The following is a 57,671-nucleotide window of genomic DNA, read 5'->3' as shown; positions in this document are numbered from 1 at the left end:
CCAAGAGGAAGAAGCGCGCAGTCTGACGATAGAGTAATACTTAGCGCAATTCCGGTCAGAAGCCGCCTTTGGTATCGAGTGCGGCGAATGACTGGAATGGGCCCAAAGTGCGGGAAAATAGACCCTGTGCAAATGGCCGCTTCACGTTGTCGGCAGCGGCACGTCAGGCCACTTGGTCGTGAGTTCTGCTTGAACACCGCGCTCCAGATAGGTCGATAGAACCACATAGCTTTTCGTACCCTTGACCCCCGGCAGAACGTAGAGCTGTGCCAAGAATTCCTCCAGCGCCTGTGCGTTCGCGGTGCGTACCTTCATTATCACGCAGGTATCACCGGCAACAGAGTGCATCTCTTCAATCTCCGGGAAGTCATGAAGCCTCATCATGCGCTCACTTTTTCCCCAGCCATCAGCATCCACATGCACAAAGGCCAGGAAGTTTTTTCCGCAAACCGGACCATCAAGCTGAGCACCGATCCGCTTAATAGCGTTCTGCCTCAATCGCTTGACGCGCTCATGCACAGCGGGAGCGGAAAGACCGACTTGATCGCCGATGTCAGCGTATGTGGCGCGGCCATCTTCAGTCAGGGCGGCTAATATCTTTCGGTCGAATACGTCAAGGACGCGCGTTGGTGACATCGTCTGCTGAACATCCTCTGTTTCTTCCCCCATGTCGTCATCTTCTCCTTTCGATACGCGCTTTCTTTGGCAAAAAGCAGATATCACGAAAGGATATTCAGATGAAGACTCGAGAAATCAATCCCGCCACTGGCATATACCCGGCAACACGAGATTACGTTCACGCCATGGAGGTAACTGGCGCGACGAGGCAATTGTTCGTCAGCGGAACAATGGGCTTAGCTGAGAATGGCTCAGTCCCCGACAACCTGGACGAACAACTCGAATTGCTCTGGAAGAACATTCAGCGCATCTTGGCGGTAGCAGAAATGTCTCTTTCGAACATTGTTCGAGTGACCAGCTATCTTGCTCGGCCCGAATATGCCGCGAAGAATCAAGCCGCGCGCGAGAAAGCTCTAAACGGTGGAGTGGTCCCGACAACGGCTATAGTCGTTACAACACTCGACCCGTCTTGGCTGGTGGAGGTCGAGGTCATCGCCATGAGCTAGAAATTTCCAGACACGGAAGTCCGCATAGCCGCCGCGAACTTCAGTTAAGTCCGCATTGCCGTTATAAAAACGGGACGAGATGAAGGGGGGTAGGTTCAATACCAACCGCACTTAACAGGACCCGTTCTGACCTTGTTTGGAGCCTGCTTGGTCCGGAGCGAGCCGCAGGGCGATACGGACTATCGTCCAAGGCGCGCGACGCCGCCAAACAGGCTCCAAACACGGCCTCTGGTGGCTCGTACCGGCCCGCCGGACGGCGTTGCGCGCCATTGAACAGCTGATCCTGGCTCTGATCTTCATCCGTGCCTTTGGCCTCGGCCCTCTGGCGGGCATTTTGGCCATTGCCGTGTCTGAAATCGGGACGTTCTCGAAGCTCTTTTCCGAAGCCATCGAAAACACGTCCAAAAAGCCGGTGGACGGCGTGAAGGCCTCCGGTGCCGGACCGCTGCAGACCATCCGCTATGCCACGTTACCACAAGCCCTGCCCGTGATCCTGTCGGTCATTCTCTACAATTTTGAATCGAACACCCGCTCCGGCACCATTTTGGGCATTGTCGGGGCGGGCGGGATCGGCTTTTTGCTGGCGGACCGCATCAGCGCCTATAAGTGGCCGGAAGCCTGGACGATGATCTTCCTGATTATCCTGACCGTCTATCTGATTGACGGCTTTTCCGATTTCTTGCGCCGGAAGATCATCGGCAGGGATGAACGCAGCCGGGCCTGACAAGCCTCGGCAACAAGAGGGATTGCCCCTTGTGTTGATCGGATGGCTCCCGGTCACAAACCAACCGGCTGAAAGGGGGTCTTCAGAGCACCCTTTTCCCCTGGCGCCAGGCCTGTTTGACAAAGGGATGGCTGCCCTCGACCCCCACATGCAGAAGATCTGCCCGTTTGCCCGGGGCAATCTCCCCCCGGTCGGTCAGGCCAGCCACAGCCGCCGGCGTTTTTGAGACCATGCGCAGGGCAGACGGTAAATCGTCGGCAAAGCTCTCGTCAAACCCCATATGGAAAGCGGCATCCAGCAGTGAACGAGGCACGTAGTCGGAGGCCAGAATATCCACCAGCCCTTCGGCCATCAGGTCTCTGACCGCGACATTGCCTGATTGCGAGCCCCCGCGCAGCACATTGGGTGCGCCGCCGACCACATGCATGGACTGAGCCTTGGCCTTGCGCGCTGCCTCCAGGGTGCAGGGGAATTCGGACACCGTGATCCCCTCGCCCACGGCTTCATCAATATGCTCCAGCTCCGTATCGTCGTGACTGAGCAGCGGCAAGCGTTCGGCATGGGCCAGGGCCACAATGGCTGGGCGTACCCTGGCGCTGATCTCATCGGAAAAATTCAAAAGCTCCTGCGTCGCCCGCTCGACCGTCGGGCGCGCCTCCCCAGTCTCGGCCATCCGGCGCTCGATATAGGCCTCGACATCCCGGCTCTGGCGCCGGCCCGGCAGGTGTTCCATAACGGACACCATGCGCACAATATCCTTGCCGATATTGTCTTCGGTCAGCCGGACTGTTTCCTCATCGGTGATTTCGCACCGCAAATGCACCAGGTGCTCCGATCTGAGCATTCCGGCAAACTGGGCTTGTTGCAGCGCGTCGATCATCGGGCCGAGAATTTCGCGCCGTTCCGGGTTCTTTATGGTGGCGCCAACACATAGGCTGTCAAACACGGTGGTCACACCGCTGCCAATGATCTGCGCATCATGGGCAAGGGCCGCCCGCACCGGATCCCAGCGCACATGGGCACGCGGAAAGATATGCTTTTCGAAATGGTCGGTGTGAATGTCGACCAGTCCCGGAAGCAGATAATCCCCGCCAAGGTCAATCCCCGCGCCCGGCGCGAGCCCGGTGTCGATAGAGACGATCTTGCCGCCGGAGAACGTGACATGCCCGTCCATGACCTCGTCGGCCAACACAATCCGGGCATTTTTGAGGATGATCAGGTCCTCCCCTGTAGACAACGTCTTTCCGGCGACTGTCATGGCCCACTCCAAGGCAGCGGCCCAGGCACACCGGCCAGGGCCCTTCGGTCCAAATTCAGCAAAGAAGCCTTCTACCCGCTGCTGCCCGGCGATTTGTGACAATTTGGGCAAGAGAGTGTGACAATTCACAGCCCTTATCCGGGGGAAAGCGTCTGAAGAGTCACATGAGCGTAAGCGGCCTACCGAACCATGGTCAACCGGTTCCAGTCCGCATAGTCGGGAGATCCTTCCCGGCGGATCTCACCCTGATAGCCGAATTCGATCAAATGCACCATCACCGAAGCGTCTCCTACCAGAATGACAGAGTAGCTCTCCGGCAGATCCGACGCACTCAGATTGCGCTCATTGCCAAAATCCGGCCAGCCGGCATGGTTGGTCCCCCTTGGGGCGCTGAACGGCACCCCGTGAAAGGAGCCCGACAGGGGCAAATGACAATGGCCATGGAACAAATGCCGGATGCGCGTCCGGTAGCGGCCAATCAGCGCTCCGAAGGCTTCAGCATCCTGCAACATGATCTTGTCCATGGGGGCAATGCCGGTCGGCACCGGATTGTGATGCAGGAACAAAAACACATCGCCGCTGGAGGCAGCCAGCTGCGCCTCAAGCCAGCCCAGCCGGGTTTGACAATAGAATCCGGCATGGGAGTTGGGGGCCCAGGTGTCCAGAAAAAGTGCCTGGCCTTGGGATAGTTCCAGAGCGGATTGCACAAACCCGTTGACATCCGCAAGTTCGGGAAAGACGGACAGGAACACATCCCGTTCATCGTGATTGCCAATGCACAGCTGCACCGGTACCGGAACGGCGGCGATCAGATCCTTCAGCCGGAGATAATCCTCCCGGTCCCCCCAGTCCGACAAGTCCCCGGTGATGACGAGGGCCTCCGCATCCGGGTGATGGGCGAGCGCGTGGGCCAATGCCGCTTTGAAATTCGCCTCCGGATCCCGCCCCCCAATGGTGTCGCCCGGTTTTGTCAGGTGAATATCCGTAAGCTGGAGAAGCTTCATGTCTTCCTCCCTTCTTCTTTATGAAAACCGCTGCCCGCACGGACGGGCAGCGGTCTGAGTGCGGTGATAAGGACGGCTTAGTTGCCGGACGGCAGCAGGTCGCTGACTTCTTCGGAAAGCTCGTCCTGAAGGGCGGGCATGTCGTCGTATTCTCCGGTCACAATGCCTTCGATGCCGTCATAGATGACCTGGGTGATGGCAAGGCCATTGTCCCCCGGATAGGCCTGCCAGTCGCGCAGCAGCGGCAATTCACGCACGGCCGTTTCCTTGTTCGGGTTCTTCTTGTAGAAATCCGCCAGGATCACCTCGTTGGCCGCCTTGTTCGGCGGCATGTAGCCGGTCGTGCGGGCGACTTCGGCAGCCCCTTCGCCGGAGGTGATGAATTTCAGCCACTTCCAGGACGCATCCAGCACTTTCGGATCATCGCTCGCCGACACCAGCATGGCGGCATTGCCGCCCGCCGGCAGGCCTTTCGGACCGCTGGCCACAAAGCCCGGATACTCATTGGTTTTCAGATCAAACGGGCCTTTGGAGCGCTCAACGGCTCCCAGGGCAGAGGTGGACCAGTACATCATGCCGATCTCACCGGCAGAAAAGGACGCAAGCGCCGCTTTCCATTCGATGTTCTGCATCTTGCAGCCCCGGAACAGGGACTTCATGGTCTCAAGCGACTTCAGGCCTTCCGGCGACGCAATCTGAAACTTGCCGTTTTCCATAGTCGGCTTGTCCTGGGACCACATCAGAGCCTGCAGGAACCAGTTGCCGGTGATGTTCCAGCCCCAGAACATCGGGTTCTTCACGCCCGCCTCATGCAGCTTGCCACAAACTCCGATCACGTCATCCCAGGTTTTGGGCAGCTGATCCGTCGATGTGATCCCGGCCTTGGCCATCAGATCCATGTTGTAATAGCCTACCGGCAGGGACACGGAGAACGGCAGGCCGTAGATCTTGCCGTTGAACGTGCTGAGCGACAGCATGGCATCGTGATAGCCGTCTTTCGCAAAGTCTTCCTCTTTCACGATGAACGGTTCCAGGGATCTGGCAATACCCTTGTCCACCAGAATGGCCTGGCGGTTGAGGCCCTGCATGGTCACATCCGGCAAGGTGCCGGCCACGGCTTCGCGCAGGATCGTGTTGGTGCCGTCCTCATAGGATTCGTAGGTCGCCCGGAACTTGATCTCGATATTCGGATACTGCTCCTTGAATTTCGGCAGGATCTTTTCGTAAGTCACATCGAAAAGATGGCTGTAAGGATATGCAAACTCGACGGAAACCAGATCTTCTGCCCGGGCTGCCGTTACCGACAGCAGCAGCGCTATTGCAGTGAGGGTCTTTTTCATGGAACTCTCCATATGTTGCCATGGGACCGGCAGGTCGCCAAACATGTCCGGTCCCGAGTGATCCCCGTTGCGGGATTTCGGTGATGGGACCGCCGCAAGGCGGTCCCGCAAACTGGCCGGGTCATTTCATGCCCGACAGGGTGATGCCTTCGATGAAGCGCCTCTGGGCAACTAGAAAAGCGGCGATCAAGGGTGTCACGATGATCGTGGCAGAGGCCATCATCGGCCCGAAATTGTCGCCATCCGCATCGCCCTTGAATTCCCGCAGACCCAGGGGCGGCGTGAACAGGGAGCGATCGCCAGTGACCACGATGCGCGGCCAGAAATAGTCGTTCCAATGGGCGACCACCGAGAAGATCGCAAAGGCCAGAAGCGCGGGAACTGCAGTCGGCAGCATGACCTTCCAGATGATGGAAAATTCGCTCATGCCATCCATGCGGGCGGCGTCGATCAGATCGTCCGGAACCGTCATGAAAAACTGGCGCATCAGAAAGATGCCGAAAACCGAAATGGTCCAGGGAATGACCAGGGCCGCATAGGTGTTGGTCAGCCCGAGCTTGGCCAGCATGATATAGAGCGGCAGCGCGATGGCATGGACCGGGATCAACAGGCAGAACAGCACCAGTCCGAACACTGCCTCCCGGCCCCAGAAGCGCAGCTTGGCAAGCGCATAGGCACAGGGAAGCGCGACCAGAACCTGCAGGAAGAAGATCGAGGCGGTCACCACCACCCAGTTGAAGAGGTAGCGCAGAAGCGGTGCCTTCTGAAAGGCGGTGGTATAGTTGTAGACGACCGGCGTCACCATGCAGTCGGCGGCCGCCTTGCCCAGCGCAACGCAGTACTCATCCCGGAAGGGCGCCTGGGAGCCGAAAAATCCGCCTGTGTTCTGCAGGATTTCCGCAGGGCTTTTGAAGCTGTAGCTCAGCATCACGTAAAACGGCAGAAGCACGATCAGGCTGCCCAGGATCAGCACCACATGTTTCAAGGTTTCGGTTGCCGAGAACCGGAAGGACGGCATGCTTGCTGCATGATGTACTGGAAGAACTGTCTCGCTCATGTGTAATGCACCCTGCGTTCGACCAGCCAGCGCTGGAGCACTGTCAGCAACATGACAAAGCCCAGGAAAACCACGGTGATCGCTGCACCAATGCCCATGAGGTTCTGCTGGATCGCCTTTTCATAGATTGCGAACATCATCACATAGACGGATTTGGAGGGGCCGCCGCCTTGCGGATAGAATGCTTCCACCGTGTCAAACACCTGGAAGGACCGGATCAACGATATGGTGACAACAAAGACAGTGGTCGGCCCCAGCATCGGCCAGGTGACCAGCCGGAACCGGTCCCAGGCGGATTGGGCGCCATCCATCTCCGCGGCGTGGTAAAGCTCACGCGGAACGGATGTGAGCCCGGCCAGATAGAGCACCATGTTAAAGCCGAAGCCCTGCCAGACCCCGATAAAGGCGACCGTCCAGATGGCGTAATGCCGATCGGTCAGCCACAAGGGAAAGCCCTGCGCGCAGCTGCCGGCATACCAGCTCCAGCTTTCCAGAAACGAGCCACAGCCCCGGGCCAGCTTGGCATTGACGATGCCGATGGTCGGATGAAGGGCAAATTCCCATACAATTGCCATGGCGATCAGCGCCGCCATCACAGGCAGAAAATAAATGGTCTTGTAGAGGTCGCCGAAGCGCTTCGTTGACTTGATCAGAAGGGCTGCACCCAGGCCCAGCCCGACCGACAGCGGCACCACCACAAACACATAGCGGAACGTGGCTCCGAACATCTTTTCATAGGTCGATCGGGTGAAGATCTTTTCGTAATTCTCCAGTCCGACAAAGGCGGCGCCAGGGTTGCCAAGGCTGTAATTGGTGAAACTGAGAACACCAGCCACCGCAACCGGTACCAGCAGGATCAGCACCATGAGCAGCAGCGCAGGTGCCACAAACCAGTAAGGGGCTCTGCTCGGCTGCATCACGCCACCTCGGCCACAGTACCGGACGAGGCCTTGCTCAAGCCGATCCGCTTGCCGTCCCTGCCGAACACGAGAGCCTGGCCTGGAACCCGCTGGACCTGGACGGACTGACCCAAAGAAACCGCGAGTCCTTCGGCCGGGGTCACCCGGACCACCAGCCGGTTCCCTCCGTCAAGCACCGCCACATGAAGATAAATATCCGCGCCAAGATTTTCTTTGTGCACAACCTTGCCGCCAAGACTGTCGGGAGCATCTTGCGCGCACAGCACCAGATGCTCCGGCCGCAAGCCGATGCTCACGTCCCCGGCATCTCCGGCGCCGCCCGCACCGGCAATCCGCGACAGAACGATGCCCGCACATTGCGCCACCCCCCCGGCATCAAGTCTGCCCCGCAGCAGATTGATCTTCGGCGCCCCGACAAACTCCGCCACCCGCAAATCTTGCGGATCGTTGTAAATCTCTTCCGGCGTGCCGAGCTGTAAAATGTCCCCGCTCATCATCACCGCCATGCGGTCGGACATGGTCAGCGCCTCCGCCTGATCATGGGTCACATAAACAAAGGTCGCCTTCAGGCTGCGGTGTAGTTCGGCAAGCTCCGCGCGCATGTGAATACGCAAGGCGGCATCCAGATTGGACAGGGGCTCATCCATCAGGAAGGCGGCCGGCTTGCGCACCATGGCCCGGCCGAGCGCAGCCCGCTGCCGCGGCCCCCCGGAGAGCTGGCCCGGCTTGCGTGTCAGAAGATGGTCGATTTTCAGGATTTCCGCCGTCTCCCGCACCTGAGAGCGGATCGTTTCATGGCCGGACCGCGCCAGCAGCGGCCCCACAAGCGGCAGACGCCCCCAATAGGACAGGTCCCGCAGCCGCAACGGCGTCATCATGTTCTCGGCAACAGTCAGATGCGGATAAAGCGCATAGGACTGAAACACCATTGCCAGGTTCCGCCGGGCCGGCCGCACCTCATTGACCACCTGCCCACCAATGGACACCGTGCCGGAAGTCGGCGCTTCCAGCCCCGCCAGAATGCGCAGCAATGTCGACTTGCCGCATCCGGATGGGCCGACAAGTGTCAGGAATTCGCCACCTGAAATCTCCAGGTCAATCCCGTTTAGGACCGGCGTCGTTCCGAAGCTCTTTTCATCCCTGACAAGGATATTGCACTCATGAGCTGCTCCCGTGTTCTGGGAAGGAGCCTATTGAGGCAGATTGAACCGTCTATGACGTTATATAAGCGTCGCTAATGGCATTTAAGGTTCGGCAGCTCTTCGACATGGAACTGTCATGAACACCGCCCCAAGCCCCTATCAAATCAAGGCCTTTACCTATACGGCCCGCGAAGGCAGCTTTTCAGAGGCTGCAAAAACGCTTGGCGTCAGCCAGTCTTCTGTCACCCAGCACATTGCCAAGCTGGAAAGCCTGATGGGCACACAATTGTTCATCCGCCGTCGCGGCGGGCTGGAGTTGACCCGGGCCGCCAAGGAACTCTTCGCCATTTCCGACCGGCTTGCCACCCTGGAACAGCTCATAAACGAGAAGATCGGCGACTATGGCGCCCTGACCGACGGTCATATCCGGCTGATCGCCAATGCCCCCGCCCCGCCATGCCGATCATCGCAGAATATGGCAAACGCTTTCCAAGTGTGCAGATCGACTTCACACTCTATGACTGGACCTCGGCCATGACCCTTGTGGCCGAACGGCAGGTCGACACTGCCATCATCACCGAGCCGGAGTCCCGCAGCACCTTGTTCACCCACGAGGTCCGGCGCAGCCGCTACAAGGCCCATATGCGCAAGGACCACCCCCTTGCGGGCCGGTCCTGCCTGTCCTTGCGCGATCTGCAATCGGAAACCCTGGTTTTGCCGGAGGATGGCTCACTGACCCAGAAAATTGCCCGCGCCAAGATGCGCGATCATGGCCTGGCCTTCCCGCGCATCCTGCGCACCACCACTTTTCCCATGGTGAAAGAGGCAGTCTTGCACGATCTGGGCATCGGCCTGCTCTTGGAAAACAGCCTCTTTCCCTCCGAGATGATCAGTGCGGTTTCCGTCGACGAGATGCCCGAGGACTACCGGGATTTCATCGCCATTCCGGCTGACAAACGCGAGCTTCGCCTGATCCGGAGCTTCCTGGATGTGGCGATTGAGGTGCGGGCTGGAGGCGGCTTCTAGCAAGGCCCGGTGAACTCGCGCCCAACCGCCACGCTTTCACCACATTAACGTCAAGTTCAACGACCTAAGATAAATGTTTAAAAACAAAGATAGGCATTTGGATTTAAAGCCGAAAGTAATTGATTCGGAAACGAGGCTTTCCCGACCCCGCTCAAAGGGGCCGAATTCAGGCATTTAATGGCCACATTTTATACCGTAACGTAAATGGAATATTTACGATTAAGCGATATTTATCAATAGCTTATGAAGAATTCGTTGCCCAGCCGCAACACTTGCAGCCTTTAGAAGTTACAATTTGAAACATACGCTTTGGAATACACCAAAAGCTATGTAGTGTGCTGCGGAATATGTACAAAATCAGTGGCCTTTTCGTCTATGCGTATTATTTCTGCCTTCCTGTTAAGTGTGTGTTTGGTTGACGCGTCTGCTGCGGCCGACCTCAGACAAATTGTCCAAGAAGCCGTGTCCACCAATCCGGAAATTCTGGAATCTGCGGCCAATCGACGCGCGCGTGACCATGAATACCGGCGTGCGCAAGGGGCGTTTTTACCCACCCTGGACCTGTCGGCCGAAATCGGTCCGGAGCGCCTCGACCAGCCCAACTCCCTGGAAGCCGACGAAAACGACACCTGGAAATTCTCCAAGGAATTTACAGTTACTGTAAGACAATTGCTGTTTGACGGATTTTCCTCCGTCAACGAGGTCTACCGCCAGAGCGCCCGAGTAGATGGCGCCGCCTTGCGGGTGATGGAACGCTCAGAAGCGGTCGCACTGGATGCAGTGGAAGCCTATATCGACGTTCTTAGAAACACCGCCATCCTGTCCAAGGCCCGTATGAACGTCCAGAAGCACCGGCGGATCTATTCAGACGTGCGCACCCGCTTTGACGGCGGCGAAACCGGAGCCGCAGACCTGGCACAGGCTCGCGAGCGGGTTGCGGCCTCCGAAGTCATTGTGTCGGAAGTGCAGCAGTCCCTGCTCGATACGATTGCCAAATATGAACGGGTCGTCGGCAAGAAGCCAGCCTCGCTGGCACCTGCCAAACCCGCCAGCCTGCCGGCTGCCTCGGTCAACCAGCTGGTGGATGCTGCTGCCCGCGTCCACCCGACGATCCGGGCCGCCATGGCGGATGCAGACGCGGCAAAGTTCGAATTTGAATCCACCAAGGGCAATTTCCTGCCCGAAGTCTCCCTGCAGGGTCAGGCAACCGTTGGTGACGACGTGGGCGGCATCGAAGGCCGCAACAACGAATATTCCGGCAAGCTGCAGTTTTCCTGGAACATTTTCAATGGCGGCCGCGACAGCGCCTTTACCCGGGAAACGGGCGAGCGCCTTGCGGAGGCCCAGATCCGTGTGGATAAGGTGCGCCGCGAGCTGAAAGAAGGCATCGAGCGGTCCCATGCAGCTGTCACCACCACGACCGACAGGATCAGAGCCCTGCGGGATCAGCTGGACGCCAACCGTCAGGTGGTGGAAGGCTACCGTCAGGAATATGATATCGGCCAGCGGTCTTTGCTGGATGTGCTCAATGCGGAGAACGCTCTCTTTAACAGTGAAATCGAATTGATTTCAGTGCGCGCCATCTACGCCTTCTCCACCTATCAGCTCCGGGCGACCTCCGGAAACCTTCTTGCCTATCTCAATGTGACCGCTCCGGTCGAAGCAACAGAGGGAAAACGCGAAGCGGCCTCCATTCTGCCTTCGAACCCGCTCAACCTTGAGCCGTTACGTAAATTCTAACAATTTCCATGTATTTTTGGTTTGCCGAACCTTAGGCAAGCTCATACTTTATTTCCACGCATCGCAGCTGGGAATTGCCGCAAAGGACCTATATGGCGTTTGCCACCGGACATTTCTTGAACCGGACCTAGGGGAATTTTGCGGCAGATCCGTTGCGGTGCATCATTCTGTGGCCCACGCAAGATATGCTTCAGCAAAGCTCTGACGAGACGCCCAAGACGGATACCGCCCAGCCGCCTGCCCAGGTGGACAGCGACCCTCTGGCCGCGTGCCTGAAATATGCCGCCCGGATACACGGGCTTCATGTGACGGATGCAGTTTTGTGGTCCGGCCTGCCCCAGGACGGCACCCGGCTGTCCATGGATCTCCTCGACCGCGCGGCCCGGAATTGCGGCCTCACCGTTCTTCCGGAAAAAATGGAGCTGACGGCCCTGCCCCAGGCGGCGCTGCCCTGCATCCTGACAATGAAGGATGACGAGATGCTGGTCCTGACCGGCATGGACAACCAAACCGGAACGCTCGAGCTGGTCGATCCGCTCCAGTCGCCAGAGGCACGGCCCCGCGTACTTGCGGACGTCCAGTCCAGTTTCAGCGGTTATGTGATTTTTCTTCGGCCAACGGACGACACGGCCGGGCACAGCGAAAAGACCCTGAGCCCCCGGGGACACTGGTTCTGGAGCACGGTGTCCGGCTTTTGGCGCGACTATATCCATGTCGCCATCGCAGCCCTGCTGATCAATCTGCTTGCCCTCGCCTCCCCGCTCTTCACAATGAATGTCTACGACCGGGTGGTGCCGAATTTCGCCATTCCGACCCTGTGGGCGCTCGCCATCGGCGTTGTACTGACCCTCATTTTCGATTTCATCTTGAAGGTCGCGCGCGGACAGATCATCAATGTCGCAGGCAAGCAGGCGGACACGGCCCTGGCGGGCAAGATCTTTTCCCATGCACTGGCCATTGATTTTGAAAAACGCCCGGTCAGTTCAGGGCAATTCGCCAATCATATCCGCGAATTCGAGACGGTGCGCGAATTCATCACCTCGTCTTCGCTGGTCTCGCTCATCGACGTGTGTTTTATTGGCATCTTCGTCGCGGTCTTGTTCCTTCTGGTCGGCCCCATTGCCGTCGTTCCCCTGGCGGCCGTGCCCATCGTTCTGGTCATCAGCCTGTTCGTGCAGGCGCCGCTCTCCGGCGCCATCGAGCAGTCCCACCGGGAAAGTGCGATCCGCCACTCCATCCTGGTGGAAAGCATTGCCAATCTGGACACGGTCCGGGCCCTGAATGCTGAAGGGCGGATGCAGACCAAGTGGGAACGCTCTGTCGCCGCCAGCAGCGCTGCAATCATGAAGGGCCGGTTCTGGGCGCTCCTGGCCCAGTCGGGAACCGGGCTGGTCCAGGCCTCAGTCTCCATCGTGATCATCGTGTGGGGGGTCTATCTGATCCAGGCAGGAACGATCAGTATGGGCGCTCTGATCGCCGCCATGATGCTATCCGGGCGGGTGCTGGCTCCGCTTGCAAACGTCGCCGGTACGCTCACCCGCCTGCGCCAGACCCTGCATTCCTACAAGATGCTGAACGACATCATGTCGACCGAAACGGAGCGCAAACCGGGCCGGACCTATATCAACAAGCGCATTGCGACGGGGTCAATTGAGGTCAAGGGCGTAAGCTTCCGCTATCCGGGCGCGGAAGATGACAGCCTGAAAAACATCTCTTTCAAAGTCTCGCCCGGAGAAACGGTCGGGCTGATCGGCCGGGTCGGGTCCGGCAAGAGCACCATCGGCCGCCTTCTGTGCGGGCTCTACTATCCCACAAACGGCACCGTCCTGATCGACGGGACGGACACCCGCCAGTTCGATCCGGCGGACTTAAGAACCAATGTGGGTTATCTGTCCCAGGACAATGTGCTTTTCAGCGGCACCGTGCGCGACAATATCAGCGCCGGAGACCCGTTTGCCGACGATGAGGCACTGCTGGAAGCAGGCAGAATTGGAGGTGTTGAGGATTTCGTGGCCCAGCATCCGCTCGGCTATGATCTTCAGGTTGGTGAAGGCGGCCGGTTCCTGTCCGGCGGCCAGAAACAGGCCGTTGCCCTGGCCCGTATGCTGCTGCGCAGGCCGAAGATCCTGTTCCTTGACGAGCCGTCCAGCCACCTGGACCTAGCGTCTGAACGCCGGCTGATTTCCCGGCTGATGGCCTATAATTCTCCGGACACAACCGTCATCATCAGCACCCACCGCATGAGCCTTGTGGAACTGACCGACCGGTTGATCACGCTGGATTTCGGCAAACTCGCGCTGGACGGCCCCAGACAGGAGGTTCTGCAGAAATTACAGGATCTGGGAGCCGTTCACTCCGCTGCACAGCAGGTGCCGCATGTGACCAAAGGAAGCGGCCCATGAACTCCGGCAGCTGGACCTATGCAAATGACCTGCGGGATGTCATTCGGACACGCCCTCCCAGATTTGCGGCAAATGTGATCCTGATCGCCCTCATTCTGCTCGTCACCGCTTTTGTCTGGGCCTCCTTCGCAACGATTGAGGAAGTCACCCGGGGCGATGGCCGCGTTGTCCCGTCAAGGCAGATCCAGGTGGTACAGGCTCCTGAGCGCGGGATCGTGGAAAAGCTGTTTGTGCAGGAAGGGGACATTGTTGAAGAGGGCCAGCCGCTGATCGAAATCGACGACACGGCTTTTTCTTCGCAGCTTGGCGAAATCCGCCAACGCCGCTGGGCGCTTATGGCCCGCGTGGCCCGGCTGGATTCCGAAGCCGATCGAAAGCCGCTCTCCTTTCCGGAGACCCTGAAAGCCGAAGCGCCCGGATTGATCGAAGAGGAAAGAAACGTCTACCGGGACAAACAGGCAAACCTGCAAAACGAATTGCGCGTTCTCAAAACTCAGGCCGCCCAGCGTGAACAGGAATATCTGGAACTTCTGGCCAAGCAGCAGAAGCTTGAAAACGTGAATGCGATCCTGGAACGGGAAGTTGAAATCAAGCAGAGCCTTTATGACCGCAAGGTCCTTCCCGAAATTGAATTCCTGCAGTTGCAGCGTGAACTGACGGAAAGCGAGGGGGAGCTGGCCATCACCAAAGCCTCTGTCCAGCGGGCTCTCGCCGCACAGCAGGAAGCCGAAGAACGCTCCAGCAGCGCGATCGCCACCTTCGTGTCAGAGGCCAGCCAGCAACTTGCGGAAGCTAACGGCGAATTGGGCGTGATCAACGAAACCTTGAAAGGGGCTGCAGACAAGGTCCGCCGCACCGAGCTGGTGTCTCCGGTCAAGGGGATCATCAACCGGCTCAACATCACAACCATCGGCGCCGTCGTGCAGCCAGCCGCCGATCTGGTGGAGATCGTCCCGCTTGAGGACACGCTGCTGATCGAGGCGCAGATCCGGCCCAAAGACGTCGCCTTCCTGCATCCCGGTCAGGCAGCGCAGGTGAAAATCACCGCCTATGACTTTTCCGTATATGGCGGCCTGGAGGGCAAGCTTGAGCGGATCAGCGCCGACACGACAGAAGATGAAGAGGGCAACCGCTTCTTCCGTGTCACGATCCGGACCGATAAAAATTTTCTTGGACCGGACACCGATCCTTTACCAATTATACCAGGAATGGTGGCCTCGGTTGATATATTAACCGGTGAGAAAACCGTCCTCGATTACATCTTGAAGCCAATCAAGAAAGTTCGGGACGAAGCCCTCCGGGAGCGCTAACCGTCTCGACCAAACGAGGCGTGCGACAAGATGGGCAACAGGGCGGCCGTAACGGCTGTGCCGGCGACACGGAAACAGGCAGGATTTGCAACAGCAAGCCTGTGCCTTTTTGCCTTTGCGCTCCAGACTCTCATGATGGCTCCGGCCTGTGCACAGGATCGTCCGGCCCCGGCGCAGCTCGAAGCTACGGCCCAAACAATCGCGGTGCCCGGTGCACGCAGCAAAGCCTTGCCCTCAACCCGGCTTTTCGGAAGGCTTGGCAAGCCTGTTTCACTGTCACCGGTGACAAAACGCTGGCAAAAAGCACTCGCGAAACTGACCGAAGGACACAGGCCTGACAGCTATTCCGCTCTGCTCAGCCAGCTGCGCCGGGAGCGCCTTGGCCGCCAGATCCCGAAGGTGAACGCAGCGGTGAACAGGCTGCTGACCTACCGGGATGACAGCCAGCTCTATGAAACCGGTGAGTACTGGGCGAGCCCGGCCGAAACCCTGTCACGGCGGGCCGGAGATTGTGAAGACTACGCCATCTTGAAATACGCTCTCTTGCGCGATCTGGGCGTGGACGACAAGGACATGCGCGTTGTTGTGCTAAGAGACAAGGCCACCCGCCAGTTCCATGCGGTTCTGTCCGTGCGCTTCAAGAAAAATTGGCTGATTCTGGACAACCGGTTCTCCCGCGTGCGCTTTGAGCGGGACCTGCCCCATTACCAGCCGCTTTATGCGGTCAATGCGGCCGGGGAATGGGCCTACCAACCGCCCAAGGGCACATCCGTGCGCCTCGCCGCACGCCTGAAATCCACGACCGAATAGGTCTTCGTCCCGCTGTCAAAACAGTTCTTTGAAGATCTCACTCTTTCCTCACCCAAAGGAGGAAATGCGTGTTATAGCCAATTTATGGAAAAGACGGATTTCACCAACAAGTTTCAAAAGACTTTTTTCTTTCGCCCAGTCTTAGCGATGACGGTTGCAACACTTGCAATATCTGCATCCATAGTTGCGGGCGGGCATATTCTATCGCAAAACCAGGCGGCCGCTCTGGCGGCAGACAGGACCCGGACAGAGGCAGCCCAGGCTCAGCTTCTCAAGGCCCTGAGTGACGCGCATCAGACGCCGGCGCGTCTGCGCCTTGAAGAGCTCGCCGGTCTGCCGCTCGTTCCCGAACTGGTGGAACTGGCCGGAACCCGGCCCGGCACCCAGGATGTGAAGGAGCTCAAAGCCTATCTTCAGACGGTTATGGACGCGGCACGGTCAGATACCGGACTGACCCAAATTGCACTTCTGGACACAAACGGGCATGAGCTCATCGGCTCCAAGGCAGCCCCCTCCCCTGATGCGCGTCCGGCCCGCAGGTTGTCCGCGCCGGTTTTTGGCCTCTCGCAAACGGACCAGCCGGCCGGGCAAATTATAGGCCTGCTGCCAGAAATCACCGTGACCCTTTTGCCTGACGGCACGGACCTGCCCCGGGCCGGCTCCACAGCTTCCATTCCGTCACCATCTTCCGGAGCTTCAGTTTCATCAAGCCGCATACCGGAGCAGACCCGCATATTTTCCCTCGCTGCTGGCCTTGCCACTGCCCTGATCGGATTAACAAGCGCACTTGTGCTTCACACACGCCGGAAGCGGAGCTGATGCCAAGCGCGGTCAAATAGCTCAGGATCAATTGCGCTTGGCATGAAACGCAGCGCGGGCGGCTAAAAGCCCGTCAAAGCAACCTGAAAACACGCAAAACGGGCGGCCAGTTGGGCCGCCCGTTTTCATTCGCTCTCGCATAGGTCGCGCAGCCAGCGCTGCCCGTGATCAGGCGACCGCCGTGACCGGCACCTGGGCTTCCTGGCCATCCTGATCCAGAACGACCCGGACCGTGTCCCCCATGGAGGCATGATCCTGCAGGACCGCAGCCTCTTGCCAGTCGAATTCCCCGCCTGCACCGTCCATGTCAACTTGAAGATGGATCGCTCCGTCCGGACCTTTCTGGACCCGCACAAAATCTTCTGCGGCATCCTGAGGCCCGAACGCACCATCCAGAAGCGCCCCAAGATCGATTTTGTCGCCATCCGCAAGGGAGTAGTCGGTGATAAGATCGGCCTCGGCCAGGGATGTCAGCACGAAAGTATCCGCCCCATCACCACCAGTCAGGGTATCCGCTCCGAGCCCGCCAATGAGAACATCATCGCCCTGTGTGCCTACAAGCACGTTGTCACCGTCATCTCCAGTGATCTCAGAGGCTGTGACGACCACCCGAAGCTGCCCATCACCGGAAAGAGACGTATCGGCTGTTTCGCTTTGCGCTCCGGCCTCTTCCGGCACCGTCTCCGTGCTGGCAGCGTCCTGTGCTGCTGAGGCACTGCCGTCCTGAGCAGTCTCTTGAGACAGCATTTCAAGCTCGACGCTTCTTGAGACACTTGAGCCATCGGCAAAAACAAGGTCGAAGGTGACAGTCTCGCTTGCCTGAGGTGCGTCTTCGCTGACAAAGGTAACCGTCAGATCTTCCGAAACATCAATCACACCTTGGGCCGGTGCCTTCGTCACGGTGATTGCAGTGAGCCCGGCAGCCACCTCTTGTGTCGACGCCGTATAGATCACCAGCGCAACTCCGGCGGCCATGGCCGCCGACTGGCGCATCACGTCTTCACTATCTGCGGATGCATCGTCTGCCAGCGCGAAGTTCGTTCCTGCATAGGACCCGGTGGTGCCATCGGTCCGGGTGAACGTGCCCTCTGCTGTCACCGTGTTGCCATTGAGCGTTCCGTAGACGGGGCCCGTTTCCAGGTCGATCGCCGCAATCCCGCGCTCTGTGAGGGAGGACAGCTCACCGGGCTGTGAAACCCCGTCCGAATTAGCATCCTGCCAGACCTTGATATCGGCGAACCGGTCGTCCCGGGCGTCGAGAATGCCGTCCGTATTGCTGTCGAAACTGGCCAAAGCCTCCAGAGAATCCGCGTAAGAGCCGCCATTAAAGACTTCCGAGAAAAGTTCCGTTCCGTCCTCAATCGCGCCGGAGCCGTCCAGATCAACGGCCAGCAGGCCATCATCGGCGCCAACCCATCCTGCAGTCTCCGCGGTGCCGTCTCCATTGTGATCAAATGCGACTCCCTCAGAAGCAGACAGAAGCTCCACACCGTCGCCGTCGAGATCCAGCACAACCGGATCTGCCGTGAACCCGAAGTCTGACGCATCGATATCGCTCGCCGGGACCCCTTCCAGAACCGCCACATACTGGTTGTTGACCGTATCGTAGATGACGGCATTTCCAGCGCCATCATCCGTGACCGTCAGATCCGCGAAGGTAAGACCGCCGGTGATCACCAGCTTGTCGGTCCCATCCTTGAAGTCAGTCACCCGGTCTGCACCGGACAGTGTGCTGCTGCCTTCACCAGCTCCAAACACGAATGTGTCCGCATTGGCTCCGCCGGTCAGCGTATCCTTATCAGCGCCGCCAACAAGTTTGTCATTGCCAGAGCCGCCAAAGAGCTCGTCTTCACCGGCCCCGCCGACCAAAGTGTCCGCACCGGCCCCGCCGTTCAAAAGATCGTTCCCACCTTCGCCCAGCAATGTGTTGTCGCCACTGTTGCCTGTGATGATGTCGTTGAAGCGTGAGCCCTGGATCTCCTCGATGCTGACAAGGTCGTCGTGCTCGATCAGATCGCGCGCAATTCCGCTAGTCAGGGCCCCCCAACCAAGGGATTTGTTGGAGAGTGCTGTTGTCCAGCCCAGATCCATACGCACATAGATGCCCTCAGAACTGCCGCTGTAGTCAGCGCGGTCGTGTCCCGTGCCCCCATCGAGCAGGTTGAAGCCTGTTCCGCCACTTAAACGGTCGTTCCCCTCTTCGCCGTAGATCGCATCATCGCCGCCAAGGCCGCTTAGGAAGTCTTTTCCGTCACCGCCCCAGATCGTGTTATCGGCCGCATTTGCCGTAATCAGGTCGTTGAACTGCGTGCCAATGACATTCTCAACACCGATCAGATCATCATGGGTGACAGATCCGTCGGCAATGCCCTGGTTGAGCGCAATCCATCCCAGGGATTTGTTGGAGAGTGCTGTTGCCCAGTTCTGGTCAAGCCGCACGTAAACCGAACGCGAGGCTGCTGAATAGTCAACCGTATCAACCCCACTGCCGCCCTCAAATGTGTTGTACCCAATGGCAGACAGCAGCCAGTCGTTGCCACCATTGCCCTTGATCACCACCTGATGGGCACTTGTACGGCTCGTGGTATCGGCAATGTCATCCTGCTCCCCACCAGTGAAGGTGATGGCATTCAGATCAAGATCGGTCGCACTGAAGTCACCGGAGACGATAAGGGCATCCGCGCCGCCCAAGCCGTTGATATCGATCTTGTCGATCGTATCCAGTTCGGCAATGACCGAAGAGGGCCCGCCCCAGGCGGAACGCGAGACCACAATCTCGGTTCCAGCGGCCAGCGTTTCCACCGCCGCGCCGACCCGCGCCAGATAGTCCGCGACCGTCTCGACAAAGAAGGTTTCCGAGTCCGCAGACCCGTTGACACGGAATGTGTCTGTTTCGCCGGCGCCCGTGCCGCCCGAAGCCGCACCGCTGACCTGATCCCGGCCGTCGCCCACGGACCATTCCGCCGTGTCATCGCCGTCCCCGCCGATGATCCGGTCATCGCCTTCACCACCAATCAGAAGATCTGCGCCCCCATTACCGGTCAGCGTGTTGGCGGCATCGCTGCCAACCAGAATGTCGTCTCCTGCGCCCCCGGTCGCGTCCTGCTGACCGGACACGCTGTCATTGCCAATCACTGGCGGCACGGCGCCAGTCCGGTCTGTGGCCGTTTCTGCTGCAACCGTCTGGCCGAGAACCATCTGGTTCTCGTTGCTCAGATTGACAAAAACGCCTGAAGACAGGTTGGAATAGTCCATCGGAGACGCACTGCCTGCCGCATCCACACGGACAGTAAAGGTGCCATCCGCACTGGCATCCCCGTCTGAGTCAACTGCATTGAAGGCAAAGGTCAGATCCAGATAATGGTCCGTCCCAACCGGTGCGGTGTGATCAAGCGGCCGGCGCAGCTCGAAGTCATAGCTGCCTGCCCCTTCATCGGAGAGCGACACGGTGAACACGATGGCTGCATCGTCAAAGCCGCAAGGCGCACAGTCCCCCGTATAGCCGACTAGAACACCGTCAACAAAGGCGTAGTTCACAGGCATGCCCTGGGAAGAGAGCGCACCAAGCGCTCCGTTCGGATCCGCAACGCTGACTGCATCTGCCGCAGCATTCGAAGCGAAGCTGACACTACGGTCACCCGGGAGACCGTCATTGTCATTGCCGTCATCAGCCCCCCAGTCGATCCCGAGCGGGATATCGTCCAGCGCCAGCAGACCGTCTTCTGCAACCAACTGATCGTCAACCGGCGAGACGGACGGCCCGCTGTCATTGATCCGGATGACGGCCCGCGCACTGTCGGTGTCCCCGTCTCCGTCAGTCACCGTGAACCGCAGATGCAGTCTGAGGGAATCCTGGCGGCCGGTTTCGCCTATATCAGCATGGTCAAAGCCCCGGAACTGTTCGAACGTATAGGTTCCATCCGGGTTGACGACCATCTCAAAGGCCTTGGTCTCTGTGCCTTCCAGAACACCGGTCAAGGTGATGACACCATTTGCGTCGGTGCTGCTGGCCCAGGTCACCGGCGTGCCGTCCACCGTCAGCGGACCGCGCCGGTCCGCCCCCGTGGCATCCGGATCGATGGCCCTTACGTAAGAGCCAATGGAGATAAAGGACACATCCGTCACGCTGGCCCCATCCGCGCCGCCATCAAATTGCAGCGCGCCATGGGCCACGGCCGGAGAAGACCCGGATTCGGTGAATTGCAGGCCGGACCCGCGCCGGACGGCAGACGGGCCATCGTCATCAAATGTCACATCCGCACCGACCGGAGCCTCCTTGGTCACCGTGTCCCCATCGGCGTCCGTTACGGTCAGAACCACCGAAAGCTTGCCATCCAGCGAGATATGCTCATCGGAACTGGACGTGTCGGGATGGCTCAGGGACAGATACTGGACAACGCTCATATCCCCGTTGTCATCGAGATGAAGCGCAAAGGCTGCTTCACCGGTCCCCGCGACGCGGCCCACAACAAGATCACCCTCAAGCGACAGCGTGATTGCCTGTCCTTCGGTCGTGAAGAGCCCGGAGGACGTGTCGTCGATCCGAAGAGACAGGTCCGAGGACGCCGGATCATCGGTGCCGCCAAGACCATTGACGCCGATCATGGCAGACTGCGCATAGACAGGCCCGGGAAGATCGGGGTCCGACCCCGGGGCAGTCACACCGGCAAACAGCTCCACGACCTCCGGATCATAGGTGCCGGTTGACGGGTCAAACACGTTGTCGCTGTGAAGCCCATAGGTCTCATCAATGCGGACATGGTCTTTAACACACAGCTCAACAACCGGAACGTCGTCCGTGATGGTCACCTGGAACCGGCCGGTCAGGCTGGCACTGTCACCATCTCCATCCGTAACCTCAATCACAGAGCCGAGATCGATCTCGCTCAGCGACCCGGTTCCGGCTAAGAGAGCCGAATTTTCCCCGTCTCCCGCCAGATGATCGAGCTGGTCATGGAGGCGCACCGCATAATTTCCGTCCGCATCCAGCTCAAGACTGATGACCGGACGGTCCGGCAGATCAAATGCGCCATTGCCATCGTCCACATAACCGACCAGGAAGGACCGGCCGGACAGCGCCACCACGGTGAAGGAGAGCGCCGCGCCCTGGGACTGCAGCCCCAGTGCCTCCATGTCGGCGGCCGCTGCCGCCGTGAACGCAAAACCCGCGTCAGGCCCCGCCCCATCCGCACCGGTCCCCGCCACTGTACCAAGGGAGCCGGAGGCAAAGGCCGGGCCGAAGAGGTCAGATGCACCGGTCGTCGACCCGTCGCTGTCACCGTCCCACGGCGCTGTTCCTTGCGAGAACAGACCGAAAATGTCGTCCTCATCCAGCACGACACGCTCCACGCCTTCACCAAGAGCCGGCATATCGTCGTCAACCGCAACGGAGAAGGAGGACGTGCCTGTGTCCCCGTCACTGTCCGTTGCGGAAAATAGGAAGGTAAGGATCAGGTCGTTTTCCGCGTCCCCTTCCGCGTGGTCCAGAACCTCCTGAAGGTCGAATTTGAAAGAACCGCTGTCCGTATCGAACAGTTCGACCGTGAAGATAACCCGTCCGCAGGCTGTCGCCGTCAAGACATCCCCGGCGCTGTTCAGGCTGTAGCTGAGCGCTTCGCCATTCGAGGTCAGGCCCAGCGCCAGCAAACTGTCAATGGTTCCTCCGGCCCCTTCGACAAAGGTGACCGCCCGGTCGCCGGTGCCTGCGGTTCTGCCGCCATTTTCGACCGAATTTTCATCATCGGCGCCCCACAGGACGCCAAGATCGCCATAAACGGTTGTCGGATCCTCGTCCCCGTCCAGCGTCTCATTGGTAATGGTGGCATTGTCGCCCGGAGCGCTATCGCCCAGGCCAGCGGACAGATCATCTTCGTCGACCACAGCGGACACGCCGCTCTGAATTTCCAGGGTCCAGGACTCAAGCTGGCCGGAGTCTCCGCCAAAGGAATCCGTAATTTCGAGGGTCCAGGCACCTGTTTGATCGCGTCCCTCAAGAAAATCGAGGTTCAGGTTCCCGGCCGGTTTCCACGTGCCGACAATACTGCTTCCCGCGTCGGCGATGCTGGTCGAAGCATCATCGTCAAACGACACGGTCCCATCGACGGCTCCCGTGCGGGAAAAGTCAGACAGCATCAGGGCGATCTGAGTGCCATCCGGCGCGATCAGAAACACTTCCAGATCACCGATAAAACTGTGCTGCAGGGCGATGGAAACATTGAGATCAAAGATCGTGCCCGGGGCGGCAATGTTGATCGTAGAGGAAATCGTTCCCGACGTACCTACGGCAGGAATGCGAAGATCGGCCGTTTCCGTGGTGACAACCGGTTCCAGGCTGTCCAGGGCATGGACATCGCTGGTGCGGAACAGGGGGCCGTCATCCAGAACGAGAACCTCAAACGCACCGGTGGCCGTGTCACCGTCACTGTCGCGTGCCGTGAAATTGAATGATAAAGACAGCGCATCCTCGTCAAAAGGCGTCGTATCCTTGATGGGATGGTCCAGCGTGTCATCCAGAATGAACCGGAACGCTCCGGTGTCTTCATCTGAAAGGGCAACGCGGAAAACACTCCGCTCGTTGCCAGAGCCATATTGCGCATAAGCGGTCAGCATCGTGCCGTCATTGGACAGGACGTAGCTCAAAGCCTCCCCGCGCGAGGTCAGCGACGACAGGTCAAACGAATCCCCATTGCCATCCTTGATCGACAACAGAGAATCAGGGTCCACCACAAGACCGTCCGGCTGACCGGAAAACACGACAGCCCGCTGCCCCGCGCTGGAAGCCGCGTCCTGAACCGGCAGATCGTCCACCACCGTGTCGGCCCCGGTATCAAAGGCATCCGCCCTCCAGTCAATGCCGAGCGCTCCGCTGACACGGTCCGTCAACGGCGTTCCGGCCTGGTTGGACGCCCCATCCAGAGCAACCGGATAGGGATCGTCCAGACCGCCGGGAAGGTCCTCCTCTTCCACGATCCCCCGGTCACTGTCCCCGACCAGCGGTCCGCCATCTTCGACAGTCACCTGAAAACTGGCACTGGTCTCATCCCCGTCACTGTCGCTTGCAACAAAGTTGAAGGTCAAAGGCAGATCATCCGAGGCACCACAGGATCCGGGCGAATCGTGGTCCAGCCCTGCCAGAAGCTCGAACGTATAGGAACCGGTGCCGTCATCGGACAGCGTGACCTCAAAGACCTTGTCCGCCTCGCTGCGGCCTGCGCCGCGATAGGCGGTCAGAACCGTGTCTCCCGACGACAGAACATATTCCAGCGCAACACCGCCGGAGGTGAGCCCGGCAACCGGCTGATCCGCCGGTGCAGCAAACGTGATGGACCGGTTTCCCGTACCGCCGGGGGTATCCTGGACCGCCCCATCGGCGGCCGCATCGCCCTGATCCGCGCCCCAGACAACATTCAGGGCGCCAGAGGCGATCCGGCTGCCAGCGTCTGCTGACGCGTCATCTGCCAGCGCAGTCTCTTGAACCGTTCCATTTTCAGCGCAACCGGTCTGCGGCGCATCATCGCCGATGGACACGCGGAAACCGCTCTCCACTGCATCGCCATCTCCGTCAGAGGCAAGAACGGTGAAATCCAGATCCCAGACCGTGGACTGGTCCTCAGAGCCGGGCGCTGCATGATCAATCGCCCCGAGCAGTTCAAAGGTGTAAGCGCCATCGCCGTCATCGGACAGCGTCACAACAAAGACCTTGTCCCCATCGCCTCGGCCCGCTCCTGCATAGGCCGTCAAAACCGTGCCATCCTGCGACAGCACATACTCCAGTGCCTCCCCAAAAGACGTTGTCGGCTGGGTTGGCTGATCCGCGACTGCCGCAAAAACCACAGAGCGGTTGCCCGTTCCACCCGGCGCATCCTGACCATCGACATCCACGGCGGCATCGCCGTCGTCTGCGCCCCAGGTCAACCCGAGGGACCCGCTCTTTGTCAGACTGGTTCCGTCCGGAGCTGTTCCCGTTGCAAGGTCGCTTTCCTCAAGGAGGCTGTTTTCGGCCTCTCCGGTCAGCGGTGCGTCATCTGTTATATTGATAGTGAAGGCAGACGATGCGGAATCCCCATCGCTGTCGAACGCAGTGAAGCCAAAGGTCAGCGGCAGGCTGTCGCCCGCGCCCTCGCCGTCATGGTCCAGATTGCCCAGCAATTCGACCGTATACTGGGCGCTGGCGCCGCTGCCTGACCCCGTGATCTCCAGCGTGACTGTGAAGACGGTTTCGCCACTGCCATCATCTTTGGCAGCCACCAGCGTCTGCCCGCCATCGGGATTGGTCGTGACCGTCAGCACAAGCGGAACCCCGTCGGAGGTCAGACCGGTCGGCAGGCTTGCAAACTCAAGTCGGGGAGAGGTTCCGGGATTTGCACCGAAATCAACCGCAAGGCTGGCTGTAACCGTGACCGGGGCATCCGGATCCGTTCCGCCGGGGGTATTGGCCTCGTCCAGCGTGCTGTCCACCGGCGTCCCGATGACCGGTACCGTGTCCACTTCGCCATCCAGGTCACCGCTAAAAACATCCTCAATGAGGAAGGAATTGTCGAGCGGCGGCTCTCCTTGCAGGAGATCCGTAATGCCAAGCCCGTCACCGAGCCCTCCGATATCGGCCGCCTGGAAGTTCTGGCCAGAGCTCTGCGCGCCGCCAAGGGCCGCACCCAGATTGCTGGTGGGGCCGGCGGCCGTTTGCAGGTCGTCCGCAGTCTGCAAGTTGGCAACGTCTTCAAAACCTTCAAGGGAGAGGGTCTGTTCCGGGCCAACAATGGCAACCGGGGCCTCCGCGTTCCCGTCAAAAAACCCTTTCACGACCACCGACCCGCCGTCGGAGAAGATCATCTGCAGATCGCTCTCGATCCGGAAAAAGGAAATGTCGTCGTCGAGGATCTGCCGGAAATCGACCTCCTGCCCAGCCTGCCGCTCCAGCACGATGGACTGGTCGGCTGCGGGCCCCTCAAGTCTTAGAGCAGAAGGTGCCGCAGGGGCGGAACCTTCACCTTGAGTTGTAGAGATCGTGGAGGCCTGCGCAATCCGGACAAATTCGTTCATATCTCAAACTCTATTTACTTACGACCAGTTTTCATAAAATAGGCTACCGAATATTTACATATTTTTCACCATACGAGAAAGCCCGAGAAACATTAACTTTAGAAAAGGTAAACGCAGAGCTCGGAATTTAAATGGAAATTAAATGTAAACAGCCGAACACGGCGGAAATTCGGCAAATTGAAATTATATTTATTAAAATTTTAGATTTTATCGTAATTTTTTAGTAGTTTGTGACCCTCCCGACACACAAGCCACAACCTGACCAGAGATTCAATTCAGAGAGTCTTCAAAGACTAAAGCTATCTTCTTGAAATTTAGTTTGATTTTTGGACGAAACCTCGCCTTGAGAGCCCGAACCCCGCCACAAGCATCTTATTCTTGCCATATTCAAGCAATTTGGACGCGAATGCGTCCAGTCCAGGGCCGAGATATCAGAGGGTTGCGTTTGCGTATGCCGACGGGTACCCTTCACCTCACATTTTCATGAAAAGACGTAAACCAAAGACAGCGCACCGACAGCCAGAGGCATGACAGATCCAGGGCCGGAAGGTTGGCTGGTTGCGGCAAAAGCCTTCTTTCCGCTTGAAGACCCTGGCCGCGCGCGCAAACAACCTGAAGAGTGACCGCACCGGCAGAATGAGGAAGCTGAAGGGAAAACCATGGAACCATCCCCGCGCTCAGGCAGGCCGGCGGGTGGGGGCAGATCGCGCAATAAATGGTGCGTGCGACGGGACTCGAACCCGTACAGCCTAGGGCCTCCAAATTATAGGTCTGATAGACGAAACTGGCCAAAAAAAGCTAGACCATAAACATCTGATTTTTAGAAGCTTTCCAGGAAACTCTGTTGCCATCCGAAACCAAACTCACACAGAGTCGGACAGAAACTCGCACAAATTCAGTCAGTAAACAGAACGAAATGCCGATCCGGTCTCTTAGTTTGTTGCCGTATCTCTAACTCCACTCGGCACGAAAGAGCGCGTGACATAGCCGTAAAAGAATCCATTTTTGACAATGTAACTGAAAAATACACTATCTCATTGTTCTTTGTATTCTTCCCAAACCAAGAAATACACTGGGTTGTCTTCGATCCATTTAAACTTCTGGGGGGATGACCGATATTCCATCGACAACAGAAAACTGCAAGGACCAGGAAAGAAGCACAGGAAAGTCAAGATCGTCGCAAATCCGGTGCCAAAACGTAGTAGAATAGGTGCTTCAGGAAACTTTCCGACGCTGACTGCGATTGCCAGAATACTACCCACAGCAGCCAAAAAAATGGCCAGACATAAAATACAATGTTTCCTTTTCAATGATTTGTTCCAACCATGTCGCAATGCTGTGGAGACTGAATATGACCGTCTCATAACTTTCTAGCATGATCAAGACCTGACAACTTTACGTTGCTTGCCATCTCACAACCAAGATACAAATTACAATGGTTTGGTGCGGGCGACGGGACTCGAACCCGTACAGCCTAGGGCCGAGGGATTTTAAGTCCCTTGTGTCTACCAGTTCCACCACGCCCGCCTGACCTTCTCCCCTATCCGGCTTGAGCGGTTTTCGCAAGCTGCCCGGGACTGTTTTGACAAAAGCGGCGTCAAGTTTCCACGGCCGCATCATTTTCAGGGGAATGGACGCTGGAAATTGAACCCGCCCGGCGGTATGTGGGATATTCAAGTGCCAAAGCGGCTGTGTCCGGCCCGGCAATACGCTTATACTGCGCAGAGCCCGCAGCCCCAGAATTGAGACGTGAAACGCCATGGTCAGCTATATTGAAGCCGCAGAAGCCCCGCTGAAGAACACCGGCCAGGTCCGGCTTTACGGCAAGGATGATTTCGACGGCATGATGCGCGCCGGGCAATTGACGGCCGCCTGTCTGGATGAGCTTGCAGCCCTCGTCAAACCGGGCACCACCACCCAGGAAATCGACGATTTCGTCTACCAGTATGGCCGGGACCATGGAGCCCTGCCCGCCACGCTGAATTACCGTGGCTATACCAAGTCCAGCTGCACGTCGATCAACCACGTTGTCTGTCACGGCATCCCCAATGACAAGGCGCTGCGGGACGGGGACATCGTCAATATCGATGTCACCTATATTCTGCACGGCTGGCACGGGGATTCCAGCCGGATGTATCCGGTCGGCCAGCTGAAGCGGGCCGCCGAGCGGCTGATCGATGTAACTTACGAGTCCCTGATGCGCGGCATAGAGGCCGCCAAGCCCGGCAACACGACCGGCGACATAGGGGCCGCCATCCAGACCTTTGTCGAAGCGCAGCGCTGTGCGGTCGTGCGCGATTTCTGTGGCCACGGCGTTGGCCTTCTCTTCCACGACACCCCGAATATCCTGCATTATGGGCGGCCGGGCGAAGGCGTGGAACTCAAACCCGGCATGATCTTCACGATCGAGCCGATGGTCAATCTGGGCCGCCCCCATGTGAAAGTGCTCTCTGACGGCTGGACAGCCGTCACCCGGGACCGGTCCCTGTCGGCCCAGTTCGAACATTCCATCGGCATCACCCCTGAGGGTTGCCAGATCTTCACCACCTCCCCGAACGGCCTTCACAAGCCCGGCCGGCCGGACGGCTAGGCAAACGATGGCTGACCCTGAGGCGGAAGATCCAAAGCCCGCACCCGGCCCCCCAGGCCATGCGGGCCACCGTCAACGCCTGCGGGAGCGGTTCCGCAGCGCAGGTGCAGACAGTCTTGCCGATTATGAGCTGCTGGAATTTCTGCTGTTCTCCGCCCTACCCCGCCGGGACACAAAGCCGATTGCCAAGGCCCTGCTGCATCGCTTCGGCTCCTTTTCCGCTGCCCTTGCCGCTCCGAGAGCCCGACTGAAAGAGCTGTCCGGCCTGTCGGATGTGAGCATCGACACGCTTAAAGGCGTCCATGCGGCCATCATCCGCTATCACCGGGCCGACCTGTCTGGGCGCCCGCTGCTTGATTCCTGGATCAAGGTTCTCAACTATTTGCAAGCCTCCATGGAGCTTGCCAGTGTCGAACAGTTCCGGATCCTGTTTCTGGACAAGAAAAATGGCCTGATCGCCGACGAGGTGCAGCAGACCGGAACCGTCGACCACACGCCAGTCTATCCCCGCGAAGTCATCCGCCGGGCGCTGGAGCTTTCCGCAACTGCGCTGATCCTGGTGCACAATCACCCCTCTGGCGATCCGACACCCTCCAGGGCGGACATCCAGATGACCAAAACCATTATCGAGATCGCCACACCGCTTGGCATCGAGATCCATGATCACGTGATCATCGGGCTGCGCGCCCATGTCAGCCTGCGCAGTCTTCAGCTGATCTGAGCCGCATACCAGTCAAAAGATACAGACAGATACAACCACTTTGCGGAGACCCTGACCTCCTGCAGAGGAAATTTGTGATGAATCAAATTTTACCAATATTTTACTAAGATCTTGGAAGCATTCCTTAACTTGCCTCATCAATACTCGGCTCAGATCAAATGGGCCTTTGCATGAAACGACCGATTCAAAATTACGGCGGGCACATCGCCAGCGCGATTATTTTTCCGATGCTGATAGTCGTGATGACATCTGTCCTCAGCATTTTCGCTTTGATGAACTGGTCTGCGCGCCTGTCCGACGAAACGGCGGAAGATGCTCAGTACAAGCTCGTCGCCGGGGCGTTGCAGCTGACTGAAAACTACATCGCCAAGCAGCAGACCGGCGTCGTGATCTGGGACGAGGCCTATAGTGCGGTCAACACGCCAGACCCCGATCTGGGCTGGATCTACGACAACATGACCAACTGGCTGTCCCGGAATCACGGCTTTACCAGATCGCTTCTGGTCGGACCGGACGAAAGTATCCTTTCGGTCTTTTCCGATGACAATGATGTCAGATGGGTTTCCGATCTCGTTCTGGACGAATTGGACCCAGCCGTTGCCAAGGTCCGGGCGCGGTTCATCACCTCCTTCAAGAAAATGCCTTCCGGTCTTTTTGTGTTCATGCCCAAGGGGGGGGACACCCATCTGTCCATTGCCGAAACCGGTATTGTTCGGTTGTTCGGCGAGCCTTATCTCTTCAGCGCTGCGGCTGTGGTGCCCCAGATACAGACCATTTTCGCCCACCGCCGCCCGCCGGCTGTTCTCGTCAGCCTGATCCCGCTACGCGGCCAGAAACTGGCCAATATCTCCGACATGTCCCGTCTTGAAGGCTTCGTTCTGGCAAATGCGCAAATCGAGCGGCACGGGGTTGGCGCTTACCAGCTGATATCCCCGCGCGGCAAGGATGTGGGCGTGATTGCCTGGAAGGCGAGCCAGCCCGGCACCCAGATGCTGGAACGGATCAACCCGTTCCTGGCAGTCGCGGCCCTTTTGATTGCAGCCGTTGTGATCGCGGTCACGATCTTCACCCGGCAGATGACCAAGCGGCTGGCCCGCAGTGAGGCCAAAGCGGTGCATGCAGCCCAGCATGATGCCCTGTCGGGCCTGCCCAACCGGGCCAGCTTCCAGACCATGCTGAGCACGGTACTGGAGGAAAGCCTTCAAAAGGGCTCCCGGACCGCCGTCATCTATATCGATCTGGACCACTTCAAGGACATCAACGATACGCTGGGCCATTCGGCCGGTGACAAGGTTATTGTTGCCGTGGCCGAGCGCCTGCGCAAGGTTGTCCCTGTAAGCAGCATCGTGGCACGCATCAGCGGCGACGAATTTGCCATGGTGATCCGCAACTGTGCCAATGACGAGTGGCTGGATTATATTCTGGACCAGCTGCAGGACGAAATCGCCCGGCCTGTCACAATCGGCCGCAGAGAAATCTTCGTCAGCCTGTCCATGGGCGCTGCCGTTTCGCCCGATGATGGCGAGAACCCGGACGAATTGCTGCGCAAGGCGGATATTGCCCTTTATGACGCCAAGGCCAATGGCCGCAACCGGCGTTCCTTCTTCGAACCCACCATGGAACAGCATGTCCAGTCCAAGGACGAAATGTCCCGGGAGCTGAGGCTGGCCCTGATGAATGACGAACTGGACCTTGCCTATCAGCCCCAGTCGGATACGGACGCCAAGAAAATCGTGACCGTGGAAGCCCTGGCCCGCTGGACCAAGAAAGACGGCACGGTCATTCCCCCGTCTATGTTCATTCCGGTTGCCGAGGAAACCGGCCTGATCAATGATCTGGGCATCTGGGTTCTGAACAAGGCCTGCGCGCGGGCCCATGACTGGCCAGGCATCGTGGTGTCGGTCAACGTATCGCCGAACCAGTTCAAACATCCGCGCTTTGTCGAGAAGGTCATGGCCATTCTGGCCGCCAACAGCCTGCCGCCGGAACGGCTGGAAATAGAAGTCACCGAGAGTGTCTTCGCCGGGCGCAACGACACCATCCTGAACGCTCTCCGGCGCCTGAAAGGCCTCGGCGTCAAGGTGGCTCTGGACGATTTCGGCTCCGGCTATTCAAGCCTCAGCTATCTGCGCCGGTTCCCCTTTGACACGCTCAAGATCGACCGGGACTTTGTCTCCGACATGAACGGCAATGCGGAGGCGGAAGCCATTCTTGTATCGATCATTCAGCTGGGCAAGGCGCTCGGAATGACGATTGTTGCAGAAGGGATCGAGACCCTCGACCAGATCCGCTTCCTGCAGACCCATGACTGCCACCGGATGCAGGGCTATTTCATCTCCAAGCCCCTGGCCAGCAAGGCTTTGACACAGTTCCTCAACGACTTCCACAATCCGGCGACGGAGGATCTGGTGGAAGACATCGAATACCGGGCCCTGCGCGCGGAAGGCTGATCGGTGCGGGGCGTGGGCGCGCCCCGCAGGTCTCCCCGTCAGACGCGGATCAGATCCTTAGGCGGAAAAATCAGACAGCCGCCGGTTCAGCCGCACCTCAAATTCGAAAAAACTGGTAAAGGGCCGGGTCTGAACCTGTTGCCGCATCTCCTGCGTCCGGTCCGCCCCTGCAAGCTCCAGCCCCGCCTGGCCGAACCGGCTACGGACCATATCCTTGAACCAGCTGGCCTGCTGCCCCTGGCGCCGCGCCGCCACATCTCCAGCGCGCAGGACCGCGCGGTGCCCGGCAACCTTTTCCACCAGGGTGTCAATGCCGGTTCGGGCCTGTGCAGATACTTCAACAACCGGCACCTGCCATTCCCCAGGCGCTCCCTGGCTGAGGGACAGCGCCCCGGCCACATCGGACGCGGCCCGCCGGGCCAGTGTACCCATATCCGCCTTGGTCACAGCAACCAGGTCCGGCAGTTCCATGATGCCCGCCTTCATGAATTGCAGACTGTCGCCCGAACCCGGCTGAATGCAGAGCAGCACCGTGTCGGCCACCTGTTTCACGTCCCCTTCCGACTGGCCGATGCCGACCGTTTCCACAATCACCTGATCGCAGACCGCCCGCAGCAGCGCGAGAGCGGCCACCGTATGGTCGGAGAGGCCGCCCAGCCGGTCCCGAGCGGCCATGGAACGGACAAACACATCGCGGTCGTCCGGATCGGTCTTCAAACGCGTCCGGTCGCCCAGAAGCGCCCCGCCGGACACCGCAGAGGACGGATCGACCGCCAGAACCGCCACCTTGTGGCCCTGTTTGCGGTAAGCGGAGATCAGCGCGTCGGTAAGGCTCGACTTGCCGACACCCGGCGGACCGGTGAGCCCCAGAACATGGCCTGAAGCCTGCGCACAGGCCTCATCCAGAAAATTGGCTGTCTCAAGATCCCCGGACCGGGTTTCCAGGCGCGTCAGGGCGCGGGCGAGCAGGCGTTTGTCCCCTGCCCGCAGCGCGTCAAAGGTTGGGAACCCGGCCAGCCTCAGCCCCTGTGTTTCAAGGCGGACTGGGCCGCCGCCAGCCGGGCAATCGGCACCCGGAAGGGCGAGCAGGACACATAGTCGAGGCCAACGCTTTCGCAGAAGGAAATCGAAGCCGGGTCGCCGCCATGTTCCCCGCAAATGCCAAGTTTGATGTCCGGACGGGTCGAGCGCCCGCGCTGCACACCGATGCGGATCAGCTCTCCCACCCCGTCGGGATCCAGCGAGACAAACGGGTCTTGCTCCAAAATCCCCCGGCTTTGATAGGTCCCGAGGAATGACGCAGCATCGTCGCGGGAAATGCCGAATGTTGTCTGAGTGAGATCATTCGTGCCGAAGGAGAAGAACTCCGCCGACTGGGCAATCTCGGCCGCCTTCAGGGCTGCTCGGGGCAATTCCACCATGGTACCGATCTGATAGGTCAGCTCCGTGCCGCTTTCCCCGGCAACGGCCGCAGCCATGGCCTCGATGCTCTGGCGCACAAGGTCCAGCTCGCCTTTCAGGCCGACCAGCGGCACCATGATCTCCGGCACAACCGGCGCCCCGGTCTTTCGGGCTGCCGCCACGGCGGCTTCAAAAATGGCCCGGGACTGCATTTCGGCAATTTCCGGATAGGACACCAGCAACCGGCAGCCGCGGTGGCCCAGCATCGGGTTGAATTCTTCAAGCGCCAGCGCCCGGTCCCGCAGAAGATCCGGATCGGCGCCCATCGCCCGCGCAACTTCGCGCAGCTCTTCATCTGATTTCGGCAGGAATTCATGCAAGGGGGGATCCAGCAGACGGATGGTCACCGGCAGGCCGTGCATGATTTCAAACAGATCGGTAAAATCCTGGCGCTGCATCGGCAAAAGCTTGGCCAGCGCCGCCCGGCGGCCCTCTTCCGTATCGGAGAGGATCATTTCACGGACAGCGACAATGCGCTCCCCTTCAAAGAACATGTGCTCCGTGCGGCAAAGCCCGATGCCCTCGGCGCCGAATTCCCGAGCGACCTTGGCATCCTGCGGGGTTTCTGCGTTGGTCCGCACGGTCATGCGCCGCACCCGGTCGGCCCACCCCATCAAGATACCGAAATCGCCTGAGAGTGTCGGCTGCAGCATCGTCACCTCACCGCAAAGCACCTGGCCGGTTGCTCCGTCAATGGTGATGATATCGCCTTCCTTCAGCTGACGGCCGCCCGCATTGATCACGCCGTTACGATAGTCGATGCGCAGCATACCAGCCCCGGCGACACAGGGTTTGCCCATGCCGCGCGCAACTACCGCCGCATGGCTTGTCATTCCGCCGCGGCTGGTCAGGATTCCTTCGGCAGCATGCATGCCGTGAATGTCTTCCGGGCTGGTTTCCACCCGCACCAGGATCACCTTGCGCCCGTCTGCCTTCGCCTTTTCCGCATCGTTAGACGAAAACACGATAGCGCCTGAGGCCGCCCCCGGAGAGGCCGGCAGGCCGGTGGTCACAACATCCCGCTCCGCCTTGGGATCAATCGTTGGATGGAGCAGCTGGTCCAGCGCGCCTGGCTCCACCCGGCCCACCGCCTCTTCTTCCCCCAAAAGACCTTCCGCGACCATGTCAACGGCAATCTTGAGCGCCGCCTTGGCCGTGCGTTTGCCCGCCCGGGTCTGCAGCATCCATAGCTTGCCCTTCTCGATGGTGAATTCGAGGTCCTGCATGTCCTTGTAGTGGGCTTCCAGCTTGGCGCAGTACGTTTCAAACTCCGCGAAGGCCTCCGGCATCAGGGCTTCCAGGGACGGGCTGGACGATCCCGCCTCCTTGCGGGCCTTTTCGGTAATGTCCTGAGGGGTACGGATCCCGGCAACCACATCCTCGCCCTGGGCATTGACCAGAAATTCGCCGTAAAGCGCCTTCTCACCGGTGGACGGATTGCGGGTGAAGGCAACACCGGTCGCCGAGCTGTCCCCCATATTGCCAAAGACCATGGCCTGCACGTTGACCGCCGTGCCCCAGTCACCCGGAATGTCATGCAGGCGCCGGTAGGTCACGGCGCGGGGCACCATCCAGGAGCTGAACACCGCACCGATCGCACCCCAAAGCTGTTCCTGCGGGTCCTGGGGAAACGGCTTTTCCAAAGCCTCTTCCACCAGCCCCTTGAATTTCGCGATGATCCCAAGCCAGGCTTCCGCATCAATCTGGGTGTCGAGCGTCAGCTCGTTGCGCTCCTTGTATTCTTCCAGAATTTCCTCAAATTCGTGATGGTCGAGCCCAAGCACCACATCGGAATACATCTGGATAAAGCGGCGGTAGCTGTCATAGGCAAAGCGGCGGTCACCCGATTCGCGGGCAATGGCCTCAACGGTTTCATCGTTGAGACCGAGATTGAGCACCGTGTCCATCATGCCAGGCATGGAGACGCGCGCACCGGAGCGCACGGACACCAGCAGCGGGCGCTCCGGGTCGCCGAAGGCCCGGCCGGTTGCTGCGCCGACTTTCGCAAGCGCATCCGCGACTTCGCTGGTCAGGGTCTCCGGATAGGCCTTGTCATGGGCATAATACCAGGTGCAGACTTCAGTGGTGATGGTGAACCCGGGCGGAACCGGCAGGCCTAGGCTGCTCATTTCAGCAAGATTGGCGCCTTTCCCTCCAAGAAGATTGCGCATATCCGCAGCGCCTTCTGCAGCGCCATTGCCGAAACTGTAGACCCACTTGGCCATTTTCACTCTCCTTGCCGCGCGCAAGAGGCGGTCTGCCTCCCGTATTTTTGCACCGCACATTCCTGCTACGGCAAGCCATGGGCTTCAAGCCCTTTTTGGGTCAAAGCTCCCCAGTTTCGACCTAAGTCGCAGGAATTCCGACAGCGGGCAAAATCAAAAGGATTTAAACCCTCAGAAAGTTTCCCCCCGCGCCTTGCCGAGGGGCCTTAAAGACGCCATTGTCAAAGGGAATAAGCAAAGATCCTGTTTGCCCATCGAACCAGAAGTGCGAAAAATGATGATGAAAGTGCCAGGCGCCGTTTCCCGGATGGACCGCAAGACCTCCAGGGTCAAGGCCCTTGCGCTGGCAAGCGCGCTTGCTCTTGCCCCTGCTGCCGCCAGCGCGGAAACCCACAGCACCAAGGATCAGTTCGGCACCCCATCCAGCCTGCCCTTCACGCTGTCGGGCAGCTACCTGGCCGGTCGTCTGGCCGGGTTCCAGAAGGATTACGGGCACGCCGCCGCCTTCTATGAAGAAACGCTTGCGGCCGATCCCACCAACCCGATGCTGCTGGAACGGACATTCCTGTCCAAACTGGCCAATGGCGATGTGGACGAGGCCGTCCACTTTGCGGGCGAACTGGAAAAGGCGGGCCGGGAAAACTTCCTGGCACAGCTCGCCATTGGCGGCCAGCTGATGCTTGAAGGCAATTACAAGGACGCAGAACAGGAACTTTCCAAGGGCCGAAATGGCCCGCTGGCCCAACTCTCTATCGGCATTTCCCGCGCCTGGGCGCTTTATGGCAGCGGCAAGGTCGATGAAGCCCTGAAAGTCATTGACGAACTGAAGGGGCCGGACTGGTTCGAGGTCTTCAAGGCAACCCACAAGGCCCATATCCAGTTCGACGCCGGCCGCCCACAGGATGCGCTCACGACTATCGAAGGGGCTTATGCACTCGATCAGGGCGCCATCCGGGTGGTGGACGCCTATGCCCGCATCCTGGCGGCCAATGCGCGCCAGAAGGACGCCATTGCCGCACTGGACCGGTATGACGAGCAGTTCCGCGGCCATCCCAAGATTGACCAGACCCGGAAAGTGATCGAGAGCGGCGACGTGATCGCACCCATGGTCTCCGACCCGTCCCAGGGCATGTCGGAAATCCTCTACGGGCTTGGTGCCGTGATCGGCCGGGATGGTGGTGAGGAACTGTCCACCTCCTATCTGCAGCTGGCCCTGCATCTGGACCCGAAGGCTGAATTCGCAGCCATTGCCCTTGGCACCGTGTTTGAGCGCATGGACCAGCCAGCCCGGGCGATTGAAGCCTTTTCCAAAGTGCCGGAGGACAGTGTTCTCAAGCGCGAAGCGGAAATCCAGGTTGGCCTGAACTACAATTCCCTGGACCAGTTGGACGAGGCCCGCAGCCATCTGGAAGCGCTGATCAAGGCCGATCCCTCAGATCTGGAAGCCGTGATCGCCCTTGGAAACATTCTGCGCGCGCATGAGCTCTATGGCGACGCCGACAAGGTCTACACAAAGGGTCTCGACACGATTGCGGAGCTGCAGCCGCGCGATTGGCTGATCCTCTATTTCCGGGGCATAAGCCGGGAGCGTCTGGGCGAATGGGATCTGGCGGAAGCCGACTTCCGCAAAGCGCTGGAGCTGAACGAGAATCAGCCGCTGGTCCTCAATTATCTCGGCTATTCCCTGGTGGATCAGGGCCTGAAACTGGATGAAGCGCTCGACATGATCAAGACGGCGGTCGACCTGCGTCCGACCGACGGCTATATCGTCGACAGTCTCGGCTGGGTCTATTTCCGCCTCGGCCGCTATGAAGAAGCGGTGACCGAACTGGAACGGGCCATCGAGTTACGCCCGGCCGACCCGGTCATCAACGACCATCTGGGCGATGCCTACTGGATGGTCGGGCGCCGCAACGAAGCCCGGTTCCAGTGGAACCATGCCCGTGATCTGGGGCCGGAGGAAAAGGAACTTCCCAAGATCCTCGACAAGATTGCCAACGGCCTGAAGGACGTGCCGGGAACTGATGCGGCCAAGGCCGACAGCGATCAGAACGGCGGATAAGCGGCCCCTCCATGACTTCTTCCGATCCTGTGGCGCCCCGGGCAGAACTCGCCCGGGCGAAGGTCAATCTGGCACTGCACATCACCGGACGGCGGGCCGACGGCTATCACGAACTGGACTCCCTGGTGGCCTTTCCCCAGATCGGTGACCGGCTCGCCCTGGAACCGTCCGGAGACCTGGAACTTGCCCTGGAAGGGCCCTTTGCGCGGGATCTGGACGGACCGCCGGACAGCAATCTGATCCTGAAAGCGGTCCGGGCTTTTGCCATAGCCGCCGGGTGCCCAGTGCCCCGGGTCAAGCTGACCTTGACCAAACGCCTGCCCGTCGCCTCCGGCATTGGCGGCGGCTCCAGCGACGCGGCCACCACCTTGCGGCTGCTGGAAGACGCTACAGACCAGTATCTGCCCGAAGAGACCCTGCACGCTGTTGCCCTGTCTCTGGGGTCCGACGTTCCCGTCTGCCTGGATCCAAAGCCTCAGATCATGCGCGGCATTGGCGGGGACATCTCGCCCGGCCCGAACCTGCCTGCCTGCGGCATCGTTCTGGTCAACCCAAAGGTGGGGGTCTCAACACCTGCCGTCTTCAAAGCGCTGGCCAAGCGGGACAATCCGGGCCTTCCCGGTCTTCCGGCCCGGTTTGAAAGCCTGTCCGCTCTTGTGGCCTGGCTGAGCACCTGCCGGAACGATCTTGAAGCCCCGGCCGCCGGCATCTGCCCGGACATTGCCGAAGTGCTCAGTGCCCTCAAGGCGGATGAGCGTGTGGTCTTAGCCCGTATGTCCGGGTCTGGCGCCACCGTGTTCGGCCTGTGCGCCCCGCAAGATGCGGTCAGTATCGAACGCGCTTTACGGGTCTCCCACCGGCACTGGTGGATCGCCTCGGGGCCGCTGGCCTGAGGTGGGCCCGAAGACATCCCTGACAGATTTCGAGCTACTACCACGGAAACTTTATTTCAGTAGAAATAGATCAACAGATTGGCATTTCCTAGCAGCGTGCGAAAATTATTTACGTTATCATCTTGTATAGTCGGCCAGCCGCAGCTAATAAATAAAAAAAGTCGAGATATTTTTATTTTATCCAGAAGACTTAGAATGACAAATAATTACCTTAATAATATTAAGGGGTAAATATTGAAGCACATAAAAGAACTTACTTCGTTAAGAGCATTTGCGGCGTTTATAGTCGTGATTTTTCATATGTATTTTAAGGAAGGGTCTGACGGTATACTGCACAGAATGATTTCCGACGGGCACTTGGGCGTCGATTTATTCTTTATATTGAGCGGCTTCATTTTACCATATGTGTACCACGAGGCATGGTCGAAGGGTGAATTTCACTATCTCGATTTCCTCAAGAATCGGATTGCTCGCGTTTATCCCCTACATCTGTTCATGATCCTTCTCTTTTTGATCGCTTACCAGGCGGCAGCAACCCTGGGTCGGTCAAATTTTGAAGGTGCTGACTATCAAGCCTTGCCATTTCATGTCCTGGGTCTGCATGCTTGGGGTTTCCTTGATGGGCATAAGTGGAACTTCCCATCCTGGTCAATTAGTGCCGAGTTTTTCGCCTATCTTCTCTTTCCGCTTGCTTTGTTCCTCATGCTTCGGATGAGTGCGAAGCTGTCTCTTGTCGTCGCACTTCTGATCTTTCTAGCGACACATCTGTTAGCTGCCTCACAAGGAAAAGCACTAACAAAAATGATGTATGACTTTGGTATTCTTAGAATATCAGGTGAGTTCTTAATTGGAATTTCATTGTTCCAAATTTTCAATGAAAATAAAGTTCCCGCCCGTATTGCAAGACCGGGTTCTTTACTAACTCTGTTAGCGATATTTTTTGGCGTCTATTTTCAAATAAACGAGAGCCTTATCGTCCTAATGTTGGCTGCACTTATTTTCTTTGTTGCGCTGTTGAGCCGTGACGAACAGCCAAATTTCTTGAGACATCCGGCTCTTGTTTACTTGGGCGAGATCTCCTACGCGACCTACATGGTTCATATTCTCGTTCTTATGTCCGCAAGGTCTGTCTTGCCAGCTTCGCTTGTAAACGTGCTGTCAATCGTAGTCATTTACGTTAGCTCGGCATTGCTTTACCACATAGTTGAAGTTCCCTGTCGCAAGTACCTGCGGTCCCTTTTTCGGGTGACAAATACAAAACGCAATTGATCAGAAGGAGGTTTCACATTTCAAGTGCAACACCGATGTCTTTGCGAAAGCCTCGCAACGAGGAGCCCGAGGCATTTTTGCGGCGTTGAGTTTTGGAGCAACGTCAGCGTTTCTCTGGCTGCATCCATCCAGGTTTGAATGTCTTTTTTCTTAGAAGGTCACAGCCTATGTGGCGATTTCCGCTTTCAATTGGACCCCGATGCCTGGGGACTGCAGCTGGACACTCGCAAAACCCCATTTTTGAAATCGGCTATGCCTGTCAACGGGCGTTTGTTTCATGTTGGTTCGCGGCATGAAGCCAACTTGATCAACAGATTTCACGTACTGAAAAACGTGCTCTGAGGTTTTTGTGAGTGTCCAGATGGGTTTTTATCAATTGTGATTGGTATTGCAGATTTCCCACCGGCACTGGTGGATCGCCTCGGGGCCGCTGGCCTGAGGTGGGCCCGAAGACATCCCTGACAGATTTCGACGCAACGCCACAAATCACCAGCGCAACGCCTTCGTCCCAGCAACAGGTTGCAACAAAAAGTCCGACATCCCGAGAGACAGTTTCTAGAGCATTTTGATTGAACACAGAGTCGATTTTGGATTCCCTTTTTGTGATTTGAGTGATTCATAGGTTTCCATCTGATTTGATGGAGGACTATATGGCGCGGGCTTACGGATCCGATCTTCGCCGCCGTGTTGTTGATGCGATTGAAGGTGGCCTATCGACGCGTGCGGTGGCTCAGCGCTTTTCAGTCGGGATCTCGACCGCCGGTTCCTGGCACCGTCATTGGCGTCGGACTGGCAGCTATGAAGCGCAGCGCCAAGGCAGCCGAGGTGGCTCGGTTCTGGATGGTCACAAGGACTTTCTTCTTGGCCTGATTGAAAGCAAGGCTGATATCACTTTGCAGGAGATGGCCGAACAGCTCCAGATGCAGCAGTCGTTGCAGGTCGACCCCACGACGATCTGGTACTATCTGCGCCGCCTTGGGCTGACGTATAAAAAAAGACAGCGCATGCAGAAGAGCAGCAGCGTCCCGATGTCCTGAAGCGTCGGCAGTCCTGGTTTGAAGGCCAGCCCGAGCTTGACCCGGATCGGCTGGTCTTCATTGACGAGACCGGCGCCTCCACGAAGATGGCAAGGCTTTACGGACGGTCACGGCGCGGAGAGCGCTGCCGCGCAGCCATTCCGCACGGGCACTGGAAAACAACGACATTTGTCGGTGCCCTCAGGCGTCATGGCATGACCGCTCCCATGGTGCTGGATGGCGCTATGCATGGCGCCGCCTTCCTCGCCTATGTGGAGCAGGTTCTGGCCCCGACACTGAAACCCGGCGACATCGTCATCATGGACAATCTGCCCGCGCATAAGCCAGTCGCCATACGAGAAGCCATTGAGAAAACCGGAGCACGCTTACACTTCTTGCCGCCCTATAGCCCCGATTTCAATCCGATCGAAATGGCCTTCTCAAAACTCAAGTCCATTTTGAAAGCCAAGGCATGCCGCACAATCGACGAACTCTGGCAAACAATCGGAACCGCGATCGAAGCCTTCAAACCAGACGAATGTGCAAACTATTTCAAGGCCGCTGGATATGACCCGGTTTAAGGTCAAAATGCTCTAACCCCCGGGCCAGCCGGTTCGGCCCTGGCCCCCGGGCCTTTATACATAGCGTAATTCCGGCGGCCACTCTCCTGAGCCTATGATGCGGGGTCGTAACACACGCCCCAAGAGGCATAAAAGGAGAGTGGCCGCCGGAATTACGCTATGTATTAGCTCACCCGGGAGATGCAGAAGGCGACCGCATCGGCAAGCGCGTCGCTATGGACGCCCTTCGGCAGGCTTTCCAAAGCCTTCAGGGCGTTGTCGCCATAATCGCGCGCCCGTTGAACGGTGTCGGCCAGCGCATCATAGGTCTTCAGCAGCTCAATCGCCTGTTCCAGGTCACCGTCTTCCACGCTCTCGCCTTCCAGGCAGCGTTTCCAGAATGTCCGGTCCTGATCCGTTCCGCGCGCAACAGCCAGCACCACCGGCAAGGTGATTTTGCCTTCCCGGAAATCATCCCCCACATCCTTGCCGAGATCGGCTGACGACCCGCCATAATCCAGCGCGTCATCCACCAGCTGGAAAGCATAACCCAGTTCCATGCCATAGGTGCGGGCGGCCGCCTTCAAGGCATCGGACTGTCCGGCAATGACCGGGCCGACTTCGGCGGCGGCGGCGAACAACGCTGCCGTTTTGGCTTCGATCACGCGCAGATACTCGGCCTCCGTGGTGGCGATGTTCTTCGCCGCGCCCAATTGCAGCACTTCCCCTTCCGCAATCACGGCAGAGGCAGAGGACAAGATGCCCAGCGCTTCGAGCGAGCCCACATCCACCATCATCTTAAAGGCCTGGCCGAGCAGGTAGTCGCCCACCAGAACGCTGGCCTGATTGCCCCAGAGCTTCCGGGCCGCCAGTTTGCCCCGGCGCATGTCGCTTTCGTCCACAACATCATCATGCAGCAAGGTGGCCGTATGCATGAATTCAACACTGGCCGCCAGTGTGACATGGCCGTTGCCCTCATAGCCGAAGATATCTGCAAGGGCGAGCGTGAGCATCGGGCGCAGCCGTTTTCCGCCGGAAGAGATCAGGTGCTTGGCGATCTCCGGAATCAGATCAACATTGGATCCGGCCTTGGAAAGGATCAGCTCATTCACCTCCTCCATGCCCGGCGACACGAGGTCAACAAGCGGCTGGATGCTCGGACGGCGCGATTGAGTGTCAGAAAATGTTGCGACAACGGCCACTTATGGCACTCCCTGGATATTTGAGCGGACAATATGGCGCGAAGGCGCCCGGGGCAAGACGCCAATCCATTGACAAACAGGTGAATTGCGCCAAACAGCGTGATTTGCTGTACACCTGAACTGCAACCGCCCCTGGAACGTCCTTAGGACCTTTGCTGCTAAGCCCGGAAAAGATATGGAAGAACTCGTCAGAACTAACGATCCCGTCCTCATTTCCTTCCTGGAGTCGATTCTGGAAGACGCCGGGATCAAGCATTTTGTCGCAGATGGCAATATGAGCATTCTGGAAGGGTCCCTTGCCATGATCCCCCGGCGCATTCTGGTTGATGCGGACCAGCTTCACAAAGCCCGCTCCCTGGTGACGGAAGCCGGTCTCGCCCATGAATTACGCCCTTTGAAAGACCTGTTCTGATATGAGCGGCCCACTGGATATATCCTCCGGCGAGGTCACACGCGACGCCTTTCTTGGCGGCAAGGTACATGTCTACCAGCCCCAAAAAGGCCGCCACAGGGCCGGTCTGGATGCGGTTTATCTTGCCGCGGCCCTGCCCGACGGCACAAAAGGGCATGTGGTCGATCTTGGGGCTGGCGTCGGAACGGCAGGCTTCTGCGCCGCAGCCCGCCTGCCCGGTATCAGCGTTACTCTTGTGGAGATTGACGAAACCGTCTTGTCCCTCGCCCAGGCTGGCCTGGAAGATCCGGGCAATACGTCCTTCGCGGGGCGGGTCGTCTCCTTGAAGGCCGATGTCACCGCCAAGGGCAGCCTGCGCCATGCGGCCGGGCTGAGGCCGTCGCTGGCCGATCATGCGATCATGAACCCGCCCTACTATGAGGCGGACCGGTTCCGCGCGTCCCCCAAATCCGCGAAGGCCGACGCGCATATGCTTGATGAGCGGGGTCTGGAGCCCTGGGCCAGAACCGCCACCGATATTGTCAAGGAAGGGGGAAGCCTGACCGTGATTTTCCGGGCGGATGGCCTGCAGGACCTGCTCAGCGCTCTTACGGGCCGGTTCGGCGCCATTGACGTCATTCCGCTGCGCCCTCGCCCCGAGGCCCCAGCGACACGGGTTCTGGTTCGCGCCATCCGCGCCAGCAAGGCGCCCTTGCAGCTCCTGCCCGGCTTTGTGCTGCATGAAGGCGCCGGATCGGACTTCACTGCCCAGTCCAAAGGCGTGATGCGGGACGGCCTCGGCCTTGGCCTCGGCCAGCGCTGACCCGTTCAGCCCGTCAGTGCACCAGAATTTCCCCATCCGCATAGCGGAAATCAACCGGTTCGATCAGATTTTGATGGGCAATGCGCACCGAATGGATCCGTCCTTCAATCTCCCGCTCCCAGAAAGAGAGAAACCGGGTGAGTTCCGGAAATTTCGGCGCCAGATCTTCTGTTTGCCAAAGGAAACTTTGCAGAAGTTTGGGATGGTCGGGCAGCCGGTAGAGAATTTCGGCCGTCAGCAATCCATAACCGAGCAGCCGCTTTTCGAAGTCTGAGATGGTCGTCATTCCGATCCTTTCTTCGTTGCAAAGAAAGAGTGTCACGGAATTCCGGTTAACCAAACCCGACTATTGAGCAAATTCTGTTCAAAAACAAAACTTTAGCAGCACTATACTAAGCCTGCTAACAAGACCCGTTTCAGGGACGGCCCCCATGCCAGTGGGGAAGTCAGCGGGATTGAATGGAGGTGAGATACCCTAAAAACACGTCAATGTCTTCTGGTTCAAAGGCAAATTCCGGCATCGTGTCATGGGCGGTCACGATCCCCTCTGCCAGAGGCTCTTCCAGACTTTCCAACGGATAGCGTTTGGACAGATCCCGGAAGGCGGGTGCGCCGGCATTTGGGCTGCTGCCGCTGGCGCCGACCGCGTGGCAGGCCGCACAATGGATTTCGGCCAGTTCCAACCCGGAGGCTAGACTTAGCGGATCGGATGGATACGCGCCGTCAGAAGCCAGCGACGTGCCGCAAGCCATCACCAGAACCAACGCCGCCAAAATGCTGGGGCCTGTTGCCACGGGCCTCTCCTTCCCTTGAATCACGCAGCGTTTTATAGATGGTTCCGGTCCCCCTGCCCATTAGGAGGATCACGCAGTGTGCAGCACTGCAGTGTACCGCAAGATGGGGCGCAACAGGACTGTCCTTGCCTGCGCAGCACCTGTATGGTCCTTCAAAAGCAGACCCTACCGGAGGTTTCATGAGCCCGTCCCCCCTTCCCGCGTCCATTGACGATACGCTTCAACTGATGGATCAGGCGGGCTATGTCGCAGATAGGTCCCTGGCCACGGTCCTGCATCTTGCCCTCAAGATGCGCCGCCCCCTGTTTTTGGAAGGCGAAGCCGGGGTCGGCAAGACGGAAATCGCCAAGGTGCTGTCGGGCACGCTCGGCCGGGACCTGATCCGGCTGCAATGTTATGAGGGCCTCGACATTGCCGCCGCCGTTTATGAATGGAACTATCAGGCCCAGATGATCGAGATCCGCGTGTCGGAAGCCTCCGGAGACACCAGTCACCAGAACCTGTCCAGATCGATCTTTGACGAGCGTTTCCTGATCAAGCGGCCGGTGCTTCAGGCGCTGGAGCCGTCTCCTGCCGGACCGCCGGTGTTCCTGATCGATGAACTGGACCGGGCTGATGAAGCCTTTGAAGCCTTCCTTCTGGAAGTGCTGGCGGACAATCAGGTCACGATCCCGGAGCTTGGAACGATCAAGGCTGCAGAACCGCCCATCGTAATCATCACCACAAACCGGACCCGGGAAATCCATGACGCCCTGAAACGCCGGTGCCTCTATCACTGGGTCGATTATCCGGATGCGGAGCAGGAGCTGGAAATCGTCCGCCGCAAGGTGCCCGGTGCCGCCGAGCGCCTGGCCGAAGAGGTCGTTGCCTTCGTCCAGAGACTGCGCGCCGAAGAAGATCTCTTCAAGCAGCCCGGTGTCGCTGAAACCCTCGACTGGGCCACCGCCCTGTCGGAGCTGAACGAACTGGCCCTCGACCCGGATATGGCTTCCGACACGCTCGGGGTTCTTTTGAAATACCAGGACGATATAGAGCGGGTACGCGGCTCGAAAGTGCACCAGATGGTCGAGGAGCTCCGCAAGGAGGGCGCCCGCTCTGTCCAGCAGCCGATGCCGGCGGTCTGAGCGCATGCGCTCCCGCATTATCGACAATATTGTCTATTTCGCCCGCACCCTGCGCAAGGCGGGGGTTCCCGTTGGCCCGGCGTCGGTCGTGGATGCGGTGCAGGCGGTGGAAGTCTCCGGCATTACCAGCCGCGACGACCTTTACTGGACCCTGCATGCGGTCTTTGTGCGCAAACGCGAGCAGAAGGTTCTGTTTGACGAGGCCTTCCGCATCTACTGGCAAAGCCGGGGCTTGATCGAAAAGATGCTCGCCATCCTGTCGCCGGTTGCCCCGCCGCGCGGCGCCCCGGAAAAGCCCAAGGCCGGCCAGACCCGCGTGTCGCAAGCCTTCGAAGCGGCCAAGGAGCGGACCGCGGAAGAAACTGTGCCGGAGATCGAAGTGGATGCCAAATTCACCGTGTCTGGCAAGGAACTATTGCAAACCAAGGATTTCGCCCAGATGACGGCGGACGAAGTCGCGGCCGCCAAACGGGCCTTGCGGGCAATGGCCCTGCCCCAGGACAAGATCCGCCTCAGGCGCTTGAAAGCAGCGCCACGCGGGCGGGTTGATCCGCGCCGGACCTTGCGCGCGTCCCTCCGGGCGGGCGGTGGGATCATTGACCTGAAATTCCGCAAACCAATGGAAAAGCGCCCGCCGCTGGTGGCCTTGTGCGACATTTCCGGGTCCATGAGCCAGTATTCACGCCTGTTGCTGCATTTTCTGCATGGGGTGACCGCCGACCGGCGGGACGTGCACACTTTCCTGTTCGGCACACGGCTCACCAATGTCAGCCGGCAGTTGCGCATGAAAGATCCGGACGAGGCGCTGGCGGCCTGCTCCGACGGGGTGGCGGACTGGTCCGGCGGCACCCGGATCGCCTCGGCCTTGCGGGACTTCAACCTGCACTGGTCGCGCCGGGTCCTGTCCGGCAAACCCACCGTGCTCCTGATCACCGACGGCCTGGAACGGGACACCGATGAGGATCTTGCGCGGGAAATGGACCGGCTTCACCGGTCCTGCCGCCATCTGATCTGGCTCAACCCGCTGCTGCGCTTCGGTGGTTTCGAAGCCAAGGCCAAGGGCATCCGCGCCATGCTGCCTCATGTGGACGACTTCCGTGCAGCCCATTCCCTCGACGCGGTCTCCGATCTTGCCGATGCGCTGGCTGGAACGCGGCAGCAAACAGCGCCCAAAGCGCCCAAAGATTGGCTTTAGAGCATCGTGCGATAAGTTTGCACCATTTGACCGGATCTGCTTTGTTTGCTGAGGAGGCGGATCGCGCGCCTTGGTGTTTCCCACCACAAGTGCGATCCAACGATGTCAGCGGGCAAAGCAGACCGGCCCCTCGGGTGATGGAAAGCAGCCCATCGGCAGCGTTGCGTCGCTTGCCCGATACACCGCATCGCGCTGCGCGAAGCGCCTTCCCGGATGATCTGCTTTCCAGCATCAAATGGTACAAACTTATCGCACGATGCTCTAGACAGGCAGGAGAGACTAACTTGAACGGAAAAACGCTTTCGGATTTTCAGGACATTGTCCAAACGGTCTCAAACACTTACGCACAGAAGTTCGGGATTGAGCGGGACGCTGCCTGGTATCTTGAAAAACTGACGGAAGAACTCGGCGAACTGGCTGCTGCCGATCTCAAATGCCGGGGCAGAGCAAGATCTGACGGAAAAACGGCATCGGACCTCAAGGCCGAGCTGGCAAACGAAACCGCCGATCTGTTCGCCCATCTTTTGCTGTTTTGCGATGACCGGGGCATCGACCTCGATCAGGCCATTGCCAAGAAATGGATGCGCTACCTTCCAGCTCCAGCCCAGCCAGCTTGAAAGCAACAGGTTTGTGGATTGGCGTTTGCAACCGCATTGGGCTTTTCCATGCCCATGGTCAAGCTGCCCCATGGGAACTTACGCGGCAGCAGCAGAACCTGACAAAAACGTTCTGTAGATCCGGTAAGCTTCCAAAAGGGCCAGCGGCACAAAATGCACAAGGGCCGCACCAAAGTGGTTGTGCACGAAAATCCAGTGCAGCAGCGTCGCAATGGCCGCCAGATAGACCAGTTGCTGCAGCTTCTTCCAGCGGCGGCCCAGCACACGGACGGAAAAGTCGTTGGATGTAAGCGCAAGCGGCAGAAAGATGAAAAAGGCCAGCCAGCCGGTCCAGATACCGAACAACAGCGCCTCCGTCAGCATGGCGGACAAGGACCCGCTGTCGATCACATAGAGAACGGTGTGCAGCGCCGCATATCCAAAGGCCGCCACGCCGAAATACCGCCGGCGGCGCAGCATCCAGAGCCAGAAACTGCTTTTGGGAAAGAGCAACCGGACCGGAGAAATGATCATGCAGATGATCATGAATCTGGCTGCGAACTCGCCGGTTGGATGCAGGAGGAATTCGCTCGCCGGACGCCCGTCTTCCGAAATTGCGCCGGATGTCAAAGCCAGAACCATGGGAATGGATGACAGGGCCAGCAACAGCCAGATGAAGGCCTTCGACGACCTACCCCTTTTCAAACTCTCTATCATGCCGCGCCCCTGTTTTCCTCGCCCGCTGCCGCGCCCTGCGGTCAGTGGAAATCATACCCGCAGCCTGTCGCAGATCTGTGCCAGGACCCGGCCGGTTTTGTCGCAAGATGTATCTGAAGAGCAGCCGTCCATCGAAAGACCTAAGGAAAACCCCGCCGGTCCGGTGTTGGGGCACATGAGACCGGCGGGATCTTTGAAGCGGGCCGCACCGGGCCCGGGACAGACAATAGTTTCAACTTTTCGAAACTAAATGCGGCAAGCTGTCTCAGCGGCGATCCGAGACGCTGAGCCTTGCCCGTTTAGGGCAGAGCCACAACCTGCGTGCGCACGCCAACCCGCTGAAAGAGATCCTTGATGTCCCGGTTCGCCATGCGGATGCAGCCATAAGACACCGCCCGCCCGATGGAGCCGGGCCGGTTGGTGCCGTGAATAGCGTAATTGCCGTTGGAGAGCGTCATGGCAGCCGCACCCATGGGATTGTTGGGGGCGCCACCCGCAATCCTCTTCGGCAAATGCGGAAAGTCCCGGCGCACCTCCTCAGACGGAGACCAGTCCGGCGCGACATATTTGGCCGTGATCCGCGCTGTCCCGGTCCAGGCCTTGCGCGGCTTGCCAACGGCAACCCGGTAGCGGATCGCCCGCTGCCCACGCAGCACCAAATAAAGCCGCTTTTCAGAATTTCGGATCACGATCGTGCCCGGCCGGAAGCGGTGATCTGAAAAGCCGACCAACTCGGCCGCCTGCGCAGCAGATGGCAGGCCGGGCACACCCCCAAAGGCCAGCCAGCCCAGAACAGAACTGAAAAGACAAAACCAGCAGGAGAAACGACGCATAACAGGTCCCCTTTTGCAGAGAACCCTACTCGAACGGGACCAGGGACAGAACCAGGCACCCCGCTTTTCTTAAGCAAGGGTTAACGCATCTCCGTTGCGGCTAATCCAGGAGTACGGGAAACATCAGTCCAGCAAGCGCGGTGTTCCGTCCTGCCACTCGTAGACTGCATAGTCCGGCAGGTTGCTGTCTCCCTTTTCGTCAAACGTCACGGGCCCCAGAATCGTCTCCAGCGGGCCGCTGCGCAAGGCTTTTGAGACCGCTTCCAGCCCGGTCTCTCCGGCCATGCCGGCCGCCCGTGCCCACGCTTGAATGGCTGCATAAGTGGTCAGGGCATAGCGGTCTGCCGGGCGGCCCTCGGCCTCCAGCGCAGACACCAGTTCCGCCGCACCGTCCTGCTCCCGCGGATCAACCGGATAGGTCATCAAGGCCCCATCTGCCACCGGTCCGGCGAGGTCTGGAAAATCATTGCTCATCATGGCATCCCCGGACATGAGCACCATGTTCAAGCCCTGCCGGTTCATCTCCCGCATGAGCGTGCCGGTTTCAGCGGCATAGCCGCCAACAAACACCACGTCCACAGCCTCCAGCGCGAGCTGGGAAACGATATAGCGGTAATCCTTTTCACCCGTGTCAAATCCGAGCGCCAGGCTTTCAGACACGCCCAAACCGTTGAGCACGGCCTTGACCTGATCGGCGAGACCTTTGCCATAGGCAGTCTTATCGTTCAGGATTGCAATACGGGACGTGCCGAACCGCTTGGCCAGAAAAGCCCCGGCCACTGCGGCCTGGCGGTCATCCCGGGGTGCCAGACGGAAAACACCCGCACCCGGGCGTGCATCCGTGAAGGTGGGCAAGGTGGTCACCGGAGACATCTGCACGATCCCGGCCTGAGCATAGACCTCACTGGCCGGAATAGACGCCCTGAAACAGGCATGACCGGCTACAAAGACAACCCCTTTGCCAACAAGCTGGTTGGCCACTGTCACCGCCTTGTCTTCATCACAGGCATCGTCCGCGAAGTCCAGAACAAGACGCTCGCCATTGACGCCGCCGGCCCGGTTTAAATCCGCCACCGCCTGCGCGGCGCCGGCGCGCATCTGCAGGCCGATTTCTTTGAACTGACCGGTCATCGGCCCGGCAACCGCAATCCGGATGTCAGCCTGTGCCGCCCCGGACAACAGGCAGCCCGCACACAGAAGAACAAAGGTTGCAACTTGGGCTGCAACTAGGCGAAAAATCATCCGGCGCTCCTTGCCAACCAGTCTGTTCCTGAAGGAACAACTTAGGGACGGCGGCATCATTGTGACCGCTATCCCCTTTGCAGAACTCCTAGCAGCGACTAGGTTACGGCTGCAAGTCAAAGACATGGCCGATTCCGGCTGAACCGGCTGATGGAGCTGACCTTATGTCTACGCCGACCTCCAACACCACCCGGCTGCCACTCGACACGGCCAGCTTCCGCGAGGCCATGAGCCGGATTGCTGCGGCTGTCCATGTGGTGACCACAGACGGCCCGGGCGGTCGCTTCGGCGCCACGGTTTCTGCAGCGTGCTCGGTGAGCGACGACCCCGCCAGCATTCTGATCTGCCTCAACCGGCAGACCCGCATGCATGATGCGGTGCTTCAAAACCGGTGTTACTGCCTCAACACGCTCGGCCACGATCACGAAGACATTTCCAACAGTTTTGCCGGGCGGGACACACTGGACATGGCCGCGCGCTTTGCCAAAACCAGCTGGACACAACTTGCCACCGGCTGCCCGGCGCTGGACAGCGCCCGGCTCAGTGTCGATTGCGACGTGTTTTCGGTCACGGAAATGGGCACCCATTCCATCATTGTGGGCACAGTTGTGGACCTGCGCATGACCGAGCCCGGCCAGTCCCTGCTCTATGTGCGCCGGGGCTATAAAAGCCTCGACAGCTGAGCCGCTTCGGCCCACACTGAAGCGGGTTCACGTTTTTCTTTCCCTTTCCCGTTCCGGAACACCATGACATGACAGGCCCCCGCAACCTCATCACCGATGTCCCCGGCCTGAAACTCGGCAATGCCACGGACACGGATCTGAAATCGGGCGCAACCGTGCTGGTCCCGGACGAACCTGCGGTTGCCTCTGTGGCCATTCATGGCGGTGCACCCGGAACACGGGAAATCGCCCTCCTGGAACCAGAACAGACTGTTGAGAAGATCGACGCCATCGTTCTGGCGGGGGGATCCGCTTTCGGGCTGGATGCAGGCGCCGGGGTCCAGGGGCGCCTTGCCGAACTCGGCTACGGCTTTCAGGTCGGCCCGGTGCGCGTGCCCATCGTGCCCACGGCCATCCTGTTCGACCTGCTCAATGGCGGCGACAAGAGCTGGGGCCAGGCGGCACCCTACCGGGATCTTGGCCGGTCGGCCCTTGATGCGATTTCCAGCACGTTTGAGCTGGGCTCAGTCGGTGCTGGAACCGGGGCGACCACCGCCAATCTGAAAGGCGGCCTTGGGTCCGCCTCCCTGGTGCTTGGCAACGGGGTGACAGTCGGCGCAGTTGTGGCGGTCAATGCGCTTGGCCGGGCCACAATCGGCGACAGCGCCCATTTCTGGGCTGCTCCGTTTGAACAGAACGCGGAATTCGGTGGCCTTGGAACGGCCCATCCCTTCCCCGGCGATGCGGTGGATGTGCGTACCAAACTGGACGCCCTGAAAGCAGGCGCCAACACAACGATTGCTACGGTGGCGACCGATGCGGTTCTGACAAAAGGCGAGGCCAAGCGTCTCGCCGTCATGGCCCATGACGGGCTGGCCCGAGCCCTGTGGCCCGCTCACACCCCGCTGGACGGGGATCTTGTCTTTGCCCTGTCGACCGGCCGGCGCAAACTGGAAAGCGGATTGGAGGATATGGTTCAGATCGGCGCCGCCGCCGCTTCCTGCCTGGCCCGGGCCATTGCCCGGGGAATCTACCATGCCAGCCCGGCTCCGGGCGATCCGGTGCCCACCTGGCAGCAGAAATTCGGCCGGTAAAAATTCCTGAAACAATAATTCTGAAATGCAAATACGCCAGGCAGCCGCCCCCATCCGGGAGGCCTCGGAAGCGGTCTTTAGCAAAAGCTGTCTGAAGATCAGGGGGCGTTCCGGCCGAGACGGGCTGCGCGAGCCAGCATTCGGGTGCGGGCTTGCTCACTGGAATTGTGGATCGGCGCGAACAGGTCAAACCCCCTGGGCTTTAGGCCGCAAAAGGCAAGGATCTGCTTTTCCGTCTGTTTGCGGGTGCCTGACCCGTAGATCCAGCGGAAGATCCAGCCCGGCGTATCGGCGGTGACCAGAACCTGCGCCGTCCGGCCCTTCAACAGTTTTTCCGGGATCATTTTGCCCGGCACATATTGATAGGCCTTGCCAGCCAGAAACACCCGGTCGAACAGGCCCTTGAGCTTGGCCGGATGCCCGCCCCACCATAGTGGGTGGACCAGCACGAAATGCTGACACCAGACAATGTCTTCCCAGATTTCCTGCAGATCCGGCTCAAGAGCCGGAGCGTCATGCAGATCGGACGTTCCAAAATCCGGATTGAACGTCATTTCGAACAGATGCCGAACCCGGACCTCATGGCCGCAACCGGCCGCTTCCCGAGCAAATTCGCCTGCCAGCGCCCCGCAGAAACTGCCCTGCGCGGGGTGTCCGTCAAGAACCAAAATGCGTGTCATGTGCACACTCGCTTGTTTAAAAAAGGAAGATCAGATAAAAATTGACCTCGGTCATCTTTTGACACCAGAACACCCTAAGGTCAATATTTTTTTGACCGCGGTCATTTTTGAGGACGCATGACACGCAAACCCCAGGCCCGCAGGATCGCAACACGGGCCAAAGTGCTGCAGGCCGCAAAGGACTTGAGCGCAAGACATGGTCTTGATCAGGTCACGGCGGACGCCGTTGCAGCCGAAGCTGGCGTTGCCAAAGGTACCGTCTTTTCCCATTTCGGCGATATGGACGGTCTGTTGTCCCACATCCTGCTCGACCGGCTGGACGCGCTGAGAACACCTCCCCCGGACCATGACGTCTTCCCGGCAGCTGCCGCTGAGACCACCGACCCCGTCGGTCTGCTGATTGCCCGGATGATGCAACTAATTGAAGTGATCACGGAAAGCCCAGCGATCATGCGCCTGTTTCTTGACAATATTGGGGTCACCAAACCCAATTGCGCAGAAGAATTTGTGGAAACGCTGGATGCCCTGGATGCGGAACTGGCGGCTTTTCTGGAGCTTTGGCAGCGCTCCGGCGCAGCCTCGCCGGCCTTGCGGCAGGACCGCAGCCCAGCGGAAATGATGGATGGGCTGATTGCCTTCATGATCCATGGCGCGATCTTGCGCAAAAGCCTTCAGGTGACCGACATGGGCGCGCTGGAACAAAGGCTCCGCCGCCATGTGGAGGCTTTGCTGCTAGCGCCCTGACTCTGGCCCAATGACGCTTGCACAATGACGCTTGCACAGTGAAGCCGGCCCTGCAAGGTGACCCTGCAAGGTGGGCGGACGCACATGGTGCGGCCCCTTTAGACCCTGCTGTAGCGCCCCGTGCAGACCACAACTACCCCTCGTCCGGCAGCTCCCCCGGCCAGCTCACAACATGCTGTTCATAGTCTTCCAGCTGCAGGCCATCTTCCGGCACCGTTCGGCCAGAGACCGAGATACCGGCCTGATGCACAGTGTGCGGATCGCCCGACACCAGCGGATGCCACCAGTAAAGATCCTCGCCCTCGCGCACCAGCCGGTAGGCGCAGGTCGGCGGCAGCCAAGTCAGGGTTCTGACCTCGTCCGGGGTCAGCTGAATGCAGTCCGGCACGGTCGCGGCACGGTTCTCATAGTCCTTGCAGCGGCAGCTGTCCCCATCCAGAAGCGTGCAGGCCACCTGGGTCCAGACAATCTCGCCCGTGTCCCAGTCTTCCAGCTTGTTCAAGCAGCAGCGCGCACAGCCATCGCAAAGGGACTCCCATTCTGCGGAAGTCATATCGTCCAGGCTCTTGGTCTTCCAGAACGGAAGCGGCGCTGGGTCTGTGTCAGAAGCGGGGTCCATGCACATGCCTGAGAATTGCCAATGTCAGCCGGAAGCGGCACGCAGCGCCTAACATGCTCCGGGACCGGCGGCAATATCACACCATGAAGAGACGTTTCGCCCCTCTCCTCACGCAGCGGCTAAAATGACTTTCAAATCCCCTTTGCGCAGCAGCGCAAGAGCTGTTTTCATACAAGGTGAAAGACGCTACCCTTATCAGTGGATCTGTTTGAGATTCCGGTGACGCTTTGACGGCAATCTGTCATGTCTGTTAACCGTCGGATGTCTTTTCCAATAGCCATTTGCAGCTGTTTGAAATACGTCTGACGGCAGTTTGCCAGGGCCGCACCGGCCCCTCATCCGACCGAGACACCAGCGCCGCCGGAGACCCTGTTCGCGTGACAGAAGAGCCGCACAAAACTGAAGCCGCCGGAAAGGCGCCAGAGACAGAGCAGCAGACGGCCGCAGAGGACACCTCGCCACAAGCTGGCGCGGGCAAACGCCACCGCGTCCGCCGGTTCTTCCTGGCCATGGATGCCTTTGTCGACACGGCCCTATGGACCAGCGGCTCCGCCCTCCGGCGTCTGTTTGAAGGCTATGACTCGTTCTTGCGCCGTTTCAAGGCCAAGGGCATCTGGCGCGGCCTGTCGGAACTGTCGTCCGATGCCCTCACCTTCGGCCTGGCAGGCTTCATTGTTGTGCTGGCCTTTGCCCAGCCCGCCTTTGAAGCCACCCGCTATGCGGACTGGAAAACAACAGACGACTTTGCGGTCACATTTCTGGACAGGTTCGGCAAGGAAATCGGCCGCAGGGGCATTGTGCTCAATGACAGCGTGCCGCTGGAAGAAATTCCCGATTCGTTGATCAAGGCGACACTGGCCACGGAAGACCGGCGCTTTTTCAGCCATTTCGGCATTGACGGGGTCGGCACGTTCCGCGCAATGGTGGAGAACGCACGGGCAGGCGGTGTGGTCCAGGGTGGCTCGACCCTGACCCAGCAACTTGCCAAGAACCTGTTCCTCAGCAATGAGCGCAGCCTCAGCCGCAAGATCAAGGAGGCCTATCTGGCCCTGTGGCTGGAGGCCAATCTCACCAAACAGGAAATCTTGAAGCTCTATCTGGACCGGGCCTATATGGGCGGCGGAGTCTTTGGGGTGACGGCGGCCTCCAAGTTTTATTTCAACAAGAATGTGCGCGAGCTCACCCTTGCCGAAAGCGCCATGCTGGCCGGGCTTTACAAGGCCCCGACCAAATATGCACCCCATATCAATCTGCCGGCAGCGCGGGCGCGGGCCAATGAAGTGCTCACCAATATGGTGCAGGCAGGCTTCCTGACCGAAGGCCAGGTGATCGGCGCCCGCCGCAATCCGGCCCTTGCCGTTGACCGGTCCCAGGACCAGCTGCCCGAATATTTCCTCGACTGGGCGCTTGACGAGGTCAAGAAACTGGCCCGCCGCACCCCTGCCATGGCCCATGACCGGATCGTGACCGTGCGCACCACGCTGGACCCCGCTCTGCAGCGGCAGGCGGATCTGGCCGTCGAGACAATCCTGCGCGACAATGGCAAACTGCGCGATGCCAGCGAGGCGGCCCTGATTTCCATGATCCCGGACGGGGCGGTCGTGGCTATGGTGGGCGGACGCTCCTACGGGGAAAGTCAGTTCAACCGGGCGGTCAATGCCCTGCGCCAGCCCGGCTCCTCCTTCAAGCCCTTTGTCTACATGACCGCCTTCCTGAACGGCTACACCCCGGCCAGCATCGTGCCAGACCGGCCGGTCTGGATCGGCAACTGGTCCCCGAAGAACTACAACCGCAGCTATCGCGGCCCGGTGACGCTGAAAACCGCCCTGACCAAATCGATCAACACGATCCCGGTTCGCCTGTCGCTGGATTTCGGCCGGGAAAAAATCATCGAGACCGCCTATGCGATGGGACTCACCCATGAACTGGAAAATTCCATCTCCCTGCCGATCGGCTCGTCGGAAGTGACCGCCATCGATATGGCCTCCGCCTATTCCACCTTTGCCAATGGAGGCATGTCGGCCCCTGCCTATGGCATCCTGGAAGTTCGCAACAGCGACGGCAAGATTCTCTACCGGCATGAGCGCGACGAGACCGCCACTCCCAAACGGGTTCTGCCGGAAGAACAGGTGGAAATGATGAATGACATTCTGGTGAATGTGGTGGAGGCTGGCACCGCCCGGCGGGCCCGCCTGGACGGGGTCGTGGCCGCCGGCAAAACCGGCACCACCAACGCCTACCGCGATGCCTGGTTTGTCGGCTACACAGGCAATTTCTCAACAGCGGTCTGGGTCGGCAATGACGACTTTTCCTCCACACGGCGCGTGACCGGCGGCAGCCTGCCCGCTATGACCTGGCAGCTTTACATGAACTACGCCCATAAAGGCATCGAACTGGCCCCCATGCCCGGCGTTCCCGCCGAAAGCCTGCCGCGCCTTGCGAAACCGGCCGCCGCGCAGGTGGCGGCAAAAACCACCATCTTTTCGCAGCCCCGGGTGCTGAAACGGCGCACCCAGAAAATCCTGTTGCAGATCGGCCAGGACCTGCGCCGCCTGAGCGAACAGAAGAAGGCTGCCAACGACCCCGGCCCGGCGCGCGCCGTCACGGACACGGCGTCCCTGCGGGCGGCCTCACCCGAACCCATGGCGGCCCAATGAGCGGAACGACCATGCAGCAGGACCCGCGCCAATATGGCGAAGCGGATTGGCACATTCAGGACCTGCCCAATGCCATCCGCCCCTACCGCCCCCATCCGGCGCGCACGCTCCTCATTCTGGCGCTGATCGTGGCTGCGGCTGGCGTACTCGGTATCGGTTCCGCCTATCTCCTGATCGAGCGGGAACAGCCCCTTGATGCGATCACCATAGGCTCCTGGCGCGCCTATCCAAGGGCAGGCACCGCCGAGGCCGATCCCTATTCCGTGGCCATCTATACCCGCGGCGCAGTGATCCCGCTGGCCTCCGGTGAGGGCCTGGCCCTTGAAGCCCGGCAGGACAATCAGGGCTATCTGCTCGACCCGACCTGCATCTACACAATCTCGGGCCAGACCCCGGCGGCAAGGCTGTGGACCTTGACCGCGACGGACGGCAATGGCCATCTGGCCGCCACCTTGCCCGGACGGGTATATCTGGACAGCCAGCACCTGTTGCGCAATCCGGACGGCTCGTTTGAGATCAACGCGGCCGCAGCGCCCCATTCGGGCAACTGGCTGCCGCTGGAAGCCAATGCCAGCGCAAGTGATGGCCTGCGCTTCGTGCTCAGGCTCTATGATGCACCGGTCACCACCGGTGAGGCGCTGGACGGCATTTCCCTGCCCAAGATTGAAAGGCAGGGCTGCCCGTGACCCTTTCCCCCCGTTTTTCCCTGACCGTCGGCCTTCTGGCGACCCTGTGCCTGGCCGCGATTTTCCATATTCTGGTGGTGCTCAGCATCCCTTTGAATGTGCGCCATAGCGCCTATGACAATGTGGCCAGCTATGGCCCGGACCGGCAGTTCAACCTCCTGCCCGATGTGAACCCCGGACAAGAGCCGCTGCCCGGGCTGGATCCGGCCATGAAACACGCTACCTGCCGCTTTCAGCTTACCGACGGCCCGGTGCTCTTTGATGCCGGAGTACCGACCTCCTTCTGGTCCATCGGGCTTTTCAATGCAGCCGGAGAAGCGGTCTACAGCCTCAACAACCGCACGGCCGGGGCCGATCACCTGTCCATGCTGGTGCTGACACCGCAGCAGCTCTCGATCCTGCGGGAGAACCCGCCGGACAATCTGGAAGATCTGATTGTGATCGAAACGGAAGAGCTCAGCGGCTTTGCCCTGCTGCGCGCCTATGTGCCCGCACCCGTCAAGGCTGATAGCATCGACGCAGCCCTCCAGGCCGCCACCTGCGGCACGATCGGTTAGCAGACAAACCCGTCACGGCCTGACCTCAGTGCGTTCACGCCTCAAGCAGCGCCGGACAAAGCCGCACAGACTGCAAAGCTATTTCGGAGAGCG

46 protein-coding genes and 1 tRNA gene (1 of these 47 cut by a window edge) are annotated in these 57,671 nt (G+C 59.3%); 28 read left to right on the top strand and 19 right to left on the bottom strand.

What is annotated here, in order from left to right; translation table 11 throughout:
• Positions 1–26 carry the final stretch of a putative bifunctional diguanylate cyclase/phosphodiesterase gene (locus ACXAH0_RS09500; RefSeq protein WP_475190622.1) on the top strand. The gene continues 2,131 nt to the left of window position 1, outside the view, so 26 of the gene's 2,157 nt are visible here — the last part of the coding sequence; the start codon falls outside the window, past its left edge; it ends in the stop codon at positions 24–26.
• A 115-nt stretch (positions 27–141) separates the two neighbouring features.
• On the opposite strand, the gene ACXAH0_RS09495 is transcribed toward ACXAH0_RS09500, so the two are convergent.
• Positions 142–669 carry an Lrp/AsnC family transcriptional regulator gene (locus ACXAH0_RS09495; RefSeq protein ID WP_475190618.1) on the bottom strand — a complete coding sequence of 176 codons (528 nt, stop codon included), beginning with the start codon at positions 667–669 and terminating at the stop codon, positions 142–144.
• Between the two features lie 68 nt (positions 670–737).
• Here ACXAH0_RS09495 and ACXAH0_RS09490 point away from each other — a divergent pair, with 68 nt between their 5' ends.
• Both ACXAH0_RS09490 and ACXAH0_RS09485 read left to right on the top strand, forming a co-directional pair.
• Positions 738–1,124, top strand: a complete 387-nt coding sequence (locus tag ACXAH0_RS09490) for a RidA family protein (protein WP_475190615.1) — start codon at positions 738–740, stop codon at positions 1,122–1,124.
• Between the two features lie 259 nt (positions 1,125–1,383).
• Positions 1,384–1,848 (top strand): PhnE/PtxC family ABC transporter permease, encoded by a 465-nt coding sequence (locus ACXAH0_RS09485; RefSeq protein WP_475190612.1) that lies wholly within the window; start codon positions 1,384–1,386, stop codon positions 1,846–1,848.
• A gap of 82 nt (positions 1,849–1,930) precedes the next feature.
• Here ACXAH0_RS09485 and ACXAH0_RS09480 read toward each other — a convergent pair whose 3' ends face one another.
• From ACXAH0_RS09480 to ACXAH0_RS09455, 6 genes are all read right to left on the bottom strand, one after another.
• Positions 1,931–3,106, bottom strand: coding sequence for an alpha-D-ribose 1-methylphosphonate 5-triphosphate diphosphatase (locus tag ACXAH0_RS09480; protein WP_475174581.1), 1,176 nt, complete (start codon positions 3,104–3,106; stop codon positions 1,931–1,933).
• 179 nt (positions 3,107–3,285) lie between these two features.
• On the bottom strand, positions 3,286–4,110 hold the full coding sequence (locus ACXAH0_RS09475; protein WP_475190609.1) for a phosphodiesterase: 825 nt from the start codon (positions 4,108–4,110) through the stop codon (positions 3,286–3,288).
• 77 nt (positions 4,111–4,187) lie between these two features.
• The gene (locus ACXAH0_RS09470) at positions 4,188–5,450 is read right to left on the bottom strand and encodes an extracellular solute-binding protein (RefSeq protein ID WP_475190606.1); all 1,263 of its coding nucleotides are present in this window, start codon (positions 5,448–5,450) and stop codon (positions 4,188–4,190) included.
• A 121-nt stretch (positions 5,451–5,571) separates the two neighbouring features.
• On the bottom strand, positions 5,572–6,507 hold the full coding sequence (locus tag ACXAH0_RS09465; RefSeq protein WP_475190604.1) for a carbohydrate ABC transporter permease: 936 nt from the start codon (positions 6,505–6,507) through the stop codon (positions 5,572–5,574).
• Positions 6,504–7,424, bottom strand: a complete 921-nt coding sequence (locus tag ACXAH0_RS09460; RefSeq protein ID WP_475190601.1) for a carbohydrate ABC transporter permease — start codon at positions 7,422–7,424, stop codon at positions 6,504–6,506. The genes ACXAH0_RS09465 and ACXAH0_RS09460 overlap by 4 nt, the downstream gene beginning before the upstream one ends.
• Positions 7,424–8,527: an ABC transporter ATP-binding protein gene (locus tag ACXAH0_RS09455; RefSeq protein ID WP_475190640.1), complete on the bottom strand. Its 1,104-nt coding sequence runs from the start codon at positions 8,525–8,527 to the stop codon at positions 7,424–7,426. Before ACXAH0_RS09455 ends, ACXAH0_RS09460 begins: the two co-directional genes overlap by 1 nt.
• 178 nt (positions 8,528–8,705) lie before the next feature.
• Here ACXAH0_RS09455 and ACXAH0_RS09450 point away from each other — a divergent pair, with 178 nt between their 5' ends.
• The 7 genes from ACXAH0_RS09450 (at position 8,706) to ACXAH0_RS09420 (ending at position 16,676) form a co-directional block, all read left to right on the top strand.
• Positions 8,706–9,107, top strand: coding sequence for a LysR family transcriptional regulator (locus tag ACXAH0_RS09450; RefSeq protein WP_475174570.1), 402 nt, complete (start codon positions 8,706–8,708; stop codon positions 9,105–9,107).
• Entirely contained in the window at positions 9,026–9,595 is a 570-nt protein-coding gene (locus ACXAH0_RS09445; protein ID WP_475190599.1) for a LysR family transcriptional regulator substrate-binding protein, read from the top strand. The genes ACXAH0_RS09450 and ACXAH0_RS09445 overlap by 82 nt, the downstream gene beginning before the upstream one ends.
• Positions 9,596–9,970: 375 nt before the next feature.
• Positions 9,971–11,335 carry a TolC family outer membrane protein gene (locus tag ACXAH0_RS09440; RefSeq protein WP_475174566.1) on the top strand — a complete coding sequence of 455 codons (1,365 nt, stop codon included), beginning with the start codon at positions 9,971–9,973 and terminating at the stop codon, positions 11,333–11,335.
• Positions 11,336–11,520: 185 nt separating this feature from the next.
• The gene (locus ACXAH0_RS09435; protein ID WP_475190596.1) at positions 11,521–13,737 is read left to right on the top strand and encodes a type I secretion system permease/ATPase; all 2,217 of its coding nucleotides are present in this window, start codon (positions 11,521–11,523) and stop codon (positions 13,735–13,737) included.
• On the top strand, positions 13,734–15,047 hold the full coding sequence (locus ACXAH0_RS09430) for an HlyD family type I secretion periplasmic adaptor subunit (RefSeq protein ID WP_475190593.1): 1,314 nt from the start codon (positions 13,734–13,736) through the stop codon (positions 15,045–15,047). The genes ACXAH0_RS09435 and ACXAH0_RS09430 overlap by 4 nt, the downstream gene beginning before the upstream one ends.
• 30 nt (positions 15,048–15,077) lie before the next feature.
• Entirely contained in the window at positions 15,078–15,857 is a 780-nt protein-coding gene (locus ACXAH0_RS09425; protein WP_475174561.1) for a transglutaminase-like cysteine peptidase, read from the top strand.
• 147 nt (positions 15,858–16,004) lie between these two features.
• Positions 16,005–16,676 (top strand): hypothetical protein, encoded by a 672-nt coding sequence (locus ACXAH0_RS09420; RefSeq protein WP_475174559.1) that lies wholly within the window; start codon positions 16,005–16,007, stop codon positions 16,674–16,676.
• A gap of 168 nt (positions 16,677–16,844) precedes the next feature.
• Here the strand turns inward: ACXAH0_RS09420 and ACXAH0_RS09415 are convergent, their stop codons facing one another.
• Both ACXAH0_RS09415 and ACXAH0_RS09410 read right to left on the bottom strand, forming a co-directional pair.
• A complete protein-coding gene (locus tag ACXAH0_RS09415) occupies positions 16,845–25,715 on the bottom strand; it encodes a T1SS-143 repeat domain-containing protein (protein ID WP_475190591.1) in 8,871 nt (2,956 codons plus the stop codon).
• A 1,441-nt stretch (positions 25,716–27,156) separates the two neighbouring features.
• Positions 27,157–27,242: transfer RNA gene (locus ACXAH0_RS09410), tRNA-Leu, on the bottom strand.
• Between the two features lie 232 nt (positions 27,243–27,474).
• Between ACXAH0_RS09410 and map the strand changes: the two genes are divergently transcribed.
• The 3 genes from map to ACXAH0_RS09395 all read left to right on the top strand — a co-directional run bounded on the left by map (position 27,475) and on the right by ACXAH0_RS09395 (position 31,476).
• Positions 27,475–28,305: a type I methionyl aminopeptidase gene (map, locus tag ACXAH0_RS09405; protein ID WP_475190588.1), complete on the top strand. Its 831-nt coding sequence runs from the start codon at positions 27,475–27,477 to the stop codon at positions 28,303–28,305.
• A gap of 7 nt (positions 28,306–28,312) precedes the next feature.
• The gene (gene radC, locus ACXAH0_RS09400; RefSeq protein WP_475174553.1) at positions 28,313–29,026 is read left to right on the top strand and encodes a RadC family protein; all 714 of its coding nucleotides are present in this window, start codon (positions 28,313–28,315) and stop codon (positions 29,024–29,026) included.
• Positions 29,027–29,196: 170 nt separating this feature from the next.
• The gene (locus ACXAH0_RS09395; RefSeq protein ID WP_475190584.1) at positions 29,197–31,476 is read left to right on the top strand and encodes a bifunctional diguanylate cyclase/phosphodiesterase; all 2,280 of its coding nucleotides are present in this window, start codon (positions 29,197–29,199) and stop codon (positions 31,474–31,476) included.
• A gap of 57 nt (positions 31,477–31,533) precedes the next feature.
• Here the strand turns inward: ACXAH0_RS09395 and ACXAH0_RS09390 are convergent, their stop codons facing one another.
• Positions 31,534–32,430: an ArgK/MeaB family GTPase gene (locus tag ACXAH0_RS09390; RefSeq protein WP_475190637.1), complete on the bottom strand. Its 897-nt coding sequence runs from the start codon at positions 32,428–32,430 to the stop codon at positions 31,534–31,536.
• A gap of 65 nt (positions 32,431–32,495) precedes the next feature.
• On the bottom strand, positions 32,496–35,162 hold the full coding sequence (ppdK, locus tag ACXAH0_RS09385; RefSeq protein WP_475190580.1) for a pyruvate, phosphate dikinase: 2,667 nt from the start codon (positions 35,160–35,162) through the stop codon (positions 32,496–32,498).
• 274 nt (positions 35,163–35,436) lie between these two features.
• Here ppdK and ACXAH0_RS09380 point away from each other — a divergent pair, with 274 nt between their 5' ends.
• The 4 genes from ACXAH0_RS09380 to ACXAH0_RS09365 all read left to right on the top strand — a co-directional run bounded on the left by ACXAH0_RS09380 (position 35,437) and on the right by ACXAH0_RS09365 (position 40,983).
• Positions 35,437–37,224 (top strand): tetratricopeptide repeat protein, encoded by a 1,788-nt coding sequence (locus ACXAH0_RS09380; protein ID WP_475190577.1) that lies wholly within the window; start codon positions 35,437–35,439, stop codon positions 37,222–37,224.
• An 11-nt stretch (positions 37,225–37,235) separates the two neighbouring features.
• On the top strand, positions 37,236–38,117 hold the full coding sequence (locus ACXAH0_RS09375) for a 4-(cytidine 5'-diphospho)-2-C-methyl-D-erythritol kinase (protein WP_475190574.1): 882 nt from the start codon (positions 37,236–37,238) through the stop codon (positions 38,115–38,117).
• Positions 38,118–38,351: 234 nt separating this feature from the next.
• Positions 38,352–39,386 (top strand): acyltransferase family protein, encoded by a 1,035-nt coding sequence (locus ACXAH0_RS09370; protein ID WP_475190572.1) that lies wholly within the window; start codon positions 38,352–38,354, stop codon positions 39,384–39,386.
• Between the two features lie 650 nt (positions 39,387–40,036).
• Positions 40,037–40,983, top strand: a protein-coding gene (locus ACXAH0_RS09365; protein ID WP_475190571.1) for an IS630 family transposase whose coding sequence is annotated in 2 segments (ribosomal slippage) — positions 40,037–40,376 and positions 40,376–40,983 — 948 coding nt in all. Because the reading frame shifts where the segments join, the coding sequence is not laid out codon by codon here.
• A 164-nt stretch (positions 40,984–41,147) separates the two neighbouring features.
• On the opposite strand, the gene ACXAH0_RS09360 is transcribed toward ACXAH0_RS09365, so the two are convergent.
• Positions 41,148–42,164 carry a polyprenyl synthetase family protein gene (locus ACXAH0_RS09360; RefSeq protein WP_475174542.1) on the bottom strand — a complete coding sequence of 339 codons (1,017 nt, stop codon included), beginning with the start codon at positions 42,162–42,164 and terminating at the stop codon, positions 41,148–41,150.
• 175 nt (positions 42,165–42,339) lie between these two features.
• Between ACXAH0_RS09360 and ACXAH0_RS09355 the strand changes: the two genes are divergently transcribed.
• Complete coding sequence (locus tag ACXAH0_RS09355) at positions 42,340–42,576, top strand: putative signal transducing protein (RefSeq protein ID WP_475190568.1); 237 nt, start codon at positions 42,340–42,342, stop codon at positions 42,574–42,576.
• Position 42,577: 1 nt separating this feature from the next.
• Positions 42,578–43,378, top strand: a complete 801-nt coding sequence (locus ACXAH0_RS09350; RefSeq protein WP_475190566.1) for a tRNA1(Val) (adenine(37)-N6)-methyltransferase — start codon at positions 42,578–42,580, stop codon at positions 43,376–43,378.
• Positions 43,379–43,391: 13 nt separating this feature from the next.
• Here ACXAH0_RS09350 and ACXAH0_RS09345 read toward each other — a convergent pair whose 3' ends face one another.
• Both ACXAH0_RS09345 and ACXAH0_RS09340 read right to left on the bottom strand, forming a co-directional pair.
• The gene (locus ACXAH0_RS09345; protein WP_475174536.1) at positions 43,392–43,664 is read right to left on the bottom strand and encodes an usg protein; all 273 of its coding nucleotides are present in this window, start codon (positions 43,662–43,664) and stop codon (positions 43,392–43,394) included.
• Positions 43,665–43,824: 160 nt separating this feature from the next.
• Positions 43,825–44,172: a c-type cytochrome gene (locus ACXAH0_RS09340; protein ID WP_475174533.1), complete on the bottom strand. Its 348-nt coding sequence runs from the start codon at positions 44,170–44,172 to the stop codon at positions 43,825–43,827.
• 179 nt (positions 44,173–44,351) lie between these two features.
• On the opposite strand from ACXAH0_RS09340, the gene ACXAH0_RS09335 reads away from it, so the two are divergent.
• The 3 genes from ACXAH0_RS09335 (at position 44,352) to ACXAH0_RS09325 (ending at position 47,108) form a co-directional block, all read left to right on the top strand.
• Complete coding sequence (locus tag ACXAH0_RS09335; protein WP_475190563.1) at positions 44,352–45,296, top strand: AAA family ATPase; 945 nt, start codon at positions 44,352–44,354, stop codon at positions 45,294–45,296.
• 4 nt (positions 45,297–45,300) lie between these two features.
• Positions 45,301–46,491, top strand: a complete 1,191-nt coding sequence (locus ACXAH0_RS09330) for a vWA domain-containing protein (protein WP_475190558.1) — start codon at positions 45,301–45,303, stop codon at positions 46,489–46,491.
• A 284-nt stretch (positions 46,492–46,775) separates the two neighbouring features.
• Positions 46,776–47,108 carry a pyrophosphohydrolase domain-containing protein gene (locus tag ACXAH0_RS09325; RefSeq protein ID WP_475190555.1) on the top strand — a complete coding sequence of 111 codons (333 nt, stop codon included), beginning with the start codon at positions 46,776–46,778 and terminating at the stop codon, positions 47,106–47,108.
• 78 nt (positions 47,109–47,186) lie between these two features.
• Here ACXAH0_RS09325 and ACXAH0_RS09320 read toward each other — a convergent pair whose 3' ends face one another.
• From ACXAH0_RS09320 to ACXAH0_RS09310, 3 genes are all read right to left on the bottom strand, one after another.
• Complete coding sequence (locus tag ACXAH0_RS09320) at positions 47,187–47,804, bottom strand: protein-methionine-sulfoxide reductase heme-binding subunit MsrQ (protein WP_475190553.1); 618 nt, start codon at positions 47,802–47,804, stop codon at positions 47,187–47,189.
• Positions 47,805–48,103: 299 nt separating this feature from the next.
• Positions 48,104–48,637 carry a L,D-transpeptidase gene (locus ACXAH0_RS09315; RefSeq protein WP_475174521.1) on the bottom strand — a complete coding sequence of 178 codons (534 nt, stop codon included), beginning with the start codon at positions 48,635–48,637 and terminating at the stop codon, positions 48,104–48,106.
• A gap of 123 nt (positions 48,638–48,760) precedes the next feature.
• A complete protein-coding gene (locus ACXAH0_RS09310; protein ID WP_475190550.1) occupies positions 48,761–49,879 on the bottom strand; it encodes a branched-chain amino acid ABC transporter substrate-binding protein in 1,119 nt (372 codons plus the stop codon).
• 164 nt (positions 49,880–50,043) lie between these two features.
• Here ACXAH0_RS09310 and ACXAH0_RS09305 point away from each other — a divergent pair, with 164 nt between their 5' ends.
• Both ACXAH0_RS09305 and ACXAH0_RS09300 read left to right on the top strand, forming a co-directional pair.
• Entirely contained in the window at positions 50,044–50,562 is a 519-nt protein-coding gene (locus ACXAH0_RS09305) for a flavin reductase (RefSeq protein ID WP_475174519.1), read from the top strand.
• Positions 50,563–50,630: 68 nt separating this feature from the next.
• Positions 50,631–51,635: a P1 family peptidase gene (locus ACXAH0_RS09300; protein ID WP_475174516.1), complete on the top strand. Its 1,005-nt coding sequence runs from the start codon at positions 50,631–50,633 to the stop codon at positions 51,633–51,635.
• Positions 51,636–51,733: 98 nt separating this feature from the next.
• Here ACXAH0_RS09300 and ACXAH0_RS09295 read toward each other — a convergent pair whose 3' ends face one another.
• Entirely contained in the window at positions 51,734–52,315 is a 582-nt protein-coding gene (locus tag ACXAH0_RS09295; RefSeq protein ID WP_475174515.1) for an NAD(P)H-dependent oxidoreductase, read from the bottom strand.
• Between the two features lie 117 nt (positions 52,316–52,432).
• On the opposite strand from ACXAH0_RS09295, the gene ACXAH0_RS09290 reads away from it, so the two are divergent.
• Positions 52,433–53,059 carry a TetR/AcrR family transcriptional regulator gene (locus ACXAH0_RS09290; protein WP_475174513.1) on the top strand — a complete coding sequence of 209 codons (627 nt, stop codon included), beginning with the start codon at positions 52,433–52,435 and terminating at the stop codon, positions 53,057–53,059.
• Between the two features lie 133 nt (positions 53,060–53,192).
• Here ACXAH0_RS09290 and ACXAH0_RS09285 read toward each other — a convergent pair whose 3' ends face one another.
• On the bottom strand, positions 53,193–53,678 hold the full coding sequence (locus ACXAH0_RS09285) for a YcgN family cysteine cluster protein (RefSeq protein WP_475190547.1): 486 nt from the start codon (positions 53,676–53,678) through the stop codon (positions 53,193–53,195).
• A gap of 509 nt (positions 53,679–54,187) precedes the next feature.
• Here ACXAH0_RS09285 and ACXAH0_RS09280 point away from each other — a divergent pair.
• Genes ACXAH0_RS09280 through ACXAH0_RS09270 form a run of 3 tightly spaced genes read left to right on the top strand, consistent with a single transcriptional unit; the run spans position 54,188 to position 57,578 of the window.
• A complete protein-coding gene (locus ACXAH0_RS09280; protein WP_475174608.1) occupies positions 54,188–56,335 on the top strand; it encodes a transglycosylase domain-containing protein in 2,148 nt (715 codons plus the stop codon).
• A complete protein-coding gene (locus ACXAH0_RS09275) occupies positions 56,332–57,021 on the top strand; it encodes a DUF1214 domain-containing protein (protein ID WP_475190545.1) in 690 nt (229 codons plus the stop codon). Before ACXAH0_RS09280 ends, ACXAH0_RS09275 begins: the two co-directional genes overlap by 4 nt.
• The gene (locus ACXAH0_RS09270) at positions 57,018–57,578 is read left to right on the top strand and encodes a DUF1254 domain-containing protein (RefSeq protein ID WP_475190542.1); all 561 of its coding nucleotides are present in this window, start codon (positions 57,018–57,020) and stop codon (positions 57,576–57,578) included. Before ACXAH0_RS09275 ends, ACXAH0_RS09270 begins: the two co-directional genes overlap by 4 nt.
• Positions 57,579–57,671 lie beyond the last annotated feature (93 nt).

The sequence above is a fragment of the Roseibium sp. AWQ4_290 genome (genome assembly GCF_056160985.1).
The sequence above is the reverse complement of the archived record's forward strand: the minus strand, read 5'-3'. Positions and strand labels throughout refer to the sequence as shown.

Excerpts from the sequence above, each read along its gene's own strand:
- ppdK (WP_475190580.1), bottom strand. The coding sequence starts at position 35,162 with ATGGCCAAGTGGGTCTACAGTTTCGGCAATGGCGCTGCAGAAGGCGCT.
- ACXAH0_RS09460 (WP_475190601.1), bottom strand. The coding sequence starts at position 7,424 with ATGCAGCCGAGCAGAGCCCCTTACTGGTTTGTGGCACCTGCGCTGCTG.
- ACXAH0_RS09290 (WP_475174513.1), top strand. The coding sequence starts at position 52,433 with ATGACACGCAAACCCCAGGCCCGCAGGATCGCAACACGGGCCAAAGTG.
- ACXAH0_RS09415 (WP_475190591.1), bottom strand. The coding sequence starts at position 25,715 with ATGAACGAATTTGTCCGGATTGCGCAGGCCTCCACGATCTCTACAACT.
- ACXAH0_RS09495 (WP_475190618.1), bottom strand. The coding sequence starts at position 669 with ATGGGGGAAGAAACAGAGGATGTTCAGCAGACGATGTCACCAACGCGC.
- map (WP_475190588.1), top strand. The coding sequence starts at position 27,475 with ATGGTCAGCTATATTGAAGCCGCAGAAGCCCCGCTGAAGAACACCGGC.
- ACXAH0_RS09355 (WP_475190568.1), top strand. The coding sequence starts at position 42,340 with ATGGAAGAACTCGTCAGAACTAACGATCCCGTCCTCATTTCCTTCCTG.
- ACXAH0_RS09315 (WP_475174521.1), bottom strand. The coding sequence starts at position 48,637 with ATGCGTCGTTTCTCCTGCTGGTTTTGTCTTTTCAGTTCTGTTCTGGGC.
- ACXAH0_RS09470 (WP_475190606.1), bottom strand. The coding sequence starts at position 5,450 with ATGAAAAAGACCCTCACTGCAATAGCGCTGCTGCTGTCGGTAACGGCA.
- ACXAH0_RS09425 (WP_475174561.1), top strand. The coding sequence starts at position 15,078 with ATGGGCAACAGGGCGGCCGTAACGGCTGTGCCGGCGACACGGAAACAG.
- ACXAH0_RS09300 (WP_475174516.1), top strand. The coding sequence starts at position 50,631 with ATGACAGGCCCCCGCAACCTCATCACCGATGTCCCCGGCCTGAAACTC.
- ACXAH0_RS09350 (WP_475190566.1), top strand. The coding sequence starts at position 42,578 with ATGAGCGGCCCACTGGATATATCCTCCGGCGAGGTCACACGCGACGCC.
- ACXAH0_RS09430 (WP_475190593.1), top strand. The coding sequence starts at position 13,734 with ATGAACTCCGGCAGCTGGACCTATGCAAATGACCTGCGGGATGTCATT.
- ACXAH0_RS09440 (WP_475174566.1), top strand. The coding sequence starts at position 9,971 with ATGCGTATTATTTCTGCCTTCCTGTTAAGTGTGTGTTTGGTTGACGCG.
- ACXAH0_RS09335 (WP_475190563.1), top strand. The coding sequence starts at position 44,352 with ATGAGCCCGTCCCCCCTTCCCGCGTCCATTGACGATACGCTTCAACTG.
- ACXAH0_RS09480 (WP_475174581.1), bottom strand. The coding sequence starts at position 3,106 with ATGACAGTCGCCGGAAAGACGTTGTCTACAGGGGAGGACCTGATCATC.
- ACXAH0_RS09310 (WP_475190550.1), bottom strand. The coding sequence starts at position 49,879 with ATGATTTTTCGCCTAGTTGCAGCCCAAGTTGCAACCTTTGTTCTTCTG.
- ACXAH0_RS09450 (WP_475174570.1), top strand. The coding sequence starts at position 8,706 with ATGAACACCGCCCCAAGCCCCTATCAAATCAAGGCCTTTACCTATACG.
- ACXAH0_RS09445 (WP_475190599.1), top strand. The coding sequence starts at position 9,026 with ATGCCGATCATCGCAGAATATGGCAAACGCTTTCCAAGTGTGCAGATC.
- ACXAH0_RS09280 (WP_475174608.1), top strand. The coding sequence starts at position 54,188 with ATGGATGCCTTTGTCGACACGGCCCTATGGACCAGCGGCTCCGCCCTC.
- ACXAH0_RS09490 (WP_475190615.1), top strand. The coding sequence starts at position 738 with ATGAAGACTCGAGAAATCAATCCCGCCACTGGCATATACCCGGCAACA.
- ACXAH0_RS09375 (WP_475190574.1), top strand. The coding sequence starts at position 37,236 with ATGACTTCTTCCGATCCTGTGGCGCCCCGGGCAGAACTCGCCCGGGCG.
- ACXAH0_RS09420 (WP_475174559.1), top strand. The coding sequence starts at position 16,005 with ATGACGGTTGCAACACTTGCAATATCTGCATCCATAGTTGCGGGCGGG.
- ACXAH0_RS09435 (WP_475190596.1), top strand. The coding sequence starts at position 11,521 with ATGCTTCAGCAAAGCTCTGACGAGACGCCCAAGACGGATACCGCCCAG.
- ACXAH0_RS09320 (WP_475190553.1), bottom strand. The coding sequence starts at position 47,804 with ATGATAGAGAGTTTGAAAAGGGGTAGGTCGTCGAAGGCCTTCATCTGG.
- ACXAH0_RS09380 (WP_475190577.1), top strand. The coding sequence starts at position 35,437 with ATGATGATGAAAGTGCCAGGCGCCGTTTCCCGGATGGACCGCAAGACC.
- ACXAH0_RS09305 (WP_475174519.1), top strand. The coding sequence starts at position 50,044 with ATGTCTACGCCGACCTCCAACACCACCCGGCTGCCACTCGACACGGCC.
- ACXAH0_RS09295 (WP_475174515.1), bottom strand. The coding sequence starts at position 52,315 with ATGACACGCATTTTGGTTCTTGACGGACACCCCGCGCAGGGCAGTTTC.
- ACXAH0_RS09465 (WP_475190604.1), bottom strand. The coding sequence starts at position 6,507 with ATGAGCGAGACAGTTCTTCCAGTACATCATGCAGCAAGCATGCCGTCC.
- ACXAH0_RS09275 (WP_475190545.1), top strand. The coding sequence starts at position 56,332 with ATGAGCGGAACGACCATGCAGCAGGACCCGCGCCAATATGGCGAAGCG.
- ACXAH0_RS09395 (WP_475190584.1), top strand. The coding sequence starts at position 29,197 with ATGAAACGACCGATTCAAAATTACGGCGGGCACATCGCCAGCGCGATT.
- ACXAH0_RS09345 (WP_475174536.1), bottom strand. The coding sequence starts at position 43,664 with ATGACGACCATCTCAGACTTCGAAAAGCGGCTGCTCGGTTATGGATTG.
- radC (WP_475174553.1), top strand. The coding sequence starts at position 28,313 with ATGGCTGACCCTGAGGCGGAAGATCCAAAGCCCGCACCCGGCCCCCCA.
- ACXAH0_RS09285 (WP_475190547.1), bottom strand. The coding sequence starts at position 53,678 with ATGGACCCCGCTTCTGACACAGACCCAGCGCCGCTTCCGTTCTGGAAG.
- ACXAH0_RS09475 (WP_475190609.1), bottom strand. The coding sequence starts at position 4,110 with ATGAAGCTTCTCCAGCTTACGGATATTCACCTGACAAAACCGGGCGAC.
- ACXAH0_RS09330 (WP_475190558.1), top strand. The coding sequence starts at position 45,301 with ATGCGCTCCCGCATTATCGACAATATTGTCTATTTCGCCCGCACCCTG.